The sequence below is a fragment of the Methylomonas montana genome (assembly GCF_030490285.1).
GTDB classification, from domain to species: Bacteria; Pseudomonadota; Gammaproteobacteria; order Methylococcales; family Methylomonadaceae; genus Methylomonas; species Methylomonas montana.
This window is the reverse complement of record NZ_CP129884.1, coordinates 1-57,671: the sequence shown is the minus strand read 5'-3', so window position 1 is coordinate 57,671 and position 57,671 is coordinate 1. Positions and strand designations below refer to the sequence as shown.

At 50.8% G+C, this 57,671-nt stretch carries 49 protein-coding genes (1 of these 49 running past the window's edge); 26 read left to right on the top strand and 23 right to left on the bottom strand.

The annotated features are described in order from the left end of the window. The 8 genes from QZJ86_RS00245 to QZJ86_RS00210 form a co-directional block, all read left to right on the top strand. Positions 1-920 carry the 3' end of a helicase-related protein gene (locus tag QZJ86_RS00245; RefSeq protein ID WP_301935674.1) on the top strand. Its footprint begins 2,140 nt before the window's first position, so only the last 920 of its 3,060 coding nucleotides appear in the window; the start codon falls outside the window, past its left edge; its stop codon occupies positions 918-920. 49 nt (positions 921-969) lie between these two features. After that, the gene (locus QZJ86_RS00240; RefSeq protein WP_301935673.1) at positions 970-4,404 is read left to right on the top strand and encodes a type ISP restriction/modification enzyme; all 3,435 of its coding nucleotides are present in this window, start codon (positions 970-972) and stop codon (positions 4,402-4,404) included. Next, a complete protein-coding gene (locus tag QZJ86_RS00235) occupies positions 4,401-5,291 on the top strand; it encodes a DUF3800 domain-containing protein (protein WP_301935672.1) in 891 nt (296 codons plus the stop codon). The genes QZJ86_RS00240 and QZJ86_RS00235 overlap by 4 nt, the downstream gene beginning before the upstream one ends. A 152-nt stretch (positions 5,292-5,443) precedes the next feature. Continuing rightward, the gene (ubiA, locus tag QZJ86_RS00230; RefSeq protein ID WP_301935671.1) at positions 5,444-6,313 is read left to right on the top strand and encodes a 4-hydroxybenzoate octaprenyltransferase; all 870 of its coding nucleotides are present in this window, start codon (positions 5,444-5,446) and stop codon (positions 6,311-6,313) included. A gap of 198 nt (positions 6,314-6,511) precedes the next feature. Further along, positions 6,512-7,456 carry an IS110 family RNA-guided transposase gene (locus tag QZJ86_RS00225; protein WP_301938965.1) on the top strand — a complete coding sequence of 315 codons (945 nt, stop codon included), beginning with the start codon at positions 6,512-6,514 and terminating at the stop codon, positions 7,454-7,456. A gap of 71 nt (positions 7,457-7,527) precedes the next feature. After that, positions 7,528-7,977 carry a nucleoside deaminase gene (locus tag QZJ86_RS00220; RefSeq protein WP_301935670.1) on the top strand — a complete coding sequence of 150 codons (450 nt, stop codon included), beginning with the start codon at positions 7,528-7,530 and terminating at the stop codon, positions 7,975-7,977. Between the two features lie 279 nt (positions 7,978-8,256). Further along, complete coding sequence (locus tag QZJ86_RS00215) at positions 8,257-8,904, top strand: glutathione S-transferase family protein (RefSeq protein WP_301935669.1); 648 nt, start codon at positions 8,257-8,259, stop codon at positions 8,902-8,904. Positions 8,905-9,076: 172 nt separating this feature from the next. After that, positions 9,077-9,466: a hypothetical protein gene (locus QZJ86_RS00210; RefSeq protein ID WP_301935668.1), complete on the top strand. Its 390-nt coding sequence runs from the start codon at positions 9,077-9,079 to the stop codon at positions 9,464-9,466. Positions 9,467-9,617: 151 nt separating this feature from the next. On the opposite strand, the gene QZJ86_RS00205 is transcribed toward QZJ86_RS00210, so the two are convergent. The 11 genes from QZJ86_RS00205 to QZJ86_RS00155 all read right to left on the bottom strand — a co-directional run bounded on the left by QZJ86_RS00205 (position 9,618) and on the right by QZJ86_RS00155 (position 22,109). Beyond that, positions 9,618-9,899, bottom strand: a complete 282-nt coding sequence (locus tag QZJ86_RS00205) for an antibiotic biosynthesis monooxygenase (protein WP_301935667.1) — start codon at positions 9,897-9,899, stop codon at positions 9,618-9,620. A gap of 59 nt (positions 9,900-9,958) precedes the next feature. Continuing rightward, complete coding sequence (locus QZJ86_RS00200; RefSeq protein WP_301935666.1) at positions 9,959-10,300, bottom strand: antibiotic biosynthesis monooxygenase family protein; 342 nt, start codon at positions 10,298-10,300, stop codon at positions 9,959-9,961. After that, positions 10,300-10,842 carry a DinB family protein gene (locus QZJ86_RS00195; RefSeq protein ID WP_301935665.1) on the bottom strand — a complete coding sequence of 181 codons (543 nt, stop codon included), beginning with the start codon at positions 10,840-10,842 and terminating at the stop codon, positions 10,300-10,302. Before QZJ86_RS00195 ends, QZJ86_RS00200 begins: the two co-directional genes overlap by 1 nt. Positions 10,843-11,037: 195 nt before the next feature. Further along, a complete protein-coding gene (locus QZJ86_RS00190; protein WP_301935664.1) occupies positions 11,038-12,033 on the bottom strand; it encodes an alpha/beta hydrolase in 996 nt (331 codons plus the stop codon). Positions 12,034-12,203: 170 nt separating this feature from the next. After that, positions 12,204-12,998: a ParB/RepB/Spo0J family partition protein gene (locus QZJ86_RS00185; protein WP_301935663.1), complete on the bottom strand. Its 795-nt coding sequence runs from the start codon at positions 12,996-12,998 to the stop codon at positions 12,204-12,206. A gap of 187 nt (positions 12,999-13,185) precedes the next feature. After that, positions 13,186-14,499: a TolC family protein gene (locus QZJ86_RS00180; protein WP_301935662.1), complete on the bottom strand. Its 1,314-nt coding sequence runs from the start codon at positions 14,497-14,499 to the stop codon at positions 13,186-13,188. Then, positions 14,496-17,603, bottom strand: a complete 3,108-nt coding sequence (locus tag QZJ86_RS00175) for an efflux RND transporter permease subunit (protein ID WP_301935661.1) — start codon at positions 17,601-17,603, stop codon at positions 14,496-14,498. Before QZJ86_RS00175 ends, QZJ86_RS00180 begins: the two co-directional genes overlap by 4 nt. An 11-nt stretch (positions 17,604-17,614) precedes the next feature. Then, complete coding sequence (locus QZJ86_RS00170; protein ID WP_301935660.1) at positions 17,615-18,730, bottom strand: efflux RND transporter periplasmic adaptor subunit; 1,116 nt, start codon at positions 18,728-18,730, stop codon at positions 17,615-17,617. A gap of 105 nt (positions 18,731-18,835) precedes the next feature. Continuing rightward, positions 18,836-20,221, bottom strand: a complete 1,386-nt coding sequence (locus QZJ86_RS00165) for a sensor histidine kinase (RefSeq protein ID WP_301935659.1) — start codon at positions 20,219-20,221, stop codon at positions 18,836-18,838. Further along, positions 20,214-20,888 carry a response regulator gene (locus QZJ86_RS00160; RefSeq protein ID WP_301935658.1) on the bottom strand — a complete coding sequence of 225 codons (675 nt, stop codon included), beginning with the start codon at positions 20,886-20,888 and terminating at the stop codon, positions 20,214-20,216. The genes QZJ86_RS00165 and QZJ86_RS00160 overlap by 8 nt, the downstream gene beginning before the upstream one ends. 132 nt (positions 20,889-21,020) lie before the next feature. Next, on the bottom strand, positions 21,021-22,109 hold the full coding sequence (locus QZJ86_RS00155) for an adenylate/guanylate cyclase domain-containing protein (protein ID WP_301935657.1): 1,089 nt from the start codon (positions 22,107-22,109) through the stop codon (positions 21,021-21,023). A gap of 580 nt (positions 22,110-22,689) precedes the next feature. Here QZJ86_RS00155 and QZJ86_RS00150 point away from each other — a divergent pair. Then, positions 22,690-24,585 carry a transketolase C-terminal domain-containing protein gene (locus QZJ86_RS00150; protein WP_301935656.1) on the top strand — a complete coding sequence of 632 codons (1,896 nt, stop codon included), beginning with the start codon at positions 22,690-22,692 and terminating at the stop codon, positions 24,583-24,585. Between the two features lie 444 nt (positions 24,586-25,029). Further along, entirely contained in the window at positions 25,030-26,295 is a 1,266-nt protein-coding gene (gene glgC, locus QZJ86_RS00145; RefSeq protein WP_301935655.1) for a glucose-1-phosphate adenylyltransferase, read from the top strand. A 53-nt stretch (positions 26,296-26,348) separates the two neighbouring features. Here the strand turns inward: glgC and QZJ86_RS00140 are convergent, their stop codons facing one another. After that, complete coding sequence (locus QZJ86_RS00140) at positions 26,349-28,709, bottom strand: penicillin acylase family protein (RefSeq protein WP_301935654.1); 2,361 nt, start codon at positions 28,707-28,709, stop codon at positions 26,349-26,351. Between the two features lie 387 nt (positions 28,710-29,096). Between QZJ86_RS00140 and QZJ86_RS00135 the strand changes: the two genes are divergently transcribed. The 12 genes from QZJ86_RS00135 (at position 29,097) to QZJ86_RS00080 (ending at position 37,835) form a co-directional block, all read left to right on the top strand. Continuing rightward, the gene (locus QZJ86_RS00135) at positions 29,097-30,122 is read left to right on the top strand and encodes a GGDEF domain-containing protein (RefSeq protein ID WP_301935653.1); all 1,026 of its coding nucleotides are present in this window, start codon (positions 29,097-29,099) and stop codon (positions 30,120-30,122) included. Positions 30,123-30,517: 395 nt separating this feature from the next. Next, positions 30,518-33,325, top strand: a complete 2,808-nt coding sequence (locus QZJ86_RS00130; protein ID WP_301935652.1) for a COR domain-containing protein — start codon at positions 30,518-30,520, stop codon at positions 33,323-33,325. Positions 33,326-33,756: 431 nt separating this feature from the next. Then, positions 33,757-33,897: a hypothetical protein gene (locus tag QZJ86_RS00125; protein ID WP_301935651.1), complete on the top strand. Its 141-nt coding sequence runs from the start codon at positions 33,757-33,759 to the stop codon at positions 33,895-33,897. Between the two features lie 100 nt (positions 33,898-33,997). Then, entirely contained in the window at positions 33,998-34,585 is a 588-nt protein-coding gene (locus QZJ86_RS00120) for a transglutaminase-like domain-containing protein (RefSeq protein ID WP_301935650.1), read from the top strand. An 11-nt stretch (positions 34,586-34,596) separates the two neighbouring features. Continuing rightward, positions 34,597-35,142 carry a class IV adenylate cyclase gene (locus QZJ86_RS00115; RefSeq protein ID WP_301935649.1) on the top strand — a complete coding sequence of 182 codons (546 nt, stop codon included), beginning with the start codon at positions 34,597-34,599 and terminating at the stop codon, positions 35,140-35,142. A 46-nt stretch (positions 35,143-35,188) separates the two neighbouring features. Then, positions 35,189-35,500, top strand: coding sequence for a PaaI family thioesterase (locus QZJ86_RS00110; protein WP_301935648.1), 312 nt, complete (start codon positions 35,189-35,191; stop codon positions 35,498-35,500). Next, complete coding sequence (locus QZJ86_RS00105; RefSeq protein WP_301935647.1) at positions 35,490-35,891, top strand: DUF4260 domain-containing protein; 402 nt, start codon at positions 35,490-35,492, stop codon at positions 35,889-35,891. Before QZJ86_RS00110 ends, QZJ86_RS00105 begins: the two co-directional genes overlap by 11 nt. A gap of 35 nt (positions 35,892-35,926) precedes the next feature. Continuing rightward, positions 35,927-36,178, top strand: a complete 252-nt coding sequence (locus tag QZJ86_RS00100; RefSeq protein WP_301935646.1) for a hypothetical protein — start codon at positions 35,927-35,929, stop codon at positions 36,176-36,178. A gap of 23 nt (positions 36,179-36,201) precedes the next feature. Beyond that, entirely contained in the window at positions 36,202-36,753 is a 552-nt protein-coding gene (locus tag QZJ86_RS00095) for a pyridoxamine 5'-phosphate oxidase family protein (RefSeq protein ID WP_301935645.1), read from the top strand. A 138-nt stretch (positions 36,754-36,891) separates the two neighbouring features. Then, positions 36,892-37,083: a hypothetical protein gene (locus tag QZJ86_RS00090; protein WP_301935644.1), complete on the top strand. Its 192-nt coding sequence runs from the start codon at positions 36,892-36,894 to the stop codon at positions 37,081-37,083. Between the two features lie 285 nt (positions 37,084-37,368). Beyond that, positions 37,369-37,515 (top strand): hypothetical protein, encoded by a 147-nt coding sequence (locus QZJ86_RS00085; protein WP_301935643.1) that lies wholly within the window; start codon positions 37,369-37,371, stop codon positions 37,513-37,515. Positions 37,516-37,520: 5 nt separating this feature from the next. Continuing rightward, on the top strand, positions 37,521-37,835 hold the full coding sequence (locus QZJ86_RS00080) for a hypothetical protein (protein WP_301935642.1): 315 nt from the start codon (positions 37,521-37,523) through the stop codon (positions 37,833-37,835). Between the two features lie 24 nt (positions 37,836-37,859). On the opposite strand, the gene QZJ86_RS00075 is transcribed toward QZJ86_RS00080, so the two are convergent. Then, entirely contained in the window at positions 37,860-38,402 is a 543-nt protein-coding gene (locus tag QZJ86_RS00075; protein WP_301935641.1) for a flavin reductase family protein, read from the bottom strand. Positions 38,403-38,880: 478 nt separating this feature from the next. Between QZJ86_RS00075 and QZJ86_RS00070 the strand changes: the two genes are divergently transcribed. Beyond that, a complete protein-coding gene (locus QZJ86_RS00070) occupies positions 38,881-39,174 on the top strand; it encodes a CPXCG motif-containing cysteine-rich protein (protein WP_320415834.1) in 294 nt (97 codons plus the stop codon). A 480-nt stretch (positions 39,175-39,654) separates the two neighbouring features. On the opposite strand, the gene QZJ86_RS00065 is transcribed toward QZJ86_RS00070, so the two are convergent. Further along, positions 39,655-39,930, bottom strand: coding sequence for a hypothetical protein (locus tag QZJ86_RS00065; protein WP_301935640.1), 276 nt, complete (start codon positions 39,928-39,930; stop codon positions 39,655-39,657). 757 nt (positions 39,931-40,687) lie between these two features. On the opposite strand from QZJ86_RS00065, the gene QZJ86_RS00060 reads away from it, so the two are divergent. Further along, positions 40,688-40,927, top strand: coding sequence for a DUF2171 domain-containing protein (locus QZJ86_RS00060; RefSeq protein WP_301935639.1), 240 nt, complete (start codon positions 40,688-40,690; stop codon positions 40,925-40,927). A 308-nt stretch (positions 40,928-41,235) separates the two neighbouring features. Beyond that, positions 41,236-42,903: an alpha-keto acid decarboxylase family protein gene (locus QZJ86_RS00055; RefSeq protein WP_301935638.1), complete on the top strand. Its 1,668-nt coding sequence runs from the start codon at positions 41,236-41,238 to the stop codon at positions 42,901-42,903. Positions 42,904-43,061: 158 nt separating this feature from the next. Here the strand turns inward: QZJ86_RS00055 and QZJ86_RS00050 are convergent, their stop codons facing one another. The 4 genes from QZJ86_RS00050 to QZJ86_RS00035 all read right to left on the bottom strand — a co-directional run bounded on the left by QZJ86_RS00050 (position 43,062) and on the right by QZJ86_RS00035 (position 49,696). After that, a complete protein-coding gene (locus QZJ86_RS00050) occupies positions 43,062-44,534 on the bottom strand; it encodes an efflux transporter outer membrane subunit (RefSeq protein ID WP_301935637.1) in 1,473 nt (490 codons plus the stop codon). 107 nt (positions 44,535-44,641) lie between these two features. Then, a complete protein-coding gene (locus QZJ86_RS00045; protein WP_301935636.1) occupies positions 44,642-47,719 on the bottom strand; it encodes an efflux RND transporter permease subunit in 3,078 nt (1,025 codons plus the stop codon). Then, positions 47,716-48,864, bottom strand: coding sequence for an efflux RND transporter periplasmic adaptor subunit (locus QZJ86_RS00040; RefSeq protein WP_301935635.1), 1,149 nt, complete (start codon positions 48,862-48,864; stop codon positions 47,716-47,718). The genes QZJ86_RS00045 and QZJ86_RS00040 overlap by 4 nt, the downstream gene beginning before the upstream one ends. 19 nt (positions 48,865-48,883) lie before the next feature. Continuing rightward, entirely contained in the window at positions 48,884-49,696 is an 813-nt protein-coding gene (locus QZJ86_RS00035; RefSeq protein WP_301935634.1) for an oxidoreductase, read from the bottom strand. Positions 49,697-49,799: 103 nt separating this feature from the next. Between QZJ86_RS00035 and QZJ86_RS00030 the strand changes: the two genes are divergently transcribed. Beyond that, on the top strand, positions 49,800-50,243 hold the full coding sequence (locus QZJ86_RS00030; RefSeq protein ID WP_301935633.1) for a winged helix-turn-helix transcriptional regulator: 444 nt from the start codon (positions 49,800-49,802) through the stop codon (positions 50,241-50,243). A 17-nt stretch (positions 50,244-50,260) separates the two neighbouring features. Here QZJ86_RS00030 and QZJ86_RS00025 read toward each other — a convergent pair whose 3' ends face one another. From QZJ86_RS00025 to dnaA, 5 genes are all read right to left on the bottom strand, one after another. Further along, positions 50,261-51,280, bottom strand: coding sequence for a type I restriction endonuclease (locus tag QZJ86_RS00025; protein WP_301935632.1), 1,020 nt, complete (start codon positions 51,278-51,280; stop codon positions 50,261-50,263). A 164-nt stretch (positions 51,281-51,444) separates the two neighbouring features. Then, complete coding sequence (gyrB, locus tag QZJ86_RS00020; protein WP_301935631.1) at positions 51,445-53,853, bottom strand: DNA topoisomerase (ATP-hydrolyzing) subunit B; 2,409 nt, start codon at positions 53,851-53,853, stop codon at positions 51,445-51,447. Positions 53,854-53,974: 121 nt separating this feature from the next. Continuing rightward, positions 53,975-55,048: a DNA replication/repair protein RecF gene (recF, locus tag QZJ86_RS00015; protein WP_301935630.1), complete on the bottom strand. Its 1,074-nt coding sequence runs from the start codon at positions 55,046-55,048 to the stop codon at positions 53,975-53,977. A 13-nt stretch (positions 55,049-55,061) separates the two neighbouring features. Next, complete coding sequence (gene dnaN / locus QZJ86_RS00010) at positions 55,062-56,165, bottom strand: DNA polymerase III subunit beta (protein ID WP_301935629.1); 1,104 nt, start codon at positions 56,163-56,165, stop codon at positions 55,062-55,064. A 189-nt stretch (positions 56,166-56,354) separates the two neighbouring features. Beyond that, entirely contained in the window at positions 56,355-57,671 is a 1,317-nt protein-coding gene (dnaA, locus tag QZJ86_RS00005) for a chromosomal replication initiator protein DnaA (RefSeq protein ID WP_301935628.1), read from the bottom strand.

The window sequence follows — 57,671 nt, the reverse complement described above, 5'->3', positions numbered from 1 at the left end:
AGCGAAGTGACGTTATTCGTCGTTTCTCCCCCTATTACAACGAATCCAGTTCTGTTGAACTCGAGGCGGAGGGCAAAGCAGAAATTCGCATTCTAATTACCACCGATGTATTGTCAGAAGGTTTAAACCTTCAGGACGCAACTCGTTTAATCAATTACGACTTACACTGGAATCCAGTCCGCTTGATGCAACGTATTGGCCGTGTAGATCGACGTATGAATCCTGATACCGAAGCAAGATTGCTTGCAGATCATCCGGAATTAAAGGGCCAACGTGGTCATATTATTTATTGGAATTTTCTACCGCCCGATGAACTGGACGAGTTGTTACGTTTGTTCCAGCGAGTAACCAGCAAAACCTTGGTTATTTCTCGCACTCTCGGCGTTGAAGGCCGCAAACTATTGACCCCAGATGATGAATTCGATCCAATCAAAGAACTCAACGAACAATGCGACGGTAATCTATCGGATTCCGAACAACTCAGATTGGAATATAACAATCTTATAAAGGATCAACCCGAACTTGCGTCAACAGTTTCGCGTATGCCCTTGAAAATTTTCTCTGGCAAAGCCGTGCCACAATTAAACGCCCGTGCCGTATTTTTTTGTTATCGGATTCCCAGACCGGATTCGTTATTGGTAGAAACGGATTCGGGTGATTTGCGTTGGTCGGACACTGCTGGTCTCACCATCTGGGTTTGCTACGATTTAGAGCAAAAACGCGTATTAACCGAACCCGGAGCCATTGCCCGTTTTATTCGTTCGGAACCACATACGCCAAGGAACTGCGTTATTGCTCATAAAGACCTTTCCGAGTTGCGTAAGAAAGTGGAAAAGCAACTTACCGTTGATTACTTAAAGCCATTGCAAGCGCCGTTGGGTGTTTCACCCATTTTAAAATGCTGGCTAGAGCTGAATTAACCTCTGCCCAAATCTAATCAATAATACTAAGCAAATTTAGGACTGCACCATGCACAACACCGTTGAGCTTCGCGCCATTCGTACCTTCGAGGATTTAATCCGTTATCTCGAAGACCAACTTGATTGGCCATTACAGGAATACGGCTTTGAAGAGTTGACTTTCGAATATTCGCCCGAGGAACTAGGCATAAAAGCAAGCGATGCCGCTAAGATAAGCCAGATTCACCAACTACGTCCTCTATATAGCGGCCAGCCCTGGGGGATTTTCTTTGTTGAGTTTGAGAGCAAAAAACTGCCTGTGGTGGTACTGCGCCGCATCCTCAGTCACTTGGTGGTTAAAAAGCGTGCCTCCGCCAATAAAAGTACATCTGCAGTTTGGAATACACAGGATTTGTTATTCATTTCTGCCTTTGGCGAAGAAAACAGCGACCAACGCGAAATTGCTTTTGCTCACTTTCATCAAGAGCCCGGAGATTTACCCAGTTTGCGAGTGCTGGGCTGGGATGGTGCGGACACACCCTTGAAATTGAACCATCTGGATAAGGTTCTGCATGATCATTTACGTTGGCCGGATAAACCAAATGATCAAACTACTTGGCGAAAACAATGGCAGCAACCCTTTCGCCATCGTATTGGCCATATCATCCGCACTGCCGACGCCTTAGCCGAAGTGCTGGCGCAACTCGCACGCAATATCCGCGACCGTGCCCAAACTATGTTGGCCGCAGAAGCGGAAAATGGCCCACTGCGAACTTTACATAAAGCCTTTCAAACCTCGCTGATTCACGATCTTACCGAAGAAAGCTTTGCCGATACCTATGCTCAAACTATTACCTATGGATTGCTAACCGCCGCAATTTCCCGGACAGATAAAAGCGGTGGGCGGTACGACACCGTGTTGCTGGCAGAAAATATCACCGATATGGTGCCGGTCACCAATCCATTCCTTAAAGAAATGCTGCAAACCTTTCTTAAAGTGGGAGGGCGCAAAGGCGGCATCGACTTTGACGAACTGGGGATTCAGGATGTCGTAGAGCTACTGCGTGGTGCAGAAACTGACTTACCTGCCATCTTGCGGGATTTTGGCAACCGCACCCGTGGTGAAGATCCCGTCATACATTTTTACGAGCATTTCCTGACAGCCTACAACAAAAAGCTAAAAGTACAGCGTGGCGTGTTCTATACCCCGCAACCAGTGGTGTCGTATATCGTTCGCAGTGTGCATGAATTGTTGCAAACAGAATTCGGATTGGCGGAAGGATTGGCTTCCACCAGTACCTGGGCGGAAATGAAGCATGTTAATCCAGCAATACAAATCCCTGAAGATACCGATCCTGACTCGCCTTTCGTCGTCATTCTCGACCCAGCTACAGGCACTGCAACCTTTCTGGTCGAAGTAATTGATCTGATTTTCCGTACCCTAAACGATAAATGGCGCAAACAAGGGCTCAATGAAAGACAACGCGAAGCGGCTTGGAATGACTACATACCCAAGCATTTATTACCTCGCTTGTATGGCTATGAGTTAATGATGGCTCCTTATGCCATCGCCCATATGAAAATTGGCCTGAAGCTATTTGAAACCGGCTATCGTTTCGGCAGCGACGAACGTGCACGAGTTTTCTTAACCAATGCACTCGAACCCGCAAGTGATAAAAAACAAACAGAAATAGAAGAGTTTGTTCCGGCGTTGGCTCATGAGTCAAAAGCGGTCAATGAGGTTAAACGTGAGCAACGGTTTACACTGGTTATTGGCAATCCTCCCTATTCGGGACATTCGATCAATAATCAAGCACTTGAAATCGTTGAGCGTATCCACGATTACAAACGGGGCTACCCAGAACTACAAAAGCCCGGTCAAGGTAAATGGCTTCAAAACGATTACGTTAAATTTATCCGCCTAGCTGAAATGCGTATTTCAGAGTCTGGCCTTGGTATTCTAGGCTTTATTACCGATCACTCATATCTGGATAACCCAACTTTCAAAGGAATGCGTTGCCATCTATTGGCATCTTTTCCCAAAATTCGCATTGTTGATTTACATGGAAATAGTAAAAAAATGGAAAAAACTCCTGAAGGTGATAAAGACGAAAACGTCTTCGATATTACCCAAGGAACTTCTATTGGCCTTTTCTTAAGAATGACGGATAGTAAAATTGATGTTCGTTACCAGGACATCTGGGGTAAACGTGAAGCTAAGTATCGCAATTTGGGTAATATTGATACTCCAACACCGCACTGGGAAATTCTAACTCCTGTAGAACCTTTCCATCTGTTTCGTCCCCAAAATACCCATGCTCTGGTTGAATATAATGCCTGTTGGTCTTTGCCAAAAATTTTTGCCGTAAACGGTGATCCTGCACCAGGTGTTGTTACCACTCATGACCAATTTGCTATTTCCTGGAGCAGAGAGGAAGCAATATTTAAAATAGAACAATTTTTAAATACAAGTAGCGAATCCGACGCACGAGAATACTGGCAACTTTGCACCCAAAGCCAATGGAATTACGAAAAAGCCAAACGTGAGTTAAAAGAAGGCGAATGGAAAAAACATTTGGTAACAATTGATTACCGACCATTTACTTCAAGAATAACGATTTTTGACTCCAATGTGGCAGTTCATAGGAGACTTAGAGTAAGTAGCCATATGCTGCCGGGCGATAACCTCGCTTTATGTAGTTGCCGCCAGTTGGCTCAACTACCTTGGCACCATGCTTTTCTGGCAAATACAGTTGTTGATGATTCTTTTGTTTCAAACAAAACAAAGGAGCGTACTTATATCTTCCCTCTTTGGCTCTATAGCAATCCAGAAAATAAAGATAATTTTGAAGACAACCATCTGCTTGACTTACCAAGGCGATATTCAAATCTTGCAGGCAACTTTATCAGTGCACTGCGGACGACTCTGAGTCATTCCTTTGCTGAATGGCAACCAGAAAAGTCCGCTACTGAACTGAGTGCAGAAAACATATTCAAATATATTTATGCAGTACTCTTTAGTCCCGGTTATCGTAGTCGTTACTCCGAATTTCTAAAAATTGATTTTCCTCGAATCCCCTTGCCTGGTTCGATTGATGTGTTCCAAAAACTTTCCAAACTCGGAGATGAGCTAGTTTATCTGCATTTACTTGAATCAAATAAGGTCAGTCATTTCATCACCCAATACTCAGGTTTTGGTGATAACAGCGTATCCAAAAAACCCATCTATAAAGGCGGTGCAATATGGATTAACTCTAACCAGTGTTTTGAAAACGTACCCGAAGCAGTTTGGAGTTTTCATATTGGTTGTTACAAGGTTTGCGAAAAATGGCTAAAAGACCGCAAAGGTCGTGTTTTGAGTGAGGAAGATATAGTTCATTACCAAAAAATCATCGTTTCCCTGCATGAAACCATTCGGTTGATGAATGAAATCGATGCCGTAATTGATGAGCATGGCGGCTGGCCGGACGCATTCCATGCCGATAGCTCCCAGGAAAGTGCATGACACAAGCCATTGAAACCGATGTTTTGTCTATTTTCGTGGATGAAGCAGGCGACCCAACCCTGTTCGGCGGGCGCCATGGCAAACCGATAGTTGGAACACAGGGATGCTCACGCTATTTCATCATGGGCAAACTTGAGGTAGAAAATCCTCAGCTACTCGCGGATAAACTGAAGGCTTTGCAGACGGAGCTACTCGCCGATCCTTATTTCGCCGGTGTGGAATCCTTTAAGCCTGAGCGCAAAAAAACAGCTCACGCCTTTCATGCTAAAGACGATTTACCAGAGGTACGGTATCGGGTTTACAGCCTACTGCGTAACGAAGGCGCTTCACTGCGTTTTCATGCAGTAGCATGTGACAAGCAAGCTTTACTTGAGCGGGAAACGGCCAAACGCTTATCAGATAGCCTTTATCGCTATCAGCCTAATGCGCTTTACGATTCGTTGGTTCGTTCGTTGTTTTCAAAGTTTCACCGCCTTGCCGATGCTTACCATCTCTGTATTGCTCGGCGTGGACATAAGGATAGAAATCATGCGCTAACCCAGGCCATCGAACATGCTGAACGAGACTTCGAAGACAATTTTGGTTTTTCCCGTGGTGGCACGGATGTTTGGAATATTACTGTCTCGGACCCCGGAACCGAAGCCTGTCTACAAGCAGTGGACTATTTTCTATGGGCTCTGCAGCGTATTTACGAGGTACGTTTACATTCTGAAACAGGTTTGGAGCTGCCGAGAGAGGATCGCTATTTGAACTTACTATGGCCACAAATGGCTGAGATTCATGATCTGGATTTTGGCCCGGAACGAGGTACGTTTTTTAACAAGATCCATCCTTTGACACTGGAAACCCGCTTCGAGCAAGGGAAGCAGAAAAAGAAAAAGCCGTGAATATAGGAGCCTTTACAGACCCTCACGGCACGGGGCCGAATTTTGTTCACAGCTTAAGTAAAGTTTAATTCAATGATCCAGAAATGCCAACAAAATTGTTATTTTAACTGTCATTGTTATCCATCCAAATACCGGTAAGTAAGATTTAATACATGCCATCAATTAACATAAAAGACCGCCTCCACCAATACTGGCTCCTGGCCCGCTTCGATAAACCTATCGGCATCTTCATATTGCTGTGGCCGACGCTGTGGGCCTTGTGGATTGCCGGCGATGGCAAACCCGACCCGCTGGTGTTGACGGTTTTCGTGTTGGGCGTGGTGTTGATGCGCGCCGCCGGCTGCGTGATCAACGATTATGCCGACAAGGATTTCGATCCGCATGTCGACCGAACCAAGTTGCGGCCCATCGCCGCCGGCAAGGTTAAGCCTAAGGAAGCATTGATTGTGTTTGCCGTACTGTGTCTGACTGCGTTCGGATTGGTGTTGCTGATGAATTGGTACACCATCGGCTTGTCGTTTATCGGTGCGTTTCTGGCGGCCAGTTACCCGTTCATGAAACGTTTTACCCATCTGCCGCAGGCTTATTTGGGCGCGGCGTTCGGTTTTGCGGTGCCGATGGCGTTTGCCGCGCAAACCAACGAAATCCCCTTAGTCGGCTGGATTCTGTATCTGGCGGTGCTGCTGTGGGCGCTGGTCTACGACACCATGTATGCGATGGTGGATATCGACGACGATTTGAAAATCGGCGTCAAATCCACGGCGATTCTGTTCGGCAAGCGGGTGCGGGAAATTACCGCCGGCCTGCAAGTTATCATTCTGGGTCTGTTGATCACGGTTGGCTTCATGCAATATTTAAGCTGGCCGTATTACGCTGGCTTGGCCGTCGCTGCCGGGCTGTCAATTTACCAGCAAACGCTGATTTTCCATTTCGACAAACCCAAGTGCTTCAAGGCTTTTTTGAATAACAACTGGTTCGGGCTGGCGGTGTTTATCGGGATCGTGCTGGCTTATTGGATCTAATTTCCCCCCTCACCCTAGCCCTTGTATGTTATGTGAGAACGATCCATAAAGGTTTTGAAGAAAGATAGGTCGTTAACCCTCGAAGTCGAAACATCGAGCTTGTGGGAGAGTCTGGATCGTCTTTCTTCATTTGTTGTCAGAGCCCGAACAGTTGCAGGGGCATCAATCCGAATTTTTACAAGGTGGGGCGCGTACAACGTGAATAAAGAAGAATTTTTTGCTGGAATCGACGTATCCAAGAGCCATTTGGATTTAGGTTTGAACCCGTCAGGACAATTTGAACGGTTCCATAATGACGAAACCGGGGTTGCTGGCTTGGTTGCCTCGCTGGAACGGGTTCGACCGGCGTTAATCGTCGTTGAAGCGACCGGTGGGCTAGAAATGTTGGTCGTTGCTGCTTTGCGAGTGGCAGGATTGCCGATAGCCGTGGTTAATGCCCGGCAAGTGCGCGACTTTGCTAAAGCGACCGGCAGGTTGGCAAAAACAGACAAGTTGGATGCTTTGGTGCTCGCGCATTTTGCCCAAGCCGTTCGGCCCGCCATCCGTGAAGGCAGAACCGATGCCGAGCAAGAATTGGTGGAACAGGTGGCACGCAGACGGCAGCTCGTCGACATGCGTGCCCAGGAAAAAGCCCGCTTATCGATGGCCGGTGCTCGACAAAAGGTCAGCATCAAAGAGCACATCGCTTGGCTGGATGAGCGCATCTCAGACCTGGACGATGACTTAAAAGCCACCTTGAAAGCATCGGATATTTGGAAAGAACGGGTCGATTTACTGCAAAGCGCACCGGGCGTGGGCCCGGTCACGATGTTGACCTTACTGTCATATTTACCCGAATTGGGTCGATTGAACCGACGTGAAATTGCGGCCTTAGCGGGCTTGGCGCCGTTTAATCGGGATAGCGGTTTCCAGCGAGGATACCGCATGATCTGGGGCGGTCGTGCGGAAGTGCGCTCCGTCCTGTATATGGCGACTTTATCGGCGGTACGAGGCAACAATGCGATCGCCTCGTTCCATAAACGATTGGTTGAAAAAGGGAAGCCCGCCAAGGTCGCTTTAACAGCTTCTATGCGTAAGCTACTCACCATTCTTAACTCTATGATGAAACAAAATAAACACTGGTCATGCCCTCAAAATGCTTGACTCTAAACACAGTTGCTCTCCCGGAGGGAGAGGGGATTTTTTGGCATACTTAGTCAATTTTAGGATTTGCGATGAACTATACCGAGATGCTGGCCGTGGCGTTTGCCGAGGCTAAAGCCGGATTTGATGAGGGCGGCGTGCCGGTCGGCGCGGCCCTATTCGATGCCGATGGCAACTTGTTGGGCCGTGGCCGCAATCGGCGGGTGCAAGACAACGACCCTTCGGTACACGGCGAAACCGACGCGTTCCGCAAGGCCGGCCGGCAAACCAATTACCGCGACAAGATTCTGGTGACGACTTTGGCGCCCTGCTGGTATTGCTCCGGATTGATCCGGCAATTCAATATCGGCACGCTGGTGGTCGGCGAATCGGTCAACTTCGAGGGCCATCTGGATTGGCTAAAACAAGCCGGCGTCAAAGTCGTCGAGTTAAACGACGCGGCTTGCATCGAATTGATGCGGCGCTTCATCGAACAATCGCCGCAAATTTGGTTCGAGGATATCGGCGAAGCCTGTTGCTAGAGCAAGCGCCTTACCACCATCTAGCTTTTTCAAAACGCACTATTCGCCGCGTGGCGTTTTAGCTATCTAGCCTGCGAACGCCACATCGAAAAGCAGTCCTGCAAGATGATTCGACAATTATCGCTATAACGCTTAACAAGCACTTGAACCCTACCGTGGGATACGGCTATAGTCAGCGGCCAAACCGTCCATAATGCGCTGCCGCTGACTTTTTAGTTGCGGCGGCATTGATACGAAGTCATTATCTAAACACATCGCTTTCCAAAGGAGTTTCCGCTCATGAGTCTGGCTTTAGTCATCGGTAACAAAAATTATTCTTCCTGGTCTTTCCGGCCTTGGTTATTTTTGAAATATCACGACATCGCATTTGAGGAAATCAGAATCCCTTTATACCGCGAGGATTCCAAACCTAAGCTGCTGCAATATTCGCCCACCGGTAAAGTGCCGGTATTGCTGGACGGCGAACTCAAGGTTTGGGATTCGCTGGCGATTTTGGAATATCTGGCCGAGCGCTTTCCACAAACTCAAGGCTGGCCGGAAGACTTTGCGGAACGAGCCGCCGCTCGCTCATTGGCGGCCGAGATGCATTCCGGTTTTACCGCGCTACGCACTTACTGCGGGATGAACTGCCGCCGGCTGCCCACAGCCAAACCGCTACCCGAAGCCGTGCAGCCTGACATAGAACGCATCGGTCAAATCTGGCAACAATACCGCCAACAGCATCACCAAAACGGCCCCTGGCTATTCGGCCGATTTACGATCGTCGATGCCATGTTCGCGCCGGTGGCCCTGCGTTTTCACAGCTATCAACTCGCCACCAATACCGAGGCCCAAGCTTATGTCTACACAGTGTTGGCCTGCCCCGCCGTCAATACCTGGATCGAGGCCGGCAAGCTGGAAAGCGAAGTGATTTTGGCGTTCGAGTAAGCGCCCGCGATCGGGTGTTTGCCTAGTAGCGGCATTTTTGACGGCCTCATTTCCACGCTCGACATCGCCCAGGCAACGATCCCTTAATTTTGCCTGGGTAATTTAAGGATACTTTGCGCGAACCTGAGCGTAGAATGATTTTCTCGATATTAATAATAAGAAGGGGGGAGTCATGAAAAAATCAAATTTGGCCGCTATCGTATTGGGCTTATCGGTATTTTCCGGCCTGACTTTGGCGGATATTCCACTGCAATCCAATGACGAGGTGCAAGGTAGCTGGAAGCTGGAATACACCAAAAAATCGGTCAGCACCACCGAAACCATCAAACGCGAAGATACCTGGACGTTTAAAGACGGCAAAGTCACCATCACCCATATTCCCCGCGAAGGGACTTTTTACGACCAATCCCCGGTCGGTTACGAAATAGAAGGCGGTAAATTAAAAATTGCCATTCTAGGTAGACCCGATAAATTCGACGTGTTTTCGCTGTTGGAAAAAAGCGATAAATCGATGAGCTTAAAAGGCAAGTTCGGCGACGTTTATAAATTTAATAAAAACTAAAATCCCAATGCCGCTTTAATTCGGCTTGTAAACGATTAGGGTGGCAAGCAATTTTTGGTTTCCATCTCCCCGGTGTAAACGCCCCGGGGTTGGAAACCAATATCCAACCGGCTCGCCGTCGGCGGCAGCCTGCCAAGGCGAATAAGCCGCGTTACAGCACGCCATGCTCAAGCTGCCGGAGATACATAAACGCCGGCGCCTTGACACCTGCCTTTTTTCTGATTTCCACCAGCTCCGGCGACTCGAAAAAGCGCCTCGCGCTGTCCAGCGAGGACCATTGCGAAAAATGGACAATGTTGTTGGCCTCGTTGGCGTCGCGCAGCAATCGATAACTGATTTCGCCGGCATTCTTTCTGATATCCGCCGCTTGGTCGAAAATTGCCTTCCAGGCTGGGTAGGCTTCGACTTCGTGAATAATTAACACATACTGCATGGACTCTCCCATTACTGCTAATCGAAAACAATACCCAGACAAACGCGATACGCGACTGGCTAGGTAGATGACATGCCGTATGTCTGCTCGACCTTGGCGATACGCAGTTCGAAATGTTCGTACCAGCGGGTTTTACCTAGCCGCTGCGCGGCCAAATGTTCGCTGTTGGCTTTCCAATTTGAAATCGCCTCCAAGGACTGCCAATATGAAACGGTAATGCCAAAGCCATCTTCGCCGCGCGCGCTATCTTCGCCCAAAAACCCAGGTTGCCGGGCGGCAAGCTCGAGCATGGCCTTGGCCGTGCCGGCGTAGCCTTCGTCGCCAGACGTCCGCAGCGAGGAAAAGATCACCGCATAGTACGGCGGTTCGGGGGTGTTGGCGAATCCGGGATGGATCGTCATTAAGCAACTGCCTCATCAGGGATAAGCACCAGCAAGTCGGTTACGCCCACATCAACACCCAATTGCGATAGCAGCGTGGTCGCTTGGCCGCGATGGTGAGTTTGATGATTAAAAAAATGCATGACTAAACCGAACAAGCGTTTGTCCGCAGCAATGCCCTTCATGCTGTTATAGTGCAAGACGTGGTCCAAATCGGCTTCGACCAGCGAAGCGGCCCAATCGCTAATCACACTGTCGAGCAAATTGCGATACTCAGACAGTGGTTGTATATCCGGAAACAGTATTTGATCCAGGCTGACCGGACTGGGGAGCGATCGTATCGGCTCCAACGCCGCGTGACAGCTCGGATGGGTTGCAAAGCGCTTCAGCCAAATGGTATCGGCAACGACTAAATGGTTTAGCGTGCCAATAATCGAGCCGAAAAATGCGCCCCGATTTGCCGACAGCTCGTCCTCGGTTAAACGGCCGGCCGCGTCGTAAAGCTTGCGGTTCATCCAGGTATTGTAAGCGGCCATCAGGCCGATATGATCGATACGGTTCACGGTTATATTCCCTTGTAATGACTAACTCTTATGATAATGGGCCTTGGATTAATAATCCTGCCGTTGTTATCGCCCGCATAACGCTTACCGGCGATAATTCGAATTAAATGCAAGCAGGCACGACAGTGGTGTTTGTTTGAGCCCGAAACCGCTCCAGTCATAGCATCGCAGCTAGGTCACTCAGGCTTAGCGAGACTATCCACTAGTTAACAACAATTGCCGCGCCCGGTTATCGGCGCCCGACGGCAGCTGGCCGGGGCTGGCACCAATCCAGGCGACTATGTCTTTCCAGGCGGTAGGGGCTTGCACGTCGCGCAGCAGCATGTGATAGCCCTGCTGATAGATGGCCACGGTTTTTTCCGCCGCGTCCGTCGCCAGCATTTGTTGCAAGAATGTGTAGGTCGGCTCTTTGGGGATGACTTCGTCTTTCTCGCCGTACAGCATCAGGGTATTGGCGTGTAATGAAGTAGCGCTGTCATATGCCGCATCCATTAAATCGGTCAGGCCATATACCGTTTCCACTCGCGTCCCCTTGATCACCAAGGGATCGCGGCCCATGGCGCGCAGCATGTCGATATTATCGGATGCCACAACGCCCAGGCCACTGCCGGTCAAAGTCAACCACGGCAAGCTATGCGCCAACGTCCACAGCAAACTGGTTTGATACCAGGGCATGGTCGATCTTGCCCACAGGGCCGGCGCGGCCAGAATGATACCGGCGACCTCCGGCATATCCGTTTGCTGCATCGCCGTGATCACGATCGCGCCGCCCATACTTTCGCCGAGCAGATAAATCGGCTGTTTTGGGTAGCGCTGTTTCAGTAAGCGAGTTAAGTCTTTTAAATCCTTGGCATAGGCTTCGTTGCCAGCCCACAGGCCGCGCTGCGGCGCTGCGCCGAAACCGCGCTGGTCATAAGCGAAACAGGCAATGCCCTGCTGACTGAAATAAGCGCCCGGTAAATCGAAGAAACGGCTGTAATCGTTAAAGCCGTGCAGCGCGATCATCACCGCATGCGGTTCCTGGTTCGGCAACCAACGACGCAACGGCAAGCTGGCGCCGTCTTCGGTCAGAAAGGCATTCTCGCTCAGTTGCGCGGCGTTGGTCTTGGCGCCGGGCGGATAGGTCATGGGCATGCAAGCGCTTTGCAAAATGACCAATAAAGTGGCGATTAGCTTGTACTGGAGTTTCATTCTATTAAATTCACTGCATCTGGAATGAGATTCCTTGCCTACGGATTATCCCGCCAACAAGCGACCAAAATTCAAAGTCTCCGACCCCAAAAATTAAAAAATGTTCAGATCCAGCGCATCTTAGCCCCAGCCAGTTGACGGCTTCGTGACAATCCGCTGCGTCCAACCGGCTATTCCTCTTCCCACAAGATCGGAAACGCCTTACGCACTCGATCGATATTTTCTTGATCGACGTTTTTGCCGCGCAGAGTCAGCACCAGCGCGTAAAGATCCTGAGTGCTGACCTTGAAGGTACGTTTTGGATCGGCGTTCAACGAACTCGACAGTCGCTTGAGCGTGGTTTGGAACGGCAAGGGTTTCACGACCGCTTGAGCCGGCCGCGACAGTTCGCTCTCGATAATGGCTTTTTCGTTGCCGGCCGGCGCTTGTAGTGCTTTGCGCAAGATTTCCCGCGCCCTGGCCCAGGACAATTCGCCATTCGCCAATTTTTCGCGCATCGCTTCGGTGGTCAACGGCGCGTAGCGAACGATGTCGTCTATCCAGCTGACGCTTTTGTCGAAAAATTCGGCGATGCGTTCCTTGGACCAATTGGCGTTGTTCAGATAGATCACGGTCTGGAAATAATCGGTGATGCGAGTGTCGACCCGGTCGGAATTCAATTTCAGATTCAAGGCCTTGATTTCGTCAGGATCGCCGGTGACGATCCTGACATCGACCCGATCAAAATAACCGGGGTTTGCCCGGCGGATACCCTGAATTGCCTCCATGCGATGAAAGCCGCCAACCAGATAATATTCCTTACTGTTGCGTTCCCACACCACCAACGGCTCGAACAAGCCGTTAGCGATAATGTCTTTTTCAAGGTGCGCGACCTTGGCCCGATCCAGGTCTCGATGATTGGTCAAGGTATGGTGGAATTCGATTTGCTCGATAGCTAAATATTCGTAGCGCTTGGTGGCCAGCATAAGTCCTCCGTGGACAGGAAACATCAAAAGGGATCGATCAGCGATACAGCCGATGGCTAGAGATAGTAACGCCGGAGGCTGGACCGCACAACGCCTTTTGCCAAGCCAAGCTCAGCGGGGAGAAAACAGGCCCTCGCATCCCGGACACAATCGGTGAACGACGGTTATTGCCCCACCGGTTTAACGACTACCGATCTTTCACAGCGTCGGTTTCAACCGTATTTATCAATAAGCCGGATTCGCGCAATGCCTCCAGTTCGGCTTCTATTTCCGCTTGCATCAAATCCAGATGGGTCAGTCGAGTTTCGGTGCGGGAGCGCGAAGCATCGAGCAATTCCAACAAACTGCCCTTGCCCAAGCGATAGCTGGCTTCGCCCATATTCTTCAAATCGGTCAGTTTTTCGACGACATTTTTTTCAAAATTCGCGCGGGTTTCGCGACGGCGGCCCAACAGATCGACAGCCCGCTCCAGGCCGCTACGAATCCGAGCCATGGTCAATTCCCGCTCTAGAAGCGCCGACTGCTTTTCGCTGGCCGCGCGCGCCATGCCGCCTTGGCCACGGTCGAAAATCGGCAAATCCACGGACACGCCGGCAAAACTGGTATTGCCATAAGGTTTGTCGGTGAAGACCGAGCCTACCTGAAACGACGGCACCGGCCAGCGTTCGCGCCGGGCGCGTTCCAGGCCGGCATCCGCGGCGACTTCCCCACGGCGGGCAGCCTCCAGATCGGGATTCATGCGTTCGGCCTCCGCCCAAAGCTTTTCGGTATCGGCCGGCACATTCAGATAACTCAGAGTCCCCAAGGCTTGCGGCTTCCAACCGGATAGCCCCAGCAACACGCCTAGCTCGCCGGCCGTGGCCGATACATCGTTGCGAACGGTTTCCAAGCGGGTTTGCAGGCTCTTAGCTTCCAGTTCGATACGCAGCAAATCGTAAGGGCTGGCATTACCGGCCTGTGCGCGTCCGGAAACGATCTCGGTGAGATGCTGCATGTAATGGGCAGTCTCGTCGAGAACGACGGCCCGCTGCTGATTCGCCAGTTGTTTAACGAACAAGGTCCAGACGCTGTGAACCAAACGGGCATATTCGGCCTCGATATCCGCCTCGGTGGCTGCCACTCTTTTTTCCGCCGCTTCGACTCGGGCGCCGTGTTGCCCGGCAATCAACACCGGCAGTTCCAAAGTAACTTGTTGCTGCACGTTGCCGTCATACATGGTGTTGTGTTGCGTCAGCAGGTCGTAGCGGCCATAGCTGATCTTGGGATTCGGCAGCACACCGGCCGCTACCACTTCGGCGTTGGCCGCTTCGATACGTTGTCGCAACGCGGCGTATCGAGGGCTTTTTTCTCGGGTGATGTCCAACAACTGGCGTACGGTTACCGCTTCGGGAAGCGCAACGGCGTCGTCCGCAGCAGCCGGTGAAAAATCGGCAAGCCCCCACAAAAGCAATAGCGGCAATCCCAACAAAATGGGACGCTTCTTCAAATAATCATTTTTCATACGGAATCCTCCGACAATTCATCGGCTTCTTCCGGCGTGATCAGCCGTTTGGGAGTGATGTAGGAATAGATGACCGGCAGCACCAACATCGCCACAAAGAAGGTGGTGAACATGCCGCCGACGATCACCACGGCGAAAGGTTGCTGCGTTTCGCTGCCGATGCCTGTGGAAACCGCCATCGGTAACAGGCCGAGCAAGGCCAGCATGGACGCCATCAACACCGGCCGTAAGCGTTCGGTGGCGCCGCCGAGGATGGCCTCGGTCAATGATAAGCCTTGATGGCGGCGCGCTTCCGTTGCGCTCAATACCAGCAGGCCCATCAGAGACACCTGCCCCAACAGCGCAATGAAACCAATGGCCGCGCTCACCGACAGGGAGATGCCGGAAGCCAGCAGCAAGAATACGCCGCCGGACATCGCAAACGGCGCGCACAATAAAATCGCCATCGCGCTGCGTGCCGATTGCAGCGCGGCGTATAACAAACCGAGCACGATCAATACGGCTATCGGCACCACGACGCCTAGACGCCCCATCGCCCGCTGCTGGTTCTCGAATTCGCCGCCCCACACCAGGAAATGGCCTTCGGGAAGCTCGATCTTGTCTTCGACCGCCGCCATTGCGTCGTGCACCACGGAACCTAAGTCGCGATTCTCGACGTTAAACTTCAGCGCCAGGAAACGGCGGTTCGCTTCGCGCTCGATCGAGGTTCTGCCACGTTCGGTCGGCATATCGGCGACTTCCCGCAACGGAATCCGGGCACCGGTCGGCGTCGGCAGCACCAAGCTGGCGATTTGCTCGGTATCACTATGTTCGGTGATCGGCAAGATCACCCGCACCGGCACCGGCCGTTCGTCTTGCCAAAGCTCGGTGACGACTTTGCCGGCCAACCCGGTTTCGATGGTGTCCTGGGCGGCATCGACGGTAATGCCCTGCCGCGCCAACGCGTTTCGATCCAGTTTGATTTGCAATTGCGGCACGATGGATTCGCGATACAGATCCAGATCAATGACGCCGGGAATGTCTTTTAGCCGGGTTTTAGCCTGTTCCAGCGTATCGCGCATTTTTTCCAGATCGGTGCCGTAAATCTTCAACACCACCTTGCCGCGCACGCCGCTGACGGCCTCTTCGACATTGTCCTTGATCGGTTGCGAGAAATTGAATCGCACGCCAGGAATCGCCAGCAGGGATTCGCGCATCGCGTCCACCAACTTTTCCTTATGCCAGCCGGGCCGCCATTGATCGTGCGGTTTAAGATGCACGAAGGTTTCGCTCATATTCACGCCTTCGTTGTCGGTGCCATCCTCGGAGCGCCCTTGCTGGCTAAGAATCCCTTTGACTTCCGGAAAGCGCAGCAAGCGTTCGCGCATGTCCAGCAAAATATCCTGGCCCTTGGCCAACGCGATGCTGGCCGGCATTTCCACGAACACATGCACATCGCCTTCATCCAGTTCCGGTAGAAATTCGCTCCCCAATTTTCCGCCCGCGAGTGTGGCGGTCAGCAACAGGACGGCCGCAGCCGCCAGCGTGGCGCCCCGCCGATCAAGCGCCAATCTCAGCACCCGGCCATAGGCGTTCCGCAATGTCACCAAAAAACGCGGTTCTTCGATCATGGCGTGTTTAGGCTGAATCCAGGCCGCGCATAAAGCCGGCACCAGCGTCAGCGCAAACACCAGACCGCCGACCAGCGCAAAACTGTATGTCAACGCCAACGGCCGAAAGATGCGGCCTTCGACACGTTCCAGGGTAAACACCGGCAGCAGCGCGGCGATGATGATCAGCATCGCAAAGAAAGTCGGTTTGGCTACGTCGAAAGCCGCGCGTACGATCAGGTGCACCATTTCCCGATGGTTTTTGGGATGTTGGTGAGTGGCCTGATGAATCACGTTTTCGACCAGCACCACCGCGCCATCCAGAATGATGCCGAAGTCGATGGCGCCCATCGAGATCAGGTTGGCGGGCAGACCCAACTGGTACAACCCGGCAAACGCCACCAACAGCGAGAGCGGTATCACGGCGGCGACAATCAACGAGCCGCGGATACTGCGCAGAAATAGCCATACCACGCCCACCACCAGCAGAAAACCGTGCAACAAATTGTCGTAGACGGTATGCAGCGTGCTGTCCACAAGTTGGGTGCGATCCAGGAACGGCACCAACTTCATGCCGGCCGGCAGGATGCGGGTATTCAGTTCCTCGACTTTTGCGTGAACGTCCGCCAGTACCCGCGAAGGATTTTGGCCTCGGCGCAATAGCACGATGCCTTCCACCGCTTCTTTTTGACCATCCACGCCTACCGATCCCTGACGCGGCGTATAGGCTTGCACCAGCCGGGACACATCGCCCACCGTCACCGGCGTGCCGCCTTCGCTTTTCAAGACGATTTTTTTCACGTCTTCCGGCGAGCTCAGATAACCGACGCCACGGATCACGATTTGTTGATCGCCATGGCGCAGGAAGCCGGCGCCGACATTGCGATTCGAGCTGGCGATGGCTTGATTGACTTCGTCCAGCGTCAGGCCAAAGGAATCCAATCTGACCGGATCGATCTCGACATAGATTTCCTTGTAGTAACCGCCAAACGTCAACACATCGGCGACACCCTGCACTTGTCTTAGCACGCGGGAAACGTTCCATTCCATCTCGGAACGCAGCTCGTATAGCGTATGGCGGTCGCTGGTGACGGTGAACTTATAGATTTCCCCCAGCGGCGTGTAATCCGGCGCCAGTACCGGCTGAACGGATTCCGGCAGTTCGGCGCCGGACATGCGTTCGGAAATCAGGGTGCGCGAATGAAAACTGTCGACATCGTCCTGGAAGGTAATCGTCACCAAGGACAGGCCGAACAAGCTTTGGCTGCGCATTTGCAACATGCCTGGCGTACCATTCAGCACACGTTCGAGAGGAACGGTGACTTGCCGCTCCACCTCTTCCGGAGCATAACCGGGCATCAGACTGATCACGGTAACCTGGGTATTGGTGACATCCGGATAGGCCTCGATCGGCGTTTCCAGATAAGCGTGAACGCCGAACAGCGCGATCAAGCAGGTCACCACGATGGCGGCCACCCGTCGGTGCACGCAATATTCAATCAGTATTCTCAGCATGGCCTCGCCTCCTACAACAGCAGCGCGGCTTCGCCATCCAGCAACAACGCGCCGCCGATGACCACGCGTTCGCCGCCGGACAATCCTTTCAGAATCGGGGTCATGCCTTCGCGGGCTTGGCCGACCTGAACCGGGCGAGATTCGAATTTTCCGGGGCTGGTTTCAATGTAAACCACGGTTTCCCGGCCATCCTTGATCAGCACGGCTGCCGTGGGCAGAATGATCCGGTTGGGCGTGGAGGCCTCGATGGCAACCCTGGCGTACATGCCGGGCCGTAGCGATATTTTCGGATCATCCGCCACGATGAACACCGACGCCCGCCGCGTTTCGGTCTGAATGGCCGCGCTTTCCGCCACCACATGGCCATGAATGGGTTCCGGCAGCGTGGCCAGTTCAATCACGGCTTTGGCGCCGTTTTCCACCAAGGGCAAATCCTTTTCAAACACATCCGCGACGATCCAGGCGGCCGAAGGTTCGCCCAATTCGAATAATGGCGCGCCCGGTTCCACCGCCGCACCGGTTGAGACGTCCGCTTTCAACACCATGCTATCCATAGGGGCGCGAACCACCACTTCCGCAGCGGCGCCATCGCCCAGCAGCTTTAAAAAATCCCGACTACGTTCCAGTTCGGTCCGCGCTTGTTTAAGCTGGGTTTCGGCTTCCACCCGCTCTATTTCCAGACCCACACCCGTGCGTTGCATTTCCAATTGCCGCCGCAGATGATCCTCCGCGCGAGCCAGCTCAGCCTCGGCGCGCGAGTAATCCGAACGCATTTGCGCGGCTGCGACACTAGCCAAGGTCGCCAGCGGCGCACCGGCCTTAATCCTGTCGCCGATCTGAACGTGAATTTTGGTAATGCGCCCGGCCACCACCGTGCCGGCCGTGGAAACCGCTTGCGCGCGAAAATCGACGCGGGCCGGCGCGGAAATGGTGCCGGCGAAAGCTTCCGGTTGAATTTCCTGGACTTTTATATAGGGAAGCGATTCCGGGCGAAGCGAAACGCTTCGCGTCGTACTGGTCTTGGCTGGTTCCGGCTGGCTGGTTTGAACCTCTGACTCCGGATTGTGCTGTTCGCAGCCGGAAGCGGACAGAAAACCGATAAGGCAAAACAAATTGGTATAACGCATGTAAGTCCGATGAAAGCGCTAGGATTAAGGAGTACCCAAATAGGCATAGCATCCTACTCACTTAACCTTTCATGAACCTTTCAACTTAAAGGCCGCCGTCTAATTTTAGGTAACAAGCTTTTTTACCTCGCCGAACGCGATCTCAAACCGAGTGCCTCCGCGACGCTTACTGGTGATATTGACCCGTGCACCATGAAGATCGGCGATTTCTTTGACAATCGCCAGGCCCAGTCCGCAGCCTTCGCCGGGACTGCCCGGAATTCGGTAGAAGCGCTCGAAAATCTTGTCGGCTTCGTTGGCCTGAATGCCGGGGCCATCGTCTTCCACAATCAACGCGGCCTTCGGATAAGCCTGGATTTTTACACTAATATGGCCATTCAGCTTGCCGTAGCAAACGGCATTGTCTAGTAGGTTGCTGAGCAATTCCCGCAGTAAGGTTTCATCGCCGGTGACGTAAACATCGGCAGCCGGTGCGTCAAATTCGAGTTCCATGCTGTGTTCCAAGGCTTTTGGCACCCAGTCCATGCAACATTGTCGGGCCAGGCCGGCCAAATCGATTAACTTGAATTCCTGTGCGCTGTGCGCCGACTCCGAGCGGGCCAGCACCAATAATTGTGTACTGAGATGCGCCACTCTATCGGCAGCGTTTTTGATATGCGCCAATGCCGGTTTCATGGTTTCGGGATTTTCGGCGTAAAGTGCCCTTTCCGCCTGTACTTTGAGGCCCGCCAAAGGTGTGCGCAATTGATGGGCAGCGTTTTCGATGAAGCGCTGTTGGGTGTTCAACGTCGACCCAAGCCGTTGCATCAGGTCGTTGATCGTATGCGTCAATGTGCGTACCTCGAGCGGAACACCAATATCCGAAATCGGGTTGAGATCTTTGGCCGAACGCAGAGCAATCCATTGCGTCAGATCGTTGAGCGGCCTCAGCCCACGATTGATGCCTATCCAGAGATGAAAGCAGGTAATAAATACCAGCAGCAGTTGCGGCAACACCACCGCCAACAGGATTTCATTCATCATGCTATGCCGCTTGTGCAGCGTTTCGGCAACCGAAATCAGCACATCGCCGGAACTGGCTGTTGGAGTGGTGAACACCGAGACGATTCTGACCGTTTGCCCCTGAATCTCGCCGTCCGAAAAAAAAGGTTCTTCCTTGACCAAGGAGGCGATAGACGGACTGGGTAAGCTTTTATCGCCGGCCATAAAACCGCCGACCTCGGATTCTACCTTGAAAAAGGTTTTATCCATCTCGTCCCAGCGGAATACTTCAACAGCCGTTGGCGGCAACTCGAAGGTAACTTTATCCTTGTGCGCCTTGACTTGCTGCACCAAGGATTTCGCCGAATCCAACAGCCAATGATCATAGGCCTGGTCGGCATAATGCAAGGCCACGAAATAAGACACCGCGGCATCGACGATGACTACCAGGAGCAAGGGCAATGTCAGTCGCGAAAGCAATTGCGCTCTCAGACTCTGCGGTTTATTCATCTTCGCTACGCTCCAGTAAATAACCCAGTCCACGCACCGTTCTGATTCTAATACCCAAAGGTTCCAGGCGTTTACGTAGCCGATGGATATAGACTTCAATGGCATTGTCCGCCAATTCTTCCGAACGGGCCGCGAGACGTTGGGCGATATTATCTTTGCTGACCACCCGTCCGGCTTGCAACAACAAGGCTTCCAGCACGCCATATTCTCGAGGCGGCAATACCATCGGCGTGCCGGCGATGCTGATGTGTTGATTGCGGGTATCCATCACCAGTTGCGCAAACGTGATGTTGTGATCAAAGCCACCATGACTGCGGCGCAATAATGCCCTGACGCGAGCTTCCAGTTCCCGCAGTTCGAAGGGTTTAGTCATGTAATCGTCAGCACCCAATTCCAAGCCGCCGACCCTATCATTAAGCCTGTCCCGCGCTGTCAAAATCAGTACCGGAATAGCCGATTTTCGCGCCCGCAATTGTCGCAGCACCTCCAGCCCATCGGTGTCGGGCAAACCTAAATCGAGAATGATCAGGTCATACGGCTGAGTGCGTAACGCGCTGTCAGCGTAAGCACCGGTCACTGCCAGCGTGACATCGAACCCCCAATCGGCAAGACTACGCGAAAGCCCATCGGCCAAAACATTATCGTCTTCGACCAGTAAAATTCTCATCGACGCATTCCCGGCGCTGAATGGTACATAAAAGGCTAAATCCGTAGAGTCTTGATGGGGTTGGCAACAATATCAATGCCGTTGGCATTCCGCAAACCCCTTTTAAGCCTTGCGGCTCGCCTAGCTAACCATCTACTTCATTGGACTGCCTTGGATAAGCATTTGCACAAAGCGCCGGATAGCCTGTTCGGACTCTGCGTTCAAGGAGGTAAATTCAATACCTGCAAAGCAACGCCCTTCATCCGACCTGATATTGCATACCTTGGCGTAGATGAGGTGCTTTTGAGCGCCAAGCAAGGAAAGATCGAGTTCCATCAGAATATCCGCATACTGGCTCAGTCCGGATTCGACTTCGGCGAGTATGCCCTGATAGCTAATGTCGATGGCAACGCCATGGCCGGGCGGGGATTGGATCACCTTGTCGACTATGACGTTGTAAGCGAATGGGATCATAATCTCGACACGCGGACTATTGCGTACGTCCCGGCGCGGATTTTCCAGACCCAGCGCCGGAATGCCGAATACCTCGCGAAGTTGCACCGGTTTTGACTTTCCCTTGACATGCACTTCCATCGGCTCGCCCGTGGCCACGAAATCTCGGCAATGATTGAAAGTAGTTTCGCTAATCAGCACTTGCCCGCGCAGACTGAAAGCTTCGATGCGAGAGGCAATGTTGACTTCGTCGCCGATGACGGTGTATTCGGAGTGCAACTCCGAACCGAGCAGACCGGCCGTGACGACGCCTGTGTTAATCCCCGCGCCCATGTAAAGTAACGGGAATCCCTTCGAGACAAGATCGGCATTGATTTCCTCCATGGCAATCTGCATTTGCACCGCACAGGTCACCGCGCGGCGCGCATCGTCGCCACTTTGCTGCGGCGCGCCAAACAACAGCATGATGGCATCGCCCATGAACTTGTCGATTGTACCGCCGTTTTGGATCGCGATTTCACACATCCGAGCCAAGTAGAGATTCAATACTTCCAACATCGTTTCGGCTGGATAGGCTTCGGAAATCGAGGTAAATCCGCGCAGGTCGGTGAGAAGCACCGTCACTTCTTGGATGGTGTTGGCTTGGCGCTGTTTGGCGTCGGCATACAGGGCCGCGGATAACGCCGAGTAAAGCCTTGCGGCCGATTCGGGTCCAATGTCCACGCCGGTCTCAACTGCCACTGCTTCCTGAAGCCACGACACAACATCGCGGGAAAGTTTTTCTTTCATTGCTTTCTCCAAATTAAAGCTAAGCGGCTACTGACCATTTTTTACCCTGTCCTTACATAGCCGCTTAGGATTTTCGCTTTTACCAGATGAGGCCGGACCAATACTGGCGGAATGGAGTCCTTGAAGACCGAGCTTAAAGTTGTAAAACATTAAACAAGCTACGCAAGAGGTTTTTTATTTTATTGTCGAATTTTTTCGAACGACTTGAAAAGTCCATGTTCCAAAAATGCGAGGTCATCGTGATAACTTGTGATTTTATAAAGCCAATTTTTATGACCTAAGGTTTTTAATGACCATCCATTTAATTTTAATTTTTACACGAATTCAATGGTATTTTAAAACTCTTGCAAAGCCTGTTTTAATGGGTGTAAGGTTCAGCCTAACGGCATAAAAAAATAATTTACGGCAGCATTTAAGCAACGACTTTTGTAAAAAAACGTCATTATTGTGGCCAATGAGCAACGGGTATTTTTACTAATAAATGCTTAAAGTTATTTTTGTTTTATACCGTGATAAAAAATAACAGCGCAATAACTAGATGCGCGTCTATAAAAATAATATCCTCACCACGAGATTAGTTATGTCCAAATTCCCAATCGATCTTGGCGCTTATCAGCGCATCGCTCTAAATCCTAGCAATTCAACCTTAACTGCCGAGCAACGCGCCAGCCTCAAGGCTAACATCCAGCTTTGCCGCGATGCTATTGTATTTTTTACGGCGACCGGCGCAGCGCGCGGCGTAGGCGGGCATACCGGCGGGCCTTACGATACGGTACCTGAAGTGATGATCATGGATGCTTTATTCCGCGGCTCGGCAGATAAATTCGTCCCGATATTTTTCGACGAAGCCGGCCATCGCGTGGCCACCCAGTATCTGATGTCCACCCTGAATGGTGATTTGCCGGCGGAACGCCTGATGGAATACCGGGCCGCGCATTCCCATTTGCCCGGCCATCCCGAATTGGGCTTTACCCCCGGCGTGAAATTTAGCTCCGGCCGTTTGGGTCACATGTGGCCTTATGTCAACGGCGTGGCCATCGCCAACCCCGGCAAGGTTTTGTTCTGTTTGGGTTCCGACGGTTCGCAGCAAGAAGGTAACGATGCCGAGGCCGCGCGTTTGGCCGTTGCGCAAAACCTGAATGTGAAACTGATTATCGACGATAACGATGTCACCATCGCCGGCCATCCCTCCAACTATTTAAAAGGCTGCAGTACGGCGAAAACCCTGGCCGGCCAAGGCGTGACGGTTCTGGAAGGCGATGGCGAAGATCTGGACGATTTGTATAAACGTATCATCACCGCAATTAACACCCCAGGCCCAGTCGCGATCATTAATCACCGGCCGATGTGCCCAGGCATTGTCGGCTTGGAAGGCTCGACCCACGGCCATGATGTGGTATCCGTGAAAGTGGCACTTGAATACCTGGAGTCGCACGGCCAACAAGCCGCAGCCGATCATTTGCGTGAAGTCAAAGCCCCGAAAAATGACGCGGTATTTTTGGGTTCCAGCGACAAGTGGGATGCCAACCGCAATGTGTTCGGCGATGCTGCCGTGGCGATTCTTGGTCGAATGAGCGAAGCCGAACGAATTGCAAAAGTCCGCGTGGTCGATAGCGACTTGGAAGGCTCTTGCGGCCTGATCAAAATTCATAACGCTTTCCCGGAAATCTTTATATCCTCCGGCATCATGGAACGCGGCAATTTCGCTGCGGCCGCCGGCTTTGGTATGGAAGCAGGCAAACAAGGCATTTTCGGCACTTTTAGCGCCTTTCTGGAAATGTGTATTTCCGAAATCACCATGGCTCGCTTGAACAATTCCAACGTACTCAGCCATTTCTCCCATTCCGGGATCGATGACATGGCCGACAACACCTGCCACTTCGGTTTGAATAATATGTTCGCCGACAACGGTTTGAGCGACGGTTACGATACCAATCTGTACTTCCCGGCCGATCCGCTGCAAATGAAGGCTTGCTTGGAAACCATCTTTTTCAATCCCGGTTTACGTTTCGTGTTTTCGACTCGTTCGAAAGTACCAACGATTTTGGATAGCAACGGCAACGAGTTCTTTGGCGGCGATTACAAATTCGTCTCAGGCAAAGACGAAGTCATTCGCGAGGGCACCGCCGGCTATATCGTCAGCTTCGGCGAAGCGTTGTACCGCTCCTTGGATGCCGTTGAGCGCTTGAAAAAGCAAGGTGTCGATGTTGGCCTGATCAACAAACCGACCCTTACCGTCATCGATGAAGACATGTTGGCAAAAATCGGCAAATCGCCGAAAGTGATGGTAGTGGAGGCCTTTAACCGTAAAACCGGTTTGGGCAGCCGCATGGGCTCCTGGTTGTTGGAACGCGGTTATACACCGAAATATGCCCACCTTGGCACCCACAAAGAAGGTTGCGGCGGCTTGTGGGAGCAATTCCCGCACCAAGGTATCGATCCAGCAGGCATTATGGACAGTTTCTTAAAAAGTTAAGTCCTCCTTAATCTGGGCACAGGAAGTGCCCGTTTTTTTAGGCATCCCGTAACCACTCGCTAGCGTGAGTGGTTTCCTGGATTCGCATAAACCATGACGGCGTCATTTATAAAAATAATACTATTGATTCCTTAGCGAGACTCAAACTATGTCAGCCATTATTTATACCCTAACCGTGCTTTATTTTTCTTATGCGATTTATGTCGTGCTTGGAGAAGAAATTGGGATTTTTATAAAAAACAATTTTCCAAATCATTCGTCCCTGTTGTCCAAGGGATAACCATTTACTTTTGAATTGGCCGTCTTAGGACATATTTGCCTTGTTTGCAGGTATCTTGATTCGTGTCAATTTAATAACGCAGTATTAGTCGTCGAGTGACTGCTTTTGCTTTGCAGACTCGAAATGGCGAATAAATCCCTGATAAATCTGATTAATAATCTCCTATGTCCGTGATTCATCACAATATCCATCAATTAACTAAAAATACTATTGCTTTAATTCTGGCCGGTGGCCGCGGCTCTCGGTTAATGAATATGACCGATTGGCGGGCCAAGCCTGCCGTACCGTTTGGCGGCAAGTTCCGTATCATCGACTTTCCGTTGTCGAATTGCGTGAATTCCGGTATTCGCAAAATTGGCATTTTGACGCAATATAAAGCCGACTCGCTGATTCGGCATATTCAGAAAGGCTGGGGCTTTATGCGCGGCGAATTCGGCGAATATGTCGATTTAATGCCCGCGCAACAGCGCATCGACGAAACATCCTGGTATCAAGGCACCGCCGATGCGGTATTGCAGAATATCGATATTCTCAGAGCACGCAAACCCGAGCACATTTTAATCCTGGCCGGCGATCACATTTATAAAATGGATTATGCCGCCATGTTAGTCGATCATATTGAACAAAATGCCGATCTAACCATAGGCTGTCTTGAGGTGTCATTGAAGGACGCTTCTGCTTTTGGGGTGATGGACGTCGATGCAAACCGCAGAGTACGGGCTTTTGTTGAAAAGCCTGCAAATCCGCCGGTGATGCCTGGCCGTACCGACACCGCATTAGCCTCGATGGGTATCTACATTTTCAATGCCGATTTCTTATGGGAACAACTGATTAAAGATGCCGAAACCAAAGATTCGACGCATGATTTTGGGAAGGATATTATTCCTGCCGTGATCGACGATCACATCGTCAATGCCTATCCGTTTTTGGATTTACAAAGTGGCCAGCAAAGTTATTGGCGCGACGTAGGGACTATCGATGCCTATTGGGCCGCCAATTTGGAATTAATCGGCGTTAAGCCGGATCTGAATTTATACGACACCACATGGCCGATATGGACCTATCAGGAGCAAACACCGCCCGCCAAATTTGTATTTGACGATAACGGGAGCCGCGGCCAAGCCATAGACTCGATGATTTCCGGCGGCTGCGTCATTTCCGGCTCAACCGTTAGGCATTCCATGGTGTTCTCCAATGTCGTCGTCAACGCGTATTCAGTCATCCAGGACAGCATGCTGTTGCCGCAAGTCACGATCGGCCAACATTGCCGCATCACCAAGGCCATTGTCGAAAAAGGTTGCGTGGTACCTGACGGCACCGTGATTGGCGAAAATCTTGAGGAAGACAAAAAACGGTTTTATGTCAGCGAAGGCGGGGTCGTATTAGTCACCGCGGAAATGTTGGGGCAAAAATTGCATTTTGTCAGATAGTAGAGCCGAACCTGTTCAAGGGCAACGGCTCGTATTTTAAATCGGCCTGGCGTTTATTGCGGTAAAACAGACAAGACATGCGGTTTGGCAGCGGCTTGCAGCGGCGCGGCAATGCCGTCCTGCCAGAGCATTTGTTGATCGCGATAATGTGGCGAAAAAGGATGCCCGGACTGTCCGCCCGGCATATGAAAAATACCGTTTTCTGGATGTGCCGGCGACAGTACCAACCTTTCGCTGGCACCATGACCACTGTCCATCACTTTGACGCAGACGCTGGCGCAACCATCGCTGGCAAACGTTGGCATATCCAGCACGTCACCGAAAACGGACGCGACTTTGCTGAAAGGATGCTGCAAAGTCATAGCGTGTGTCTGTCCCCAGGTGAGTTGCGCCAACTGGGTTTGCGGATATTGGCGGCGCAATTCGCGAGCCGTTTGGCGCATGGTTTCCAAAAGCATCTGCCGCCAATCGTCACGATAACGCGCGCTCAACATGCCCTTCGGCCGCTGGGTTAACAATAAACGCAGCGGCGTTTCCATTTCCCGCCAGGCATAACGAAAATCCGGATCGTGCACTTTGCAGGCGGCCACCACTTTCGCAAACACCTCTTCCGCCAAGCGTTTTCTGAACTCGTTCAAAAAACTGGCGCCAACGCTATCGGTCCGCATATAGCCGTCCCAGGCTTGCAACACCTGTTCAATTTCCGCCAACTCGGCTTCTTTATTGCCCAAATCACGCAGTTCAGCAAGCGCCAATTGCTGATAAAAATCCAGCACCGCGCTGCGGCTGTCCAGCTGAATGGTCAATAAATCTTGTTCGGTAAGGTTTTGACGCTCGCGTAATAATTCGGCGATGCGAAACGCGCGATAACCCAACGCCCAATTGTGGGCGATGACATGCGGATAATCGCTGCCCAAGGTACGATTATTGGCCGTGACGATAAAGCCCTCGGCCGGGTCCAGAAGCCTTGGCAATTCCGTTGGCGGGATAAAACCGTGCCAGCCCAGGCCGCCATCGGCCCAGGAGCGGCTGGCCAAACCGTCGAAGCCAACCCGATTCGGAAAATGCCCCATGTAAGTCCAACCGATATGACCTTCCCGATCGGCGATCACCACATTCTGCGGCGGGCTGCCGGTATTGTTCATCACCGTCATCGCCTGGCGGATGGTCTGCGCGCCGTCCATTTCCATCAAGCCCAGGTCTACCGCTTGCCGTTCCAGCGCCGTCCATTTGATCGCAACCGGCCCGCCCAGCAAATCCTGATCGGAAACCGGACCCCACACAGTATCCCGCAAGCTGATTTCGACATCGGCCGCATCCTTGACGTGTATGGTTTCGCTGTGGCTATCAAACACCTGCCAGCCTTGCGAGGTGCGGTAACTATTGGGATTGTCCGGGTTAATCTCCAAACGGATCAAGTCCAGCAAATCGGCTGTGACATTGGTAAAGCCCCAAGCGATATCATCGTTAGCGCCGACCACGACGGCCGGCACGCCGGGCAGCGTCACGCCGAACAGATGCCGGTCTTGATACTTTAATTCGGCACGGTACCAGACATTGGGGACATTCAAGCCCAGGTGCATATCGTTCGCGACGATGGCCCGGCCATCGGCGGTTTTACTGCCCGCCACCACCCAGTTATTGGAGCCAGCCACGACATTTTCGGCATCGACGCTGTTCGCGGCTAAAGCTGCTCCAACATCCGGCAACGCCGCCAAAGACGAAACCGGAATGGCTTGGCTGAAACGCCGCGACGCCGATCCGCCGACCAAGACGGTGGCATAGCTGTCGGTGTCGGGCGTCAGGAAGGTCAACAAATCGGCGGGCAACGCGTGTTCCATCACGCTGACCATGCGCTCGTCCTGTTCCTGGCCGTTCAAGGTTTGGAACATGCCCAGAATCACCAGGATACTATCCTCGGCGCGCCAAGGTTCCGGTTGATGACGCAACACCAGAAATTCCGGCGGCAATATCCGGGCTTGGTCGATATACGCATTAACGCCGTCGACATAAGCCTGCAATACCTGGCGCTGCGCGGCGGGTAAATCGTTGACGATATTTCGAGCGGTTCTGGTCAGTTGATAAGTGCGCTGCTTGCGATCCACTTTCAGCGCCGACGCACCAAACAGTTCCGCTAACCGGCCGGCACTCTTGCGGCGCATCAGTTCCATCTGAAACAAACGGTCGCGGGCATGCAGATAACCCAAGGTACGATAGGCGTCCTCCCGGCTGTCAGCCGTGACGGACGGAACACCCAAGGCGTCGCTCTGCACGGTGGCCTTCGCCACCAAGCCAGGCAGCGATATTTCACCGTCTTCCGCTGGTAACGACGCTACGATCAACCCATACACGAGACCAGTGACAACGAAAGCCAGGACTAACATCGATAGGGAAGCAGTTCGTATCATTCGCATGAGGCGGTCTGGAAATATAATGAAATTGTGCAGAATCACCGCGACTCTCCTAATGAAAATATACGCATGGTTTGTAGAACAGCGGCTAACTTTTTCCACCAATGAGCGCGGATTTGCCATTCATCAAAACTACGCGTGCTTTTATTCATCGGTAAGTTAGAAAAATGCCTCTCGAAAATTTTAACGCTCTTTCGGAATAAAATTGGCAAAATTTCGACACCGTTTCTTGCTGTAGCAACTCTTTCCATGTGTTAATACATACTATCGCCGAAACATTGCTCATCGCGGATAGAAAAGTGAATTACTCTTTACAGTTTTGTAATTGCATGCTAAATCTTACCTGACTCCCTATAATCTCATTGCCATACAGGAACTACACTGAGCGTGATGAATCCGTACCATCAAGATAACTTTGAGGAAGCGTTTGAGCACTTACGCTTGGCGACCTCATTATTAGGCAAACACAACGTTGCACCATCCCCCATCAATTACCGTGTGGGTTATGATTATGTTGCCGGTAAAAACCAGGAACTGAATGCTGCACTCGATAAATTAGTTGGACAATCAGAAGAGCTAACGGCAGAACAGCTATGGATTTTATATCAACAGTTCTTCAGTCAGGATGCCATTACGTTGGAGAAAATTCGCCAGGAACTGCACCACATTATTATCAGTGTTCAGGGGGCGGTCGAGCGGTCGAGCGGCAATCTCTCCGTTTATACGCACACACTTAACCGCTTCGCCCAAATTTTGGATCCTTCAACACCCTTGAACGCAGTAGCATCTGAGGTTCAAAAGGTTCTCGATGACACCCGGTCTATGGAGCAAAATCAGCAACGGGTTGAATCCGAAATATCTCTTGTCCTTGCCGAAGTGGAATCATTAAGAAAAGACCTGGAGAAAATCAAAGAAGAATCGATGATGGACGCTTTGACAGGTATCCCGAATCGCAAAGCGTTCGATGCAGCGTTGGAACAGGCTGTCATTTCAGCACGGGAACAGAAATCGCCTCTGTGCATTTTGATGATAGATATCGATTTTTTTAAAAAATTTAACGACACTTATGGCCATCTCGTCGGAGACAAGGTGCTTCGGTACGTAGGAGCAGCCCTAAAGCGTTGCCTGAAAGGAAGGGATATGGCGGCACGGTTCGGTGGCGAGGAATTCACGGTAATTTTGCCGCAAACGTCCCTCATAGGCGCGGGGGTCATAGCAGAACAGATTCGTAATGCAATTTCGATGGGTTCGATCAAAAGTAAAAGCAATGGTCGATACTACGATAAGGTTACGGTATCAATCGGAGTTGCACAATTTCGAGACAACGAGCTTCCAAATGATTTGCTACAACGTGCTGATAAAGTGCTTTATATTGCTAAAGAAAATGGCAGGAACCGAGTTGAAAAAGCACTTTAACGTTAATCAAGTCGTTTTTTGAGTCATCCATGATCGCTTTCAAAGTTGAAAATAGCCAGCTATCAACCATTCTCACCAGGTTGCTGGCGACTGTCTAACATAGCCTTAATATTTACCAAAACTGCCTTTTTACGTAGGAATTACGCACACCTCCCCGCCCATCCCCAACGCCAGATTGAACTGCTGCATATCCGAAACGACCCAGCCGGTTTGTTCGACCTTTTATCAATTTTCTTAATCGGCTTTTGTTTCTGGCACTATAAGCGCTGAATCCGCTAATCTGTGCACCCAACATACAATTGTTTAATTAACAAGGTGCTTTGGCTCAAGCTTCGCCGTTCGCCCCGATTGTTACCGGCAGCGGCGTTAAGGCTAACAGATGATGTTAAGAGGGAATGATGTTCGATAGAAATCAATTTAGAGTTGAAATTCAAGCCAGGTTAAAAGAACTGCCGATTCAGAAACGGGTTGCATTTGCCGTCCGCGCGGCAATGCGAGTCTTGCCCTTATTATCTGTTCCCAACAAAACAGCGTGGTTTGCCGCGTTAACCGGATCAAATGATCAATCCTTTAGATACTGGAAAGCCAACGAAAAAGACAGACATTTGTTGTCGATACTGCGCTGTTATGGCATGGCGATCGAGTTTGCCCTCACAGAAAAATATTCCGACGCTATCGCCGACATAGGCGATGCTGGGACCAATTTCGGACTAGTCGGAGCCTCTCATGCCGCTGACGCAGCAAAAGCAGCCGCCTATGTAGCAAAAGCGGATATTGCAGCAGCCGTGGCTTCAGCTGCCGACTCTGCAGCCAGGACCGCCTACTATCCTGTCAATACTCACAAAACCAAAACAGCCAACAACGAACCATCCGACAAACTAGTTGAAGCCTTCTTCACACTCTTCAGTAATCGAGATTACTCTTCAAACTCCGCTGTTACCGCAGTAGAAAGTGTCTACGCTGCCAAAGTTGCCCAGGACGCAACAACCCTGGCCATTCGACAAGATTTAGCGGCATTAACCAAAATCACAGCCAATGCCTTATTGGAGCAGCCATTGTGGCCGGAAAGCATACCGGAAGACTGGATGAGATTGCTGGAGCAGTTCAAAGCCGATGTTTCAACACTAAACGCTGGATTTGAAGTCTGGCTGGATTGGTATGACGATATAGTAAAAGGCCACTACATAGATATTGAATTACGCAAGCAATGGAACAACATTCCGGATGAATTGAAATTACAAGGCGCCAAAAAGGTTAATGCCTATCTGAAAAACTTAGGAAACACCAACGCGAGCACCCCATTAAATCGGGTGCGCGCTATTTTCATAGGTTATGGCGAGTCCGGAAAAACATCGCTGATCCGCGCATTGCACGGCGAAGATGTCATTCAAGGCAAGGAGACTATGACTGCCGGCATCGATATTCGTGATTGGCTAGTACCGGATACCAATATTCAGGCCCACTTTTGGGACTTTGGCGGACAAGTGGTGTTTCACTCCACCCACAAATTCTTTTTACGTTCATCATGCGTTTACATCATTGTCATTAATGCCCGAGCCGATATCAACAGCAGCGAGCAGGCAGAATATTGGCTAGATCATGTCAAGGTGTTCGGTAACTCCGCGCCGGTGATATTAGTTGCCAATAAAGCCGATGAAGCGATAATCCATCTGCAAATGGAGAACTTGACCCGGCACTATCCGAATATTAAAGGTTTTTATCCGGTCTCCTGTACTGAGGCAAAAACCGCGCATCGACACGAATTTGAAACATTCAAGCAAGCCTTAAGTGTTCAATTACAAGCAGTGGGTATTCATCAAATGCTATTTACCCCTGAGCAAGGTGGCGTATTACAGGAGTTGCAACAAAACGCGTTAACCAATGCGTTTATGGGGGAGAATGAATTCCAGCAGTTGTGCGATAAATACCAGGTCAGTGATCAAGGCGAGTTGAACCGGGATTGGTTGGTGGATATTTTCGATAAACTCGGCGTCATGTTGCATTTCGACGAATTAAAGACCTTTCATAATGCATATTTATTGAACCCCCGATGGTTAACTCACGGGGTTTATACCTTAATGAATGCCAAGCAGTCGCGCATCAACGAAGCCGATATGGTACGGATTTTGGCAAGCTCCAGGGTTGAGGACGAGTACCAACATTTGCTGAATTACCCGGCGGACAAATGTCTATTCATCAGTCGAGCCATGCAACGCTTCAAACTCTGCTATCCATTGAGTAATAACGAAATGATCATTCCGGCGTTATTAGCCGATGAGTTGTCGAGCTATCCCGCCGAATTAAAAAACAAGGATATTTTGAGTTTTGAATTTGACTTCAGTAGCTTTTTGCCACGAAATTTAATAGGCGAGTTTATCGTTAGTCGCCATCATGAAATCAAAGACAACTTACTGAGTCAGCGAGGCGGTATATTCAAAAGCCGAAGTTTAAAAGCCGAAGCTTTGGTCGAAGCCAATTATCACAGACGCTTAATCGTAATACAGGTATACGGTCGAGACGCGAAGGAATACCTTACAGTTTTGTATGATGCGATGAAAAGGATTTTTAGTGATTTGGCGTTGGACTTTCGGGAATGGGTGGATTTGCCGCATTCCTCACTAATTGATACCGCAAAACCGTCGCTGGAATTCAGAACCGAAAAGGCACCATATCAACAGTTATTGGCTTTCGCTAGAAAAGGAGAAAGAGAATATATCGCTGAATCCGGTTTGAGTTATGACCTTGGTAAGGTGTTAGGTCTTATTCTGTCGAAAGAAGGGCAGCTTAAGGCCGGAATCAGTATTTTTGGCGATTATTATGCGGGAGATAAAAAAGTGAGTGAGACAAAAATAAGCATTAACGGTAATACAGTTCACGGCTCAATAATCGCCGCCGAAAAAATAGAAAATAGTTTCAATAGCTTGGATGAATCCAAATCCAACAAGGAAGTGACTATGCTGTTAGCTCATCTTTTAAGAGAAATTCAGGAATTAAATAATAAAGTACCAGCGTCGCAAAGCTTGGAAGACTTGGGCCGAGATGCTGAAGCCTTGGTTGTGGAAGCTCAACGAGAAGCTCCGCGTCATAATCGGTTAAGCATCAGTTTGGAAGGCATCAAAGAAGCGGCTCTTGTGATTGGCGAAATTGCCAAACCGATTTGGGAAGTTGCAGAAAAACTCAGTCCATTATTACTGGGAATCTGATTGCTTGTATATTGGCGACGTTTGGATAGTTAAGCCAGCAACAAAATGGGACAATAGTAAATGAAATTAACATGACTGTTTTAGGATCGGTTGGATTGAAAATGGCCATGTTGTGAAAATCAAGCTGTCTACACCACGCGACATGATACTCAATTTGCCTGTATCAGTTCTATCTTCCAATTGACACGATGCGCCATTTGAAGGGTATAGCAACAGTCCGCTGGCATTATCGGCCAATATATCGCCATGCCCGACTGAACAATCATGCCACTATTGGCCATTGGCTTATTGAAAGCGAAAGCCGACTGCGGTAAAAAAGTAAATGTTGGAAGTGGCATACCTGTTTCAAGCAACATCTTGAGGTTGCAAAGAATCATGGGCCAGCCATCACTGCAAGCACGAAAGACTTTACTTTCCGGTGGGAAATTATCGTGGATAATGGTTATTCCAGGCCACTCCACCATGCCGATGCCGCGCCCAGGGAAACCTTGACTACGATGTCGGCAAGATTGATCGAAGCGGTATCGATCACCTTGACGTTACCGAGCGCCAATATTAACGAGGCAGACTGAGGTCTTCACCGGAAATAGTCTCTTTGCTGCGTAAGGTGTTGGCGGCAATCGAACACGCGGTAAATTCCGGCGTCGACATAAAGCCATAAATCAGGTACGGATGAAACTATATCTCGACAGCAGTCCATATATCGATACCCAACATCCCAACATCGTCGCGCGGGCCGCGGAGCTGGCGGACGGCTGCGCCGATGAGGAAGAAATCGCCAAACGCTGTTTCGAATTCGTCCGCGACGAGATCAAACATAGCTGGGATTACCGGCTGAACCCGGTGACCTGCAAAGCTTCCGAGGTGTTAATCCACGGCACCGGCTACTGTTACGCCAAAAGCCATTTGCTGGCGGCGCTGTTGCGCGCCAACGGCATTCCGGCCGGACTTTGTTACCAGCGGCTGACGATAGACGGAAACGAGGCGCCTTTTTGCCTGCACGGTTTGAATGCGGTTTACCTGCAGCAATACGGCTGGTACCGGATCGATGCGCGCGGCAATAAGCCCGACGTGAACGCGGACTTTTGCCCGCCGCTGGAGAAATTGGCGTTTCCGATTGTGAATCCTTTGGAACAAGATTTACCCGGCATTTGGTCGGAACCCTTGCCGGTCGTCGTCAAAGCCTTAACCGAACACCAAACCGTCGAGCAGGTTTATAACCACTTGCCGGATGTTGATTGTCAAAATCATAAGTTCTAACCGAAGCGAATATGGCCAGAAATATTGAAATCAAAGCACGAATCGACAGCGTCGAATCACTATGGCCGCTGGTGATTAATATTGCCGATGAAGGGCCCATCGAAATCATCCAAGACGATACTTTTTTCGCTTGCCCCAACGGCAGGCTGAAACTTCGCGCCTTCTCCGATCATGACGGACAGCTGATTTTCTATCAGCGCCCCGACAGCGCAGGTCCCAAACAGTCTTTTTATGTGATTTCGCCCACCGCATCGCCGGATACACTCCGGCAAAGCTTGACGCTTGCTTATGGTGAAAGCGGTAGGGTGCAAAAACACCGCACATTGTTTATGGTCGGCAGAACCCGAGTACATTTGGATAGAATCGAAGGACTGGGTGATTTTCTGGAATTGGAAGTGGTGCTTGGCGAATGTGAGTCGAGCGAAACCGGTGTGTCCATTGCCCATGAATTACTGGAAAAACTGGGCATCAATCATCATCAGCTAATAGAAGAATCGTATGTGGAGCTATTGGCAAGATTACCTGGCAAGGTAATCCGGCAGACTGCCAATCGGTAAAACAGTACACGCTTGACATGAATAGCAATAGTTAGAGAGGAACTTCTTGGACGTATCGCAATTACCCTTCAATCGGCTTATCGGGCTGGAGCTTGCCAATCCGGATAGCGGCTTTTTGGTTTGCTTTCCCGACAAAATGCAATACACCAATCATCTCGGCACCGTCCATGGCAGTGCTTTATTGGCAGTAGTCGAGGCGGGCTCCGCTGCATTTCTTTCGCAACACTTGGCTGACGAAACCGGAGTTGTTCCGGTCGTGAGAAAACTCGAAGCCAAGTTTCGTAAACCAGCGTCGGGCCAGATAACCCAAAATAATCAGTTTCTATGCAGAAATTTCTGGAGTCCAAATGATAGGTGAAACAACAGGTGCCGTTCGTGTTTTGTTGCGATTGGAGGGATTTTGCGTTTTGGTTGCGGCCTGCGTCGCCTACTCAAAATTCGGCTTGGACTGGAGTACTTTCGCAATCTACTTCCTGGTCCCCGATATTTCTTTGCTCGGTTACTTCGCCGGCGCCAAAGTCGGTGCCATTAGCTATAACACTGCGCACTCATACCTCGGTGCAATTGTCAGTCTGGTGATCGGCTTTACGGTTCCGTCCTCGGCACTTCAATGTGCCGGTTTAATCTGGTGTGCCCACATTGGCTTTGATCGGGCGCTGGGTTATGGACTCAAATATCCGGAGGGATTCGGCTTTACTCATCTTGGCCGCATCGGCCGATTTATTGCCAAACATTCAGACGAGCAATAACCGGGTTATAGACCCGGAGCATTAAAGAACATCGAATGGCTTTTACACTCGACAAGGTCGTGCCCTGGGGACGTTCGTACCCAGAATATGTCGGTATGTTTGGTCTGAGCGAGGCCGATCTTGGCAGTCATATTCTGGGTTGCGGTGACGGGCCAGCCGGATTTAACGCCAAACTGACCAAACTTGGCGGACATATCGTTTCAGCAGGCGCTGTCTACATTTTTGATGTCGAGCAGATCAAAAGCCGCATTGCGTTTTTTGCTAATATGACCCAACCAAACCGTTAGCCATTCAAACCAGCGAGACAGCCATGGGCAAGCGCTTTAACGAACTATCCGCCAAACATATCCACTTTATCAACGAGCAGAAACTATTTTTCGTCGGGACAGCGACCGCCGACAGTCGCGTGAATATTTCGCCCAAGGGCATGGACTCGCTACGGGTGTTGAGCACCAATCGCGTTGCTTGGCTGAACACTACGGGTAGCGGTAACGAAACCTCGGCTCATGTACAGCAAGCACCGCGAATGACCATCATGTTTTGTGCGTTTGATGGTGCCCCGTTGATTCTGCGGCTTTACGGCACCGCGAAGGTTGTTCATCAGTACGACCCGGAGTGGGATGATCTTTTTGCCCGGTTTAAACCGCTACCCGGTGCCCGGCAGATTTTCGACGTCAATGTCGATTTGGTGCAAACCTCTTGCGGTATGGCAGTTCCCTACTTTTCATATACCGGTGAGCGGGAATTACTCTCGGACTGGGCGGAGAAGCTGGGCGAACACGGGTTACGGGACTATTGGACGAAAAACAACCAAGTCAGTATCGACGGTATAGCCACCCACATCCTGGAAAAAAGCGACTAACGCAATGCCTGACAACACGAATATTTGCCGTCAAATCACCGAAGCCGATTTGCCCGCCGTATTTTGCTTGTACGGGCAATCCGAGTTTGACGATGGCAAGCACTTACCCTGAACGACGCGGAGCAGATCTTTGCGCGTATGGCTAGTAACCCGGACTACAAAATCTACGTCGCCATCCACGCCGATAGGATTGTCGGTAGCCCAGCAAAAAGAAAAAGCAACCATGCGCTATTTCATCCGCTGACCAAGTCTTTCACAATCATCCTGGTGTTTGGGTTTCCAGGCCTCTATCAACTTCTGGGCATCATCCCGTTGTCGGTCGGTCAATAGCACGCCAATGTTTTGTTGATTCATGATCATGGCTTTGCGAAAACTAAAGACGGTTTTTCACTTCATTGCTTTTTACGTCGTCGCATCATCAGAAATTCTTCGACTTGAACGAGGGGAAACCCCTGGATTAGGTTAGATACCGTACAGACCGACAGCTTTGTGGTGCATATGATTAAAAGCAGATGATTGGTATCGCAATTCTTGTTGTCGTTAATGACCGTCGGGTCATAACCAAACGAAAATTGTCATCAATATTCCAGAACATAAATTTCTTTGGAGAAAGCCATGAAAAAATTAAGTCAATTAAAAGGTAAGGCTATGACTTTTAGCCACCAGGTAGAAGGAAGGGTACTACCACCGTTGATATTATGGATGCTCGGAGTTCCAGGAGGGATTTGTGTGATTTTATGGTTTTTTTTCTTTAGAGATTAGTCAGCTTGAACCGCTTAAAAAGGGAATTAAAACGGGCATTGCGCGACGTATCGGCAAAACCCGAACCGCCTGCTACGGTTGAAATGCGGGTGAACAGCGGTGTTTACCCACCTACTTCGGTCAAGACTTTTGCGGTTGTATTTTTCCAGGGATTCGGGAAGTTCGATAAAGCCATGGGCGCCGGTGCAGCGGGTATGAACAATACATTCTGGAATTCACTCGACCGAAATGAGAGCGATTGTTTCACGCAGAATGAAATCTTCCAGCAACGGGCAATCATCATATCGTCGGCCGCTCTATCGGCCATTTCAAATCGCTAACGCTTATTCTCTAGGTTTTCAGGATTAGACGCCATCGTGAAGCTTCGATCGCATCATTTCCCTACGGTCCAATCTGTCCCCATCCATAACGAAGGTGCCATCACCGATTGCGTGAATGGTCCGCCTCTCTTTTCGTGAATCATCAAAGTAGGCTTCAATACCGTCAAGGACAACGATGTTATGCTTTTCGACAATATCGACAACCCTACATTCGATATTTGCCAGACATTCCTTAATCAGAGGCGCCCCAACATGCTTTCCCTTGAGCGGGGTCAAACCGAATTTTTCAAATTTATTCGTATCGGCGCCAGAACATGTCCCCACTCCGACGACCTGATCAATAAGATCCACCGTAGGAATAGCAATGGCGCATTCTCTTGAGTTTCGAAGCGTATTATAGGAATAGTTCCAGGAACCCGTAGTTATGGCTAATCTGGGCGAAAAATCCATTACCATGGTCCAGGAAATAGTCATTACGTTATGCTTCTCTCCATCATTTGTGGTGATGAAGACAACTGGGCCTGGTTCTATCAGTGTGAATGCTTTGCCAATGGGCATCGTCTTCATTGCCGTAGACCTCCTGCTGTTTGCCAAAAGAATTTACCAAGTGCCATATGTAGCTGGGGGAGGAATCGTCCACCACTTCGACCCGCGACCTATTCCCCCAGCACTCATCTTCATTAGGTATATGAATCAAGGCCAGCGCGTGGCGTTACCCTTTTTATTTTCTGCCTTTTAATGGTTGCAGACTCCCAGGCAATGACAAGGTAATCCTTATATTCGGGAAAACCGCTATTGATTGCTATTGATGTTCCTCAACTGAAATAACCGATGAAAATTGTTTCGCTATTACACGGATCGCAGTGACAGCTGCATAACTGCTCACTTGGCCAATGCAATGGAGCAATCCATTCCTCAATTTAGCACTTAATCAAATGAACACTGGCTGGATTTGCTGATAACCTAGTGTTATTTGTGGACCTCTTCGGCGATTTTAGTTCACATCAATGAAAGACTAATATCAAAACGTTTCATGAAGTGTGGCATGAAATTCATCTTCATATTTTTGATTATTTTGGAGTTGAGTCTACGTCGCTCATCGCATTCGTTAATTCTTAAAACCGGTGTACCAACGAAGGATGAAATCATGCAAAACCTACCAACCGCAAACATTCAGTGCCCGTACTGTTGGGAAACGATCGAAGTATTAGTAGACTGTTCGGTAGAGCGTCAGGAGTATATTGAGGACTGTAGTGTGTGCTGTAGACCTATCACGATCATCGTTGAATCCTCGGATGGTGACGTGGTGAACATTGAAAGCCGCACCGAAGATGAGTAATTTATAACTCAGAACATGCCAATCCCCGATAATGTGGACGCATTCACGACGACTGGTTATACCCGACTAAATGATATCGTTTTAGCCTCTGACATTGTCGTTTGAATATTGATTGTTGACGATTTTTCTATAAAAAGCCGAATAAACAGGGCATTAAAGTGTGGTACACCGTACAGCCCCCCAATCTCTAGGTGTCGGATTATATTTCGACCATAAGTCGACATTCTGAATCCATTGGGGATACATGATGAAAAAAGCAAAAACACCTGTTCTATCCACCATCGCCGGGGGCTCCGGCTCAGCACTGCAGCCAAGACCCGTCAGTGGGAGCGAGAAGCTAGTATCAGAACACTCGCATGATGCGATGGCAGCCGGGAAAAATACACGGCTAAAATCTATGAATAGCAAGATAGTGGGGCTGTCTTGCTATTGAATAGTAACTGACGAACGCGCACCCAGAGCGGTTTATAAAAATATTATTTAATCTTGGAGACCATAGGTATCAACAATCTCTTGCTGCAAGGTTATGATGTCTTCGCGCATTTTTTCTGGTAATTCATCGGCTCCCTCAGTGGCTAAGCAGTCATTTCTGGAAAAAATCAAATCAACCAGTTCTGGTTTTGAATATTCGTTCTTACAAGCGTCATCATGTGATTCCTGCAATTTTGAAATAACATCGACAGCAGCGCCCCGGTTTTGACCCGTATTATCTAGATAGCCCGCTAAATCATTTATTCTTTGAATAATAGTTTTCATGGTTATGCTCTACTAATTAACCCCGGAATCTGCCGGATCAGCCCTGGTTTTCTCCAGTCTGTATTGTATTTATCGTGTTTTGCATAATTTGTCTGTACTGTTACTAACATAAAGTCTCCACATATAGATTTTGCTAGCCACTTTTGAATATTTTATCTTTTCACCTTCCAACACTCGGAAGTCTTTGTTTTTGGTTTTCATCGATTGCTGATATGAAACTCTTGACGAATACGCATTGCCTATATCAAGGATGTATACATCCAGGCGTAACGAATTATTGCGTCTGGGCTACTAAGGGGCTCTATTTAAAGTTATTCGTGTGGTTTACGCTAACTTGGGGAACTCAAATGCGGGCGAGATGAATGAATATTGCAGTTACCTAATAATACCCACTCAGTTTTTCTCCAATTGGGCTTTAAGTTCGTATTTTTCACGATCAATCTCTCCTCGGGTACGCACACCCAACCTGCGCAATAAAGGTAATCACATACGCTGAAGGTTTTGGAAGCGGCGTTAGTGGCGCGAAGATTTTTAGTCCCCGATAGGTCGCGAGCATGTTTCTTTGTTTACGATAATTCAGCAACCTAATGTGGGATGCCGAACTGATCAGAACCACTAATCTCTCTATAGTTTGCAATAGCCAGAGGGATCAATAAAACTTTCAATTCATTCAATGAGTGCCCTGCGACATGCAGGTCACAATACCGAGCCAGAAATTTCAAAATGACTGGCTAATTAAGCCAAAAGGAGAACCAAAATGATTAATCCCGACCAGATCAAACCCGATATGCCCGTTGTCTGCTCAGAAGATGGCCAGTTTGCCACCGTCGATCATATGGAAGGCACTAACTCAATCAAACTGAAAAAAGATGAAGCCGGTCAGCATCACTACTTCCCACTGTCTTGGGTAACCTCAACCGAGCATGGCAAGGTTAAGGTGGATCGTCCAGGTGATAAGGCCATGCAAGACTGGTCGACTGTTTCACCAATACTTTAAACGAATGATTTCAGACCACAGCCTAAGTGTTTCTTGTTCAGGTGAAAAACGTTATCGCAAGGATATTAATGATGAATTGGCTATGTGCATAATCCAGACAAACCATAGTCTCGAGACTACTGTCTGGCTAAGGCTGAAGTCTGGGACCCGTGTGTAAATGCGCGACGTAATTTAGCAATAACCTATCTATGTGCTTTGCCGTACCGACCAAATCATAGTGTGCAGGTAGCCTGCGCCATTCAGCAAGTAGATCTATCACACATAATCCGTTTTACCTTGTTTCCGCTGCAAGATCAGGAGCCGGCACCATGAGCAATTCAGATATCACCGTTGCGGATTACCTGATATTCCGACTGAAAGAGATAGGCGTGGATCACCTGTTTGGTGTACCGGGCGACTTCGTACTGGGATTTTTCAATCAGATTTTGAAAAGCGACCTAGCCTATGTCGGTACCTGTAATGAACTCAACGCAGCCTATGCGGCTGACGGCTACGCCCGAATCCGAGGTGTTGGCGCTTTTTCTTCAACGTATGGCGTGGGTGAACTGAGTGCCATCAACGGCGTGGCGGGCGCATTCGCGGAGAGAGTGCCCATAGTGGTGATCACCGGCTCTCCAGCGACGATTAATTTCCGCAATCGGCCTTTGTTGCATCACACCTTAGGCGATTATCAGATTCCACTGCGAATATACGAAAAAATTACGGCCGCCTCGACCGAACTGGTTTCTGCTGAGATGGCGCCAGCCGAGATCGACAGAGTGCTATCGGTGTGTCTTTCTCATCAACAACCAGTCTATATCAGCCTTCCCGCTGATGTGGTATTGATGAAATGCCGTTATCCTGAGGCGTTCCGGTTCCCGCCTGACCTCGGTAGCGATCCTGATGTACTTGAAGAGGCGATCAACGAAGCCACGGAGATGCTGAAAAATGCAGATAAACCCGTGGTGATCGGCGATGTGGAGCTGATACGTTTTAAACTGCAAAAACAATTCGCCGACTTTATCGACAAAACCGGATTTCCCTATACCACCATGATGTTGGGCAAAAGCGTTCTGTCAGAACAGCACCCACAATTCATCGGTTTATATCAGGGAGAACGGAGCCGCGATTACGTAAAAAATCGAGTCGAGTCTGCCGACTGCATATTACAACTAGGGGCATTGCTCACTGACTTTAATACCGGTGGTTTTACCGCCGAGCTTGATGAGGTGAAAACAATCAGCGTCAACATTCGTTCCGTCAGGATCAAACATCATGTTTACGAGAACGTGTCGCTCCATGATTTTATCCTTGGGCTAACCGAAAATCTTGCCCGACGCGATTCGGCAACCCTGGATATTCAATCGGCAACCGATGGCTGTGTCCATCGCCGTTCCGAAAAATACTTTGCTGATGGCCAAAAACCGCTGACCATCAAGCGATTCTTCGATCGCATGAGTCATTTTATTGAAGACGATGCGATTGTCGTTGCAGAAACGGGAGTGTCTCTATTTAGTGCGGCCGAATTGCTAATGCCCAAAGGCGTCACCTTTATAGGGCAAACCTTTTATGGTTCTATCGGCTACAGCATCGGTGCCACCCTAGGTGCCGCTATGGCAGCAAAAGCCAGGCAGGTCGTGCTATTTGTGGGGGATGGTTCTTTTCAAGTAACCGGCCAGGATCTGTCAACGATAATTCGCAACCATCTCAAGCCCGTGATCTTTCTGATCAATAATGACGGCTACACGATAGAGCGAGTCATTAGCGATCATTCCTATAATGATCTCCAGCCCTGGAAATATCACAAACTGGTAGAGGTGTTTGGCGGTGGAATGGGTTTTGATGTCCACACCGAAGCAGAGCTTGAAGAGGCACTGGCGACAGCCGCTACGTCTGATCAATTGATGTTCATCGAAATTCACACTGGCCGACTAGACTGCCCCGAGTCGCTGGTTAGCGCGGGGCAGGCTATGGCAATGACTAATCAGTTAGCGTAATTACACGATAAACGGGTTTGGCCTTTCGGATTAGCTCAAGTTAATGATTTAAAACGTTCTGTGATCGCAATTGGCTTGGAGGCATGAACGTCAGAGATTTTAGGAATGCCGACAGGATGATGGCGTTCATCGCTTTTCCAAGTACTTGCCGTGCGATCCTACCCGCCGCCGATCACGTCGATACCACGATCCGATGAAGCAATTGTCCAGCCGCCACCAAACGCTCGGTACAGCGACACCATCGCCACGCTGACCGCTGTTTCGGCTTTTGCGCGTTCGTCGCTGACGGCCAGTTTGCTGCGCTGGGCATCCAGAACCGCGAGATAATTGCCCGCACCGCGCTTATACAATGCATCGACCAGCCGGTAAGCTTTTTCCGCCGAGGCTTCCGCTTCGGTCAATCGGCTGAAGCTATCGGTAGCGGAATGATGCGCGACGAAGGCGTTTTCCACGTCTTCCAGGGCCAGCAAAAAAGTTTTCTCGTAATCGGCCGCGACTTGCTCCAGCCGCGCATCGGCTGCGGCAATATGAGCGCGGATGCGTCCGGCGTTGAAGATAGGCGCGGAAAGGCCCGAGCCCAAGGCATAAACGGTCTCGGCCAGGCTCGGAAAACCGCCGACTGCCAGCGCGCCGAGACCGCCGCTGGCCGACAGCACCAGCTTAGGATAGAGATCGGCCCGCGCCGAACCCAGGCTGGCCGCCGCCGCGCTGACTTCGGTTTGCGCCAAACGCAAATCGGGACGTTGCGCGAGTAAATCGGCGGGCAGCTGGTTCGGTATGGCCGGCGCTTGCTTCGGCAATGGACCGACGACGGCTAGCCGCTTTTCCAGACTTTCCGGCGGCTCGCCCAGCAATACGCCCAAACGATGGATCAGGTTTTTCTCGGCGTTGGCCAGTCCCGGCAGCGAAGCTTCGGTGCCCTGCAGCAAGGTTTGCTGACGGGCCATATCCGCCTCGTTAGCCAGCCCGGCTTTAAGAAATACCTGCAAAGTCCTTAATCGTTCGCGCTGCAAGTCGATATTGCTTTGCAGAATGCCGATACGTTGCTGCTCGCCGCGCAGCTCCAGATAGTTTGTCGCCACCTGAGCCAGTAGACCCACTTGCGCCGCATGTAAGCCTTCCTGATTGCCTTCGGCTTGCGCGGCGGCGGCTTCCGCTTCCAAATGCCGGCCGCCGAACAAGTCGATTTCCCAGCGCGCCGCCAGTCCACCGCTGACCGCATCGGCGGTAGGCGTAATCAATTTGATGCCTTGCCCGCTGGGAACGCCGACGATGCGGTCGATACGTTTTTCCCGCCCGCCGGAGATTGAGAAATCGAGGCTGGGGTACAGCGCCGCTTCGGCGACGGTCACCATCGCGCTGGCTTCGCGGACGCGAGCGGTAGCGATCTTCAGATCGTGGTTGGCGGCCAAGGCTTTGTCTATCAATTCATTCAACAAGGGATCGTTGAAACCTTGCCACCAAGTCTTCAGGTCAACCGCTTCGGTGGTTTGGGCGGTTTCGGCATTAGCTACATGCTGCCATGTTGCCGGGCTATTGAGTGCTACTTGGTCGCCGACGCGGGTCGGCGTACAGGCGATTAGACTAACTAGGGACAGAAGGGTTAGCGGTGTTAAATATCGATAATTCATTGCAAAACTCCGTGGTCGTATACGCCAAAAATGTAGGTTGGGCAGAGCAAAGCGAAGCCCAACAAAATCAAAATGTTGCACCCGCGGGCATAAAGGCTCCATTGCATTTAGCCTAACCTGCCGTCCGTATTGTCCGTCGGCGCACGCTCCACCCTGAACCAAGCCGCATACAGCGCCGGCAGGAAGAACACCGTCAACACAGTCGCCACCGTCAGCCCGCCCATGATGGCGATGGCCTGCGGGCCGAAGAAGTCGTTGCGCGACAGAGGTATCATCGCCAGGATGGCCGCCGCCGCGGTCAACATGATCGGCCGGAACCGTCGCACCGTCGATTCGACAATGGCCGACCAGGTGTCGAGCCCTGACTTTTCGTCCTGATCGATTTGATCCACCAGAATCACCGAGTTGCGCATGATCATGCCGGCCAGCGCCAGAATGCCAAGCAAGGCCACGAAACCGAACGGCGCCCGGAACAGCAGCAAGGCGAAGGCGGCGCCGATCACGCCCAACGGCGCGGTGCTGAACACCATGAAAGTCCTGGACAGATTCTGCAACTGCATCATCAACAAGATCAGCGTGACGATCAGCACCAGCGGAATCCAGATCAGGATAGACTTTTGCGCGTTCACTGCATCTTCCTTGGAACCACCGGTTTCGATGAAATAACCGGCCGGCAGACTATCCTGTATGGGTTTAAGTTTCGGGACGATTTCCGCCGCCACGTCCGGGGCCATCTTGCCGTCGGCCACGTCGGCGCGCACCGAAATGGTTGGGAAACGGTTGCGCCGCCAACGCACGCCGTCCTCGAATACGGTTTCGAACTTGACGAACTGCGACAACGATACCGACTTGCCATTAGCGGTGCGAACAGCAACCTCTGGCAATTCGTCAGCGGCGGTGCGCAATTCGGGACTGGCCCGCCAGACGATGTCGATCAATTTATCCTGCTCGCGCAATTGCCCGACCGGGATGCCGGTGTAATGCGCCTGCAAGGCTTGCGACAAGCTGGCCGTCGAAACCCCGATAGCACGGGCCTTGTCCTGATCCAATGCCAGCCGAAACGAAGGCATTCGATCATGCCAGTCGTCATTGACATCCACGGTGCCGGGATGGTTGCGCACGACTTCGGCTACCCGCTCGGCAATGCCGCGCACGATGTGGGGGTTTTCGCCGAGCACCCGGAATGCCAAGGGATAATCCATCGGCGGCCCGACATTCAGGCGCTTCACCCGGCCGCGCACAGCCGGGAAATCCGTCTCAAGAATCTGCTGGACGTGCTGCATCACCCGTTCGCGCGCCGCATTATCCTGGGTCATCACCACCAATTCGGCCAGATTGGTATTCGCCAGTTGCTGCACGATCAGCATGAAAAATCTCGGCGTGCCGCTGCCGATATAGCTGGCGACATGTTCCACATCCTCATCCTTAGCCAGTAAATCTTCCATGCGCTTAGCGGCGGCTTCGGTTTGCTCGAAGGAACTACCTTCCGGTAGCCACAGGTCGACGATGACTTCCGGGCGGTTGGACAACGGGAAGAACTGTTCGGGGACATGGGCTAACGCCACGACACCGAGACCGAACAAAGCCAGCGTGGCGAAAATCACTTTCTTACGGTGCGCCACGCAGGCATCCACCCAGCGGCGCAATCGGTTGTAGAACGGCGTATCGAACAAGTCGTGGACCGGACCGTCGGCGTTGGCATGCACCTTGAGGATCAAAAATCCCAAATAGGGGGTGAACACCACCGCGCCTATCCAGGACAGTATCAGCGAAATGCCGACCACCTGAAAAATCGCCACGGTATATTCACCGGCCGAGGATTGCGCCAAACCCACCGGCAAAAAACCGGCGATGGTGATCAAGGTGCCGGTCAGCATCGGAAAGGCCGTGGCAGTATACGCATAGGTCGCGGCGCGCATCCGATCCCAACCTTCTTCCAGCTTGCGGGCCATCATCTCGACGGCAATCATCGCATCGTCCACCAGCAAGCCCAACGCCAGAATCAAAGCCCCTAACGAAATACGTTGCAGATCGATGCCGCACAGCAGCATGACCAGCAAGGTGGCTGCCAACACCAGCGGCACGGTCAGCGCCACCACGGAACCGGTGCGCCAGCCCAGGCTTAAAAAGCTCACCACCAACACGGTAGCCAGGGCTTCGAAGAAAGTACGGCCGAATTCCGCCATCTGGTTTTTAACCACATGCGCTTGATTGGCGACCGGCTCTACGTCCATGCCTAAGGGCAATTCGTTTTTGATGCCGGCCAGCGTGTCCTCCAGGTTTTTTCCCAGGTCGATCACGTTGCCTTTCTTGTTCATCGTCACGCCGAGGCCGAGGGCCGGTTTGCCGTTGAAGCGCATCTTGAATTCCGCGGGATCGATATAGCCGCGCGTCACCTGGGCAAAATCTTTGACCTTGAAGGTGCGATTAGCGATGCGTACCGCCATATTGGCGACGCTGTCCGCCGAGTCGAACGAGCCGGTCAGGCGTATCGGTAGATTGCGTTGCGCGGAAAATACCGTGCCGGCCGGCGTCATGCCGTTCTGTGCCTGCAAGGCCTGGGCAACCGCCGCCGTATCCAGGCCCAGTTCGGCCAGCTTTTTGTCGGAAAACTCGACGAAAATCTTTTCGTCCTGTACGCCGATCAGGTCGACCTTCTCGACATCCTTGACCCGCAACAATTGTTGGCGCACCGAATCGGCAGCCAACTTCAGATCGGCATAACTAAAACCCTCCCCGGAAAAGGCGTAGATCAGGCTATAGGTATCGCCGAATTCGTCGTTGAAAAACGGCCCTATGCTGCCGGGCGGCAACGTCATGCGAATGTCGTCGACCTTCTTGCGCACCTGATACCAAAGCGTAGGGATGTCCTTGGGCAGCGTATCCTCGCGAGGGGTGACGAAAATCACCGATTCGCCGGGTTTCGAATAACTGCGCAGGTAATCCAGGTTAGGCAGTTCCTGGATTTTCTTTTCCAGCCTATCGGTCAACTGCTGTTCCACTTCCAGTGCTGTGGCGCCGGGGTAGAGGGTTTTAACCACCATGATTCGAAACGTGAACGGTGGATCTTCCTGCTGGCCCAGCATGTGATACGCGAACATCCCGCCGAGCACCACCAATGCCAGCATAAAGCCGGTGAAGGAGCGATGCTTGAGCACCCATTCGCTGAGGTTGAACTCTTTCATAGTCCTTCCTTGCTGCCGTTATTCATAGGCAATCCCGGTTCTTCCGGCAAGCGGACAGCCTGCCCATCGGCCAGGCGCTGAACGCCGGCGCTGACCAGCAATTGGCCGGCGGTGAGGCCTTCGACAGCAATGCGTTCACCGGCCAGCGTTTCGCCCAGCCGCACCGGCACGGATTTGACGGTGGCTGCCTGCTCGTTAACCAGCCAGACCATGGGATGATCGGGCTGGTTTTGCGGGGTATAGACGGCGGAAAGCGGAATGGCGATGCGGGAAGCGGTGTTCGCCGCGACATGAACGGTCGCCGTCATGCCTAATTGCGCGGCGTCCAGGCCATCCAGCAAGCTTGCCTTGACACGATAGGTGCGGCTGGCCGGATCCGCGGCCGAGGAGATTTCGCGAATTTTAGCCTTGAGCCGCCGATTGCCGTCGGACCACAACGACACATTAACTACTTGTTGGCGTTGGATTTCCGGCAGGCGATGCTCGGGCACGTCGAAATGGATTTCCTTTTCGTCGAGCTGGGCCAGAGTCATCACGGCCTGGCCGGCAGCCAACACCTGTCCGGCCTCGACAGCCAACGCCGTCACTACGCCGTCGCGGTCGGCATGCAATTCGGTATAGGTCAGCTGGTTAAGCGCTTGGCCCAATTGTGCTTCCAGAGCCGCCGTCCGCTCTCGCGCCGTCGTATAAGCCGTTTCGTGCCGCTCGAACTCCGGCGGACTGATGACTTGCTGGGCCAGCAGCTCGCGGTATCTGGCCAGGTCGTCTCGCAAGAAATTGCTGTCGGCCTGCGCGGAAGCCAGCTGAGCCTTAAGGCTTTGAGTGGCGAGGCGGTAATCGTTGCCGTCCAGTATCGCCAGCAGTTGGCCTTTACGCACTGGGTCTCCAACATCAACTTTCCGCTCCAGCAGTTTACCGGCCACCCGGAAGGATAACGGCGTCTCGATTCTTGCTCTGACTTCTCCGGCAAAGCTCATAACACCGACCGTAGTGGTGTCCTCGATTCGAAACACCTTTAGCGGTCTGGAAACTGCTGGTGTTGGTTTGTCCTGGTCGCTGCATCCGACGCTTATCATCAGCGGCAGTAGAAACCCAACTAGAAGCCGGCCCGTAGTCGTCATGGAATTCTTCGATAAATGAATCATGTCGTTATCCTTCCATTATTCAGACTATCGGCAGCTGGTTAAACTTGCGCAAGCTCTTGTCTACCATGGCTTCCGGGAGGAAACGGCGCAGAAACCGCACCTGACTTGCCTGTTTTCCGGCGGCATAACGCCTTCTGGGAACTGCGGCAGTCGCGGCTTTCAACACCGTATCAGCGACCACCTCCGGGGCATCGCCTGCATTCACCCCATTCCGCATGAGCACTTCCATGCCGGCACGCACCGAGTAATAGACGGTAAGCAGCTGATCAGGCCTTGTTATGCTTTCTTCGAACGAGGTCCGGGTAAATCCTGGTTCGACCAACACAACCCGAATTCCGAATGTGCGCAGTTCGTGGTCGAGCGATTCGGAATAGCCTTCAACCGCATGCTTGGTCGCGGCATAGAGCGCGCCGTAAGGAGATGGGATCAGCCCGAGGACGGAGCTGATATTGATTATCCTTCCTTGCTTTTGACTGCGCATGGTTGGTAACACTGCATTGGTCACACGGGTGATGCCAAAGACATTTACGTCAAACAAGGCCTGGGCTTGTGCGGTGGACGACTCTTCCGCCGCGCCAAGCAAGCCAACGCCGGCATTGTTGACCAACAAATCGATACGTCCAGCCTGTTTCAATACCTCGGCTACCATGCTCTTTACCGAGGCTTCGTCGGTCACGTCGCAGGTCAGCATGGTGATGCCGGCTATGCTTGCAGCCTTGCGGCTGGTTCCGAATACGCGATAACCGGCTCGTTGAAGGGCCTTGGCCGTTACCAGCCCAATGCCTGAGGATGCGCCGGTGATCAGGGCTACAGCAATGTCTTTATTGTTCATATCAAATCTCCTTGCGGGGGTGGATAGTCTGTCGACTAAGTGTTACTATCATTTTGAAACTAATGTTACTATCAAAACGAAAGTAAGTCACTACTAAAACAGTATGAACGATAAAAATATTTGCACCGACCCCTGCCCGATAGCGCGCTGCCTGGCTTTTCTCGGCGACACCTGGAGCCTGTTGATTCTGCGGGACGCCCATATTGGCCTGACCCGTTTCGACCAATTTCGGAAAAGTCTTGGCATCGCGCCGACGATTCTGACCCGGCGATTGGCGACGTTAACGGAGGAGGGATTATTGGAAAAACGGCTCTATTCGGAGCGTCCGCCGCGCGAGGAATATGTGTTGACGGCCGCCGGCCGCGATTTTCTGCCGGTGCTGGTGATGATTGGCGCCTGGGGGCATCAGTATCGCGGTGGCGGTCCGTTGGTGCGCGTCCAGGATGTTGAAACGGGGGAGGATATTAAACCGGTAGCCATCGACGCGGTCACAGGGGCAAAGATTGGGACTCGCCCGCTACGTTTTGTACTACCGGATTGCGGCTGATGACACTACTGCTTGCTCTATTCAAATATCGTGGCGTAGAAGTCAAACTTCTGGGTAAAGATGCGCTCGAAACTGAACTCCACCAGCTTGTTGATGATCGCACGGCAGAAATTATCGCGTTTGCCCTCGCTTAACTTGCGCTCGATGGCCTTAGTGGCGAACAACTGCGGGTAACGCATGACATGCTTTTGCAAACCGTCGGTCTCATGGACGTAGGCCAGGGCGTAACGCAACACGAAAGCCAACCGCTCTCGGCTCAGCAACGAAGTGCAAATAAGATTCGTTGGCCTATTTGGTTCTTTATTGGTGATAAATTCAGGATTGCTGCGGATGACTTCGAGATTATTGTCTTTCAGGACATGCAACTCTGTGTCCTCGGATAAGGGCTTGAGCAATGCCGTCAAATTCAATACCTCTTCTTCGCGGAAATAATTAAATTGCGGTTCCAGGTAAGACGGGCTGGCATAGAATGCCCCTTGAATGGGCTGAACGTCGGTATCGTCGTACTCCATGTTGTTGGAGAAGATCATCAACTGAGTCACGTTAACGAAACGCTTGAATTTGGGATTTTGGAAGCGCTTATTGATGCGGTCCCGTTCCGCCAATATACCCTCGCGGTTATTGGGTTTTTTTACCTCGATAAACACTAACGGCATACCGTTAATCAGCAAGGTAATGTCGGGCCGGAATTCTTCATCGCCGTTTTGGTAGGTGAGCTCGGTAACAACGTGGAAGCTATTGTTATTGAAGTTCTCGAAGTCAATCAGTCTGATACCAGAACGGTCCGTAAGCTTACTGTAAAAAGCTTGACCCAGATCATCGTTGTCCAAGGTGAGTTTCACATCTACCCACAAACGCTCAACATCCGCATCAGCCACGCCGGGATTGATCTTACCAATTGCGGTTTTAAATAAATCGGGAAAAAGGTTGGACTCCAAATCCCACCGCTGCTCCTTCAGCGATAAGTATTGGTAACCGAGGCGAACCAAATGCAGGATGACTGGAATCTTGACGCGCGTGTCTTCAGTGAACTTCATGTAATCCCTTATAAGAAAGTTAAGCCTGCTAACCAGCGCCGTCTAAATCAGATGTGGTCCACCAACATTCGTGAACCACATCGACCCACCATTAATAAATTTTGAGATTTCACATAAGAATTGTGAGACAAATTTAAGAAATTATGAGATCTGACAACAACAAGTTAAACATCCAAATTAGCCACATCCAGCGCGTTCTTGACGATGAAATCGCGGCGCGGTTCAACTACATCGCCCATCAGCGTGGTGAAGATTTCGTCGGCGGCGATGACGTCGTTGATGGTGACTTGCAGCATGCGGCGGCTGTTGGCATCCAGCGTGGTTTCCCAGAGCTGTTCGGGATTCATTTCGCCCAGACCTTTATAACGCTGGATGTGCTGGCCTTTCTTGACTTCCTTCATCATCCACTCGAAAGCCTGTTTGAAGGTATCGACCTGCTGTTCGCGCTCGCCCATCCGCATCACTGACGCAGAGCTAAACATGCTTAGGGTTTTTTCGACATAACGGGCGATTTTCTGATAATCGTTGCCGGCAAAGAACGGCGCATGCAACACGAAGGTTTTGGTGATGCCGTGCAGGCGTTTATTGACCGTGACATCGAAATCGTCGCTGCCATGGTATTTAAGCTCGGTGCTGAACACTGCCTTGTGACCGCCGACGTTAAGATTCTGCTCCAGTTTTTGGAGCCAGGCTGCCAGTTTTTCCTGATCGGCTTTGATGTCCTGGCTTAGTACCGGCATGTAAGTCATTTGTTCCAGATACAGGTCATCGTAACGTCTGGATAAGCGATTGATGATGCTCATCACGTCGGCAAATTCGGTCGCCAGTTTTTCCAGGCCTTGACCTTGAATCACCGGGGTATCGGCGTCGGTTTGCAATTGTGCCTTATCCAACGCCAGTTGGATAAGGTATTGATTCAACGCACTGTCATCTTTGACGTAATGTTCCTGTTTGCCTTTTTTGACTTTGTACAGCGGCGGTTGGGCGATGTAGATATAACCACGCTCGACCAGCTCCGGCAATTGCCGATAGAAGAAGGTTAACAACAGGGTGCGAATGTGCGAGCCGTCGACGTCGGCGTCGGTCATGATGATGATGCGGTGATAACGCAGCTTGTCGATGTTGTATTCGTCCTTACCGATTCCACAGCCCAGCGCGGTGATCAGCGTGCCAACTTCCTCGGAGGAAATCATTCTATCGAAGCGGGCTCTTTCCACATTCAGGATTTTACCTTTCAGCGGTAAGATGGCTTGCGTGCGGCGATCACGGCCCTGTTTCGCGGAGCCTCCCGCCGAGTCCCCTTCCACTATGAACAGTTCGGACAAAGCCGGATCTTTTTCCTGGCAATCGGCTAGTTTGCCTGGCAAGCCGGCGATATCCAGCGTCGTCTTGCGGCGGGTCATTTCGCGGGCTTTTCTAGCCGCTTCCCTGGCACGGGCTGCATCGATGATTTTGCCGGCGATAGCTTTAGCGACTTGCGGCTGCTCCAGCAGGAATTCCTGGAGCTTTTCATTCATCGTCGATTCGACCAAGGGTTTGACTTCCGACGACACCAGTTTGTCTTTGGTTTGCGAGGAGAACTTGGGATCGGGGACTTTCACCGACAACACCGCCGTCAACCCTTCGCGAGCATCATCGCCGGTAGTGGCGACTTTTTCTTTTTTCGCCAGCCCGTTGTTTTCGATGTATTGATTAATGGTACGGGTCAAGGCGCCTCTAAAGCCGGCCAGATGGGTACCGCCGTCGCGTTGCGGAATGTTATTGGTGTAGCAAAATACATTTTCCTGATAGGAATCGTTCCACTGCATCGCCACTTCCACGGTGACGCCTTCCTTTTCGGCGATGAAATGGAAAACTTTCTCGAACAATGGGGTTTTGTTTTTATTGAGGTGTTGGACGAAGGCGCTGATGCCGCCTTCGAACTCGAACACATCTTCCTTACCGGTTCTTTCGTCGCGCAATGAAATCCGCACGCCGGAATTCAGGAACGACAGTTCGCGCAAGCGCTTGGCCAGAATATCGTAGTGAAATTCGATATTGGTAAAAATGGTGGGGCTGGGCTTGAAGTTGATATAAGTGCCGCTACCTTCGGCGTCGCCGACTACCGCTAACGGTGCTACCGGCTCGCCGAGTACATATTTTTGCATATGCAGTTTGCCGTTCTTACGAACCTTCAGCGTTAATTCTTCCGATAAAGCATTCACGACCGAAACACCGACGCCGTGTAGACCGCCGGAGACTTTATAGGCGTTGTCGTCGAATTTTCCGCCGGCATGTAGTACCGTCATGATGACTTCCGCTGCGGAACGGCCTTCTTCCTTGTGTATATCAACCGGAATACCGCGACCGTCGTCGTAAACTGAGATCGATCCGTTTTCGTGAATCACCACATCGACGCCTTTGCAATATCCGGCCAAGGCTTCGTCGATCGAGTTATCGACGACTTCGAATACCATGTGATGTAAACCGGAACCGTCATCGGTGTCGCCGATATACATACCGGGACGTTTTCTAACGGCATCCAGTCCTTTCAGTACTGTGATATTCGAACTATCGTATTGTTGTTCACTCATGGGTGTATCCATTGTGTTGTGTTGTACCGCAACGATGGCTCGGTTTTATCGTTGCGATAAAACCCGAACAAATCGTGTGTGATGGGAGTTGTAATATTTATTATGTGTTCCACGTGAAACCTTATAACTGTTTAATGCTGCCTTGTTCCACGTGAAACCATTTATATTTTTCAATTGCGCCTAAATCGCCGAAATCTGCCAAATCTGTGCTGCTGACAAATACCTGGCAACTCAGACCAGCTAGGTATTTTATCAATTTTGCCCTATTCTCTGCATCCAATTCGGCGGTTAGATCGTCGATTAAAATACAGCAGGCATTTGGGCTCTCCTGATTCAATAAAGTCACTTGCGCCAGCAATAAAGCCAGCACCAATAGCTTTTGTTGCCCGCGCGACAAATAATCCTTCGCCAATCTTTTGTTGAGATAAGTGTGAAAATCCGCTCGATGCGGACCGCTATGAGTAAAGCCATAGCGCATGTCCCGCTCCAGATCGGTTTTTAAGACTTGCTCTAACGGCTGCATATCGTCCCAGCCAGGCGAGAAGCGCAAATCGACATCGTCCTTATTCAGGAAATGCCTAGCCATTTCCAAAAACACCGGTTGCAAACTCGCCAAATAGCTTAAGCGAAAGTCTTTAATTACTTGGCCGTATTCGACCAGTTCTTTATCCCAAGCCGGGATTTGTTTGATTTGCCGGCTTTTCAATAAGGCATTGCGCTGCTGCAAGGCTTTATTGAATTTTCGCCAGCACGGCAAAAAATTCTTGTTCTGATTAAAAATCCCCCAATCCAAAAATTCCCGGCGAATCTGCGGGCCCGAGTCGAGCAACCGATAACTCTTGGGATGAATCAATTGCACCGGCAAGGCATAAGCCAAATCAGCTTTTTGCCGATCTTCCCGGTCAATGCGGATCTGGCACTGTTTGTTATCGATCTGGATACCGATAGTACTGGTCGAACCGTTGTGCTGACGATTTTGCGCCAACACAATCAACTGCGGTTGGTCAAAGGAAATTGCCTGCTTGATGTGGGTAGTACGGAACGAACGCGCCCTACCCAAAATAAAAATAGCTTCCAGCAGCGAACTTTTACCGCTGGCATTGGCACCGGTGATTAAATTGAAGTCGGGCGATGGCAAAATACTTGCCGTGTGGATGTTCCTGACCGCCAACACATCCAGTTTTAACAAGGTCATGTCTTTGGAGGACTTACATCCGCATCGGCATCACGATAAATTTAAACAAAGGTTGTTCCGGCTCTTCGATGAAACAACTGCTGGCATTGCCGGCTATCGTCAACACCGCCAACTCGGAATCGAGATTGGATACCGCATCCAGCATGTATTGCGAATTAAAGGAAATGCTTAGCGGCTCGCCTTGATAATCGATGATCAATTCTTCCTCGGCCTCGTCGTGTTCCGGATTATGGGTACTGAGCTTTAACAAATCGCCATGAATGTCGAAAGTTACACCCTTGTATTTTTCGTTGGACAGAATCGCCACCCGTGTTAAGGCATCCCTCAATAACTGTTTTTGAATCAACAGCGGACTCATAAAGGCTTGATTAAACACTTTACTGAAATCAGGAAACTTGGCGTCGATCAGTTTCGAGGAAAACACCACATCCTTGTAATAAATTCTGATGTTGTTGCTGGAAAACTGGATGTTCAATTCGGCATCCGCATCGTCCAGCAAGCGACTTAACTCTTGCACGGCCTTTCTAGGCATGATGATACGGGCTTCGTAACCGGTAGCCTGACCGATATCGTCTTCGTAAATCGACAAGCGGTGGCCGTCAGACGCTACCAGCTTGAGTTTGGAATTACTAATGTTCAACAATAAGCCGTTCAGATAATAGCGTACATCCTGATTGGCCATGCAAAACACGGTCTTATCCAAAGCTTTCTTAAACTTACCGGCATTGAGTAAAAAATGATGCTCGAATTCGGACTCATTGAATTCCGGGTAGTGTTCGGCCGGCAAGGTGCTCAAGGAAAACCGGCTACGGCCGGATACCAGTTTGACTTTATCGTCTTGCAATTCGAAATGGATTTCAGCTCCGTTCGGCAATAAGCGGCAAATATCCAGAAATTTTCTGGCCGGTACGGTAATTTCACCAAGAGTCGTTATCGATTCGATATTTAATTTAGCGACAATCTGTATTTCGGTATCGGTGCCGGTCATCACCAATTGATCGTCGCTGGCTTGCAACAACACATTGGACAGTATTGGCATGGTCTGGCGTTTCTCGATAACGCTGACGATTTGTTGCAGCGGCGCCAAAATTTGATCTTTGCTAATAATAAATTTCATATAAATATCTTTTATATATTGTTACTACTATGTAAACAAAAAGCTGTGGAAAACTGTATTTATTTAATTTAAATCAATATCTTGGAATGTATTAAATACTGTTGCCGAAGACCATTTTATGTTGTTTGTCATTTGTGGATAACTCAAGAGGCTGGTTTTCGGCACCATTTATCCACAGCTTAAATGCAATTAATGAGACAAGGTTCTCAACAGGTTTTTGTAGTCCTCGGCCATCTTCACATCGTCGTCTTTCAACTCCGCGACGCGCTTGCAGGCATTGATCACCGTGGTATGGTCGCGTCCGCCGAAAGCATCGCCGATTTCCGGATAACTGTGTGAAGTCAATTCCCGCGCCAAACACATCGCCACCTGTCTGGGCCGGGTAATCGATTGCTTGCGATTTTTCGACGACAAATCGGCCACTCTGATTTTGAAATATTCGGCCACGGTTTTCTGGATGTTGTCGATGCTGATCAACTTGTCTTGTAGGCTGATCAAATCGTGCAGTGCTTCCTTGGTAAATTCCAAGGTGATATCACGGCCGGTAAACTGCGAGTTAGCCACTACCCGCCGCAGCGCACCCTCCAAGTCTCTAACATTGGAAGGTATCCGCTTGGCGATGAAAAAGGCGATTTCCTGATCCAGATCGACGCCGACTTGTTGGGCTTTCTTGATCAAGATCGCGGTGCGGGTTTCCAGATCCGGCGGTTCGATCGCCACCGGCAGGCCCCAGCCGAAACGCGATTTCAGGCGGTCTTCCAGACCGTCTATCTCCTTGGGATATTTATCGCAGGTCAGCACCACCTGATGTTTGTTATCCAGCAGGTTATTAAAGGTGTGGAAAAATTCTTCCTGCGAGCGTTCCTTACCGGCCAGAAATTGAATATCGTCCATCAGCAAAATATCGATGCTGCGGTAGTACTCTTTAAAATGATTGATACTGTTTTGTTGCAAAGCCTTAACCATGTCCTGCACGAACTTTTCCGAGTGCAGATAGACAATATTGGCATCAGGCTTTTTTAGCAGCACCGCGTTGCCGATGGCATGCATCAAGTGAGTCTTGCCCAGACCGGAACTACCATAGATGAACAAGGGGTTATAGACCTTGCCAATATTCTCGGACACCGTCACCGAAGCGGCCCTGGCCAATTGGTTGGATTTACCTTCGACAAAGCTCTCAAAGGTGAAGGCTTTGTTTAAAAAATTGGGTTGATTCTTTTTCTGGGCCGGACTCTTGCTCAGCGTTGGCGCTTTGATGGCCGGGGCTTTTTTACTGCCGATTTCAAACTGCACCGCCAGTGTCGCATTGGAAAATTCATTGACCGCATCTTCGATTACCGCAAAAAAATGCTGTTTGATATGGTCAATAATAAATCGATTGGGGGCGAGCAATTTCAGCTGGCTGTCGGTTTCCACCGCTTGCAGCGGTCTGATCCAGGTACTGAAATCGGTACTGGGAATTTCATGTTCAAGCTTGGCCAGGCAGTTGTTCCAAATCACACTCAT

Bases quoted from the DNA above. Each gene is read 5' to 3' on its own strand.
- QZJ86_RS00240 (WP_301935673.1), top strand. From the start codon at position 970: ATGCACAACACCGTTGAGCTTCGCGCCATTCGTACCTTCGAGGATTTA.
- QZJ86_RS00235 (WP_301935672.1), top strand. From the start codon at position 4,401: ATGACACAAGCCATTGAAACCGATGTTTTGTCTATTTTCGTGGATGAA.
- ubiA (WP_301935671.1), top strand. From the start codon at position 5,444: ATGCCATCAATTAACATAAAAGACCGCCTCCACCAATACTGGCTCCTG.
- QZJ86_RS00220 (WP_301935670.1), top strand. From the start codon at position 7,528: ATGAACTATACCGAGATGCTGGCCGTGGCGTTTGCCGAGGCTAAAGCC.
- QZJ86_RS00215 (WP_301935669.1), top strand. From the start codon at position 8,257: ATGAGTCTGGCTTTAGTCATCGGTAACAAAAATTATTCTTCCTGGTCT.
- QZJ86_RS00210 (WP_301935668.1), top strand. From the start codon at position 9,077: ATGAAAAAATCAAATTTGGCCGCTATCGTATTGGGCTTATCGGTATTT.
- QZJ86_RS00205 (WP_301935667.1), bottom strand. From the start codon at position 9,899: ATGCAGTATGTGTTAATTATTCACGAAGTCGAAGCCTACCCAGCCTGG.
- QZJ86_RS00200 (WP_301935666.1), bottom strand. From the start codon at position 10,300: ATGACGATCCATCCCGGATTCGCCAACACCCCCGAACCGCCGTACTAT.
- QZJ86_RS00190 (WP_301935664.1), bottom strand. From the start codon at position 12,033: ATGAAACTCCAGTACAAGCTAATCGCCACTTTATTGGTCATTTTGCAA.
- QZJ86_RS00185 (WP_301935663.1), bottom strand. From the start codon at position 12,998: ATGCTGGCCACCAAGCGCTACGAATATTTAGCTATCGAGCAAATCGAA.
- QZJ86_RS00180 (WP_301935662.1), bottom strand. From the start codon at position 14,499: ATGAAAAATGATTATTTGAAGAAGCGTCCCATTTTGTTGGGATTGCCG.
- QZJ86_RS00175 (WP_301935661.1), bottom strand. From the start codon at position 17,603: ATGCTGAGAATACTGATTGAATATTGCGTGCACCGACGGGTGGCCGCC.
- QZJ86_RS00170 (WP_301935660.1), bottom strand. From the start codon at position 18,730: ATGCGTTATACCAATTTGTTTTGCCTTATCGGTTTTCTGTCCGCTTCC.
- QZJ86_RS00165 (WP_301935659.1), bottom strand. From the start codon at position 20,221: ATGAATAAACCGCAGAGTCTGAGAGCGCAATTGCTTTCGCGACTGACA.
- QZJ86_RS00160 (WP_301935658.1), bottom strand. From the start codon at position 20,888: ATGAGAATTTTACTGGTCGAAGACGATAATGTTTTGGCCGATGGGCTT.
- QZJ86_RS00155 (WP_301935657.1), bottom strand. From the start codon at position 22,109: ATGAAAGAAAAACTTTCCCGCGATGTTGTGTCGTGGCTTCAGGAAGCA.
- QZJ86_RS00150 (WP_301935656.1), top strand. From the start codon at position 22,690: ATGTCCAAATTCCCAATCGATCTTGGCGCTTATCAGCGCATCGCTCTA.
- glgC (WP_301935655.1), top strand. From the start codon at position 25,030: ATGTCCGTGATTCATCACAATATCCATCAATTAACTAAAAATACTATT.
- QZJ86_RS00140 (WP_301935654.1), bottom strand. From the start codon at position 28,709: ATGCGAATGATACGAACTGCTTCCCTATCGATGTTAGTCCTGGCTTTC.
- QZJ86_RS00135 (WP_301935653.1), top strand. From the start codon at position 29,097: ATGAATCCGTACCATCAAGATAACTTTGAGGAAGCGTTTGAGCACTTA.
- QZJ86_RS00130 (WP_301935652.1), top strand. From the start codon at position 30,518: ATGATGTTCGATAGAAATCAATTTAGAGTTGAAATTCAAGCCAGGTTA.
- QZJ86_RS00120 (WP_301935650.1), top strand. From the start codon at position 33,998: ATGAAACTATATCTCGACAGCAGTCCATATATCGATACCCAACATCCC.
- QZJ86_RS00115 (WP_301935649.1), top strand. From the start codon at position 34,597: ATGGCCAGAAATATTGAAATCAAAGCACGAATCGACAGCGTCGAATCA.
- QZJ86_RS00105 (WP_301935647.1), top strand. From the start codon at position 35,490: ATGATAGGTGAAACAACAGGTGCCGTTCGTGTTTTGTTGCGATTGGAG.
- QZJ86_RS00100 (WP_301935646.1), top strand. From the start codon at position 35,927: ATGGCTTTTACACTCGACAAGGTCGTGCCCTGGGGACGTTCGTACCCA.
- QZJ86_RS00095 (WP_301935645.1), top strand. From the start codon at position 36,202: ATGGGCAAGCGCTTTAACGAACTATCCGCCAAACATATCCACTTTATC.
- QZJ86_RS00090 (WP_301935644.1), top strand. From the start codon at position 36,892: ATGGCTAGTAACCCGGACTACAAAATCTACGTCGCCATCCACGCCGAT.
- QZJ86_RS00085 (WP_301935643.1), top strand. From the start codon at position 37,369: ATGAAAAAATTAAGTCAATTAAAAGGTAAGGCTATGACTTTTAGCCAC.
- QZJ86_RS00075 (WP_301935641.1), bottom strand. From the start codon at position 38,402: ATGAAGACGATGCCCATTGGCAAAGCATTCACACTGATAGAACCAGGC.
- QZJ86_RS00070 (WP_320415834.1), top strand. From the start codon at position 38,881: ATGAAATTCATCTTCATATTTTTGATTATTTTGGAGTTGAGTCTACGT.
- QZJ86_RS00065 (WP_301935640.1), bottom strand. From the start codon at position 39,930: ATGAAAACTATTATTCAAAGAATAAATGATTTAGCGGGCTATCTAGAT.
- QZJ86_RS00060 (WP_301935639.1), top strand. From the start codon at position 40,688: ATGATTAATCCCGACCAGATCAAACCCGATATGCCCGTTGTCTGCTCA.
- QZJ86_RS00055 (WP_301935638.1), top strand. From the start codon at position 41,236: ATGAGCAATTCAGATATCACCGTTGCGGATTACCTGATATTCCGACTG.
- QZJ86_RS00050 (WP_301935637.1), bottom strand. From the start codon at position 44,534: ATGAATTATCGATATTTAACACCGCTAACCCTTCTGTCCCTAGTTAGT.
- QZJ86_RS00045 (WP_301935636.1), bottom strand. From the start codon at position 47,719: ATGAAAGAGTTCAACCTCAGCGAATGGGTGCTCAAGCATCGCTCCTTC.
- QZJ86_RS00040 (WP_301935635.1), bottom strand. From the start codon at position 48,864: ATGATTCATTTATCGAAGAATTCCATGACGACTACGGGCCGGCTTCTA.
- QZJ86_RS00035 (WP_301935634.1), bottom strand. From the start codon at position 49,696: ATGAACAATAAAGACATTGCTGTAGCCCTGATCACCGGCGCATCCTCA.
- QZJ86_RS00030 (WP_301935633.1), top strand. From the start codon at position 49,800: ATGAACGATAAAAATATTTGCACCGACCCCTGCCCGATAGCGCGCTGC.
- QZJ86_RS00025 (WP_301935632.1), bottom strand. From the start codon at position 51,280: ATGAAGTTCACTGAAGACACGCGCGTCAAGATTCCAGTCATCCTGCAT.
- gyrB (WP_301935631.1), bottom strand. From the start codon at position 53,853: ATGAGTGAACAACAATACGATAGTTCGAATATCACAGTACTGAAAGGA.
- recF (WP_301935630.1), bottom strand. From the start codon at position 55,048: ATGACCTTGTTAAAACTGGATGTGTTGGCGGTCAGGAACATCCACACG.
- dnaN (WP_301935629.1), bottom strand. From the start codon at position 56,165: ATGAAATTTATTATTAGCAAAGATCAAATTTTGGCGCCGCTGCAACAA.
- dnaA (WP_301935628.1), bottom strand. From the start codon at position 57,671: ATGAGTGTGATTTGGAACAACTGCCTGGCCAAGCTTGAACATGAAATT.